This window comes from Chryseobacterium sp. 14P4.3.2 (assembly GCF_057799275.1).
The window spans coordinates 57,672-115,342 of record NZ_JBYOKO010000010.1 but is presented as its reverse complement, the minus strand read 5'-3'; the positions used below and the strand labels follow the sequence as shown (position 1 = coordinate 115,342).

Genomic DNA, 57,671 nt, shown 5'->3' with positions numbered 1-57,671 from the left:
ATGGAAACCATTGAAGAACTGGGAGAGTTTCTGAAACGCAAGGTATATATGATGAAATCTTACTATGAAAAAAGAAAATCTCTTGCTCAAAGTATCAATCTTCAGAATTTATCTGTAAAGTTTCCTTTGCTGAAAGAAGAAAATATTGTTCAGAATATTATTGATGAAACTCCTGTTGAGGACATCATAAAAGATGTTGACAAACTTAGAGGAACCGATAAAATGCTGTTCAGTAACGGGAACTATGAACTCTACTTTACCACGTATGAGGAAATACCTTCAATAATGAGGGAAATCGGGCGTCAGAGAGAGCTTACTTTCCGCGCGGTAGGTGAAGGAAGCAATCTTCCGTTTGACCTTGATGAATATGATAAACATTACCATCACCTTTTCCTTTGGGATAATGGAGTGAAGAAACTGGCAGGTGCCTACAGAATGGCATTGGGTAGAGAGGTGATGAAGAAATATGGCATTAAAGGCTTTTATACAAGTTCTTTATTCGAATTTGAGCAGGACATTCATCCTTTCTTTAAAAAGGTAATTGAGATGGGCCGTGCGTATATCTGCCAGGAATATCAGCAAAAGCCCCTTCCGCTCTTCCTTTTATGGAGAGGGATTGTACATGTGTGTCTGAGAAATCCTGACCATAAATTTCTGATGGGAGGTGTAAGTATCTCTAACAAGTTCTCTGAGTTCTCGAAATCCCTGATGATTGAGTTCATGCGTTCCAATTATTTTGACTCTGCAGTGGCTCAGTACATCACTCCAAGAAATGAGTACAAGGTAAAGCTTCGTGACAGGGATAAAAATATTTTCTTTGAAGAAATGGAATCTGACCTTAATAAACTGGATAAGATTATTGATGATCTTGAACCTGAATTAAGACTTCCCGTTTTGATTAAAAAATATATTAAACAAAACGCTAAAGTGATTGCTTTCAACGTTGATCCTAACTTCAATGATGCCATTGATGGATTGATGTATATCCGAATCAGTGATCTTCCGGAAAACACGATAAAACCGGTATTGGAAGAGATGAGCGAGCAGATCAGAAAAGAACAGGAAAATAATCCGGCTGATAATCAGTAAGTTTTTAAATTTATTAAAAAAAACTACGATGAATACTTGCTTTGTATACTAAAACTTACTACTTTTGCATCACTTTAAAACAACGAAGTAAGTCAAACAAAAATATAATGGTTTCTTAGCTCAGTTGGTAGAGCAATGGATTGAAAATCCATGTGTCCCTGGTTCGATTCCTGGAGAAACCACTTTAAAACCTCTAATTTATTTAGAGGTTTTTTTGTTTTTATATAGGGCTACACGTTCACGAATTTTTGAATCAGGTACAAAAGTTGGGGACTAAGCAAAAAGTTTGGTTAATCTGAATAGAAAAAACGATCTGTCCTTCCCCCCTCTGAGCTGCATCCTGAAGTTTTTGATTTTAGCATTGAAAGATTCAGCCGCTGCGTTAGTGCTTCTTTTATCAAAATAATTTAGAATATCTCTGTAATGTTTCATTATACCCCTTCTTAAGTTAGAAAAAGAAGTAAAATCTCTGTCATGAGACGCAAAAGGTCAGGCAACTAAGAATAGTAGGCATTTCTGAAGCCATAAGCCTCCATTTAAAGCTTATTTTTACTTATGGGCTCCCCTTCTATTGTTAATGGCAAAAAACCGTTAATCCGGAACTTCTTTTCAATTGTTCTTCCAAGATGTTTATTACTCCTGTTTTTGCATCGTATTATTTTTTGCAAATCCCTGTCTTCTACCTCTAAACTTATTATTACAACAATAAATAGTAAAGCGACTATTATAGCGTATAAACATCATTATTTCAGGACCGCATATATAGCTGTTGTTAACTTCATCATCACACTTCATAATACCGGAACATACCCTTAAAAGGCAGCATAAGTAAGAAATTCCTGGATGATAAAATTTCCAGGTAAAAAAAAACAAAAAAACATCACAATACAAACCACTGAAAAGCAAATAATTGAATTAAAAAACAAGTATTACAGATATATTTTATCAAAAAAATAACAGGAAAAGCTTGCGTGGTATTATAAAATATTATACTTTTGCATCACTTTAAAACAACGAAGTAACAAACAAAAACATAATGGTTTCTTAGCTCAGTTGGTAGAGCAATGGATTGAAAATCCATGTGTCCCTGGTTCGATTCCTGGAGAAACCACTTTAAAACCTCTAATTTATTTAGAGGTTTTTTTATTTTTATAGATGGCCACAAATGCACGAAATTTTGGATCAGGTGCAAAAGTTGGGGGTTAAGCAAAAAGTTTGGTTAATGTGAATAAGAAAAATGTTCTGTCCTCCCCCTCTGAGCTGCGGCAGAATTTTGAAAATTGCTTAGATTTTAGATTTCAAAAGTATATATATTTTAAAGGATCTGAAGTGACCGAATCTACATCCAGCTTTTCGCCTGCTCTATATAAGCATTCATCCTTTAGTGCTTAATTTTAATTTCCAGCTAAAAAAAGAACTAAACAGAGAATTTAAGCTCCCTGAAAAGTTCTCGGATAATTATCGAAAATAAGTCTTGTAAAGCTATTCTTAGTGAAAAAGCTTGTTCCTTTTATAAAATAAAAGCCCCCGTTTTTCTCATCATTTGTGTAGGGATCAAAAATAATTGGGGGCTTTTACTAATTTTTAAATAATACCAGACCTTAGACTGATCTTATAATTCTGCTTTATCTATAAAGAAAGTGTATATTTTAATTGTAAATGAGTGGTTTATAAATCAAATATTTTCACGTCTTTCTTCCATTTTGCCAATGTGTTCCTGCTTATTTTAAAATGACTGGCAGTTTCTGTATTATTGAGGCTATTTTTCACCTGATATTCCAAAATGTAACGGATCGTTTCCTGATCATAAGACTTGAATTTCTGATTACTTTCTGAAATTTCTGATCCTATTTCCGGACCAAATATAACCGTGTTTATTGTAATAATATCCCTTGTACTAAGTTTTTCCTTTTCAAAGAAGTAAAGGCACCTTTCTTTCTTTTCGGGATATTTTTTTTCAATAATATCATGATAAATTCTTGTATAATTTGGTGATTGATAATTTTCCATATTCTGTTTTGATATATTTCTCTTCTACTTTATTATTTTCGAAAAACAGGCTGATTATTCTTTTTTTACCATACCAGGTTTTACTAAGAATAAAACAGAACCACTCATCCTTATATTCGTACTTATAACTGCTTAATAGACTCATTACTTCCTGCTTTGCTTTTCCAAAGAATCTTATTTCCTCAAGCGCTGCACTATTTAAGCTCTTTCTTTTGTTTTTCAGGTGAAACATCATCTTCCAATCCATCGTTTGTTTTTTTAATGATTACTGCCCACTATGATTATATTTACTCAGCCATTTATATAATGTGGTCTTCGGAATTCTATATTCACTGATAATCTGGCTCCGTTTCATTGCTCCTGTATTCAACTGTTCTATCACGAATGCGATAAGTTCCTTTGTATAGATATTTTTTCTGAATGAAGGCAAAGCCGTAGGTTTTGATCTTGAGCTCGTCTCACCTCCTTCGGGAGGTGCATATAATACAAGATGCTGTGTATATAACCTGAAGAAGTCATAGCTCAACAGTTTGCTCCATTTGAGAAGAAGATCAGTCCGTATATGCTCTTCTTCATACATTTTTTTGATATCTTCTTCCTGGCATTTAAAGAAATTACAGATCCGTACAATATCAATCTCGCATTCTTTTACTCTCTCCTCAATTAAGTTTCCAATATTGATCGTCTTTAAATCTATATTCATTGCTTATCTCTTTATTAAATTTAGCAGCACTTCCTGTGTATATACTTACTGATAAAAAATCTGTAATTTTTAAAAAGATGATGAACCCCAGCAGGATTAATGCTAACATTCCTATTACACACCTGAAATAAAATCGCTTACCGGCTTATTCCCTTTACTTTAAAAATTCTCTGGAGGCAGATAGACTGAGGAACCCTCCAAGAGAAAAAAAATAAACTCTATGAAATCATCACTGTGTTTGTGATTGTATTACTGGTGCAAATGTATAGGGGAATTTGTTACCTCACAAGAAAAAGGCTGTTACAATTCGCGAATAATGACAGCATAAATAACAATATAAAATATTGAAAATCAAACAAATAAATAAAAATAAAATTCAACAAAATTATAACCTGAAAATTGGAGTTAAATTTCATTTTTCAATTAAAAACATCATTAAAAAAGCTTCAGCTTTCAATATCTCAGTGCTTCTTTTTGAAGAATTTCCACCTTAAAAAGAAAGGCTGCTATGATCCGTCATTCATAGCAGCCAGAACACAAATGAAAAAAAACGAAATTAGAATATGCTCAACCAATACTCGTAAATTATTATTATGGACCTTCTTAAAATTTTTGTCCTGTCTTTCACCCTTAAAGTTTTTACTTCTAAGATTGAAGCTCTATACTCAATAATCTTTGGAGAGCGAAATCATTCGGAACCTCTCCAAAGAAGAAAAAAACTTATGAAATAAAAAAAATTATTTCAGTACTAAATCTATCATTAAGACCGGATATATAAAAGACAATGTCTGTCATTATTCGCGAATAATGACAGCAAAATAATCTTTTAGCACAATTAATTTTCTCATAATATCCCTGATACTATTAAAAAGCCGATGACCAGATTGGGTATACAGAAAAAAAAGGATTTTTCATTTCGGATTTTTAAGCTCCTCCTTACCGCTATATCTACATAGAAAAAAAACCTGTCCAAAACAATTGAACAGGCACAAACAAGTACTATGAAAACAATAATGATTATGGTCAGACAGAAGCTCAATGGGTTTAATATTTCATATCCTTCAAAAAAACAGCAAACTCAGATGCTTCATAAAATAAGGAGATCACCATTACGATCCGCTTCATCACTCCTAAAAATTAAAAGTCTGCCCGTCTCATCACTGATAACTTAATTGAGACAATATTACAAGGATACTTTCTGATAAACAACCCAACCTCTGTCACTATTCGCGAATATTAACAGAAAATAAAATACAAAAATCTCATTATCAGAATATTTTAAAAAAACATCCCCTGCAATTATATTCAAAATCAGTACAATATCTATTAACCTACCTGTTTTATTATTTTTAAAGTTCTAAAATCCCCGTTTTATCAATCATCGGGAAATAAATTTCAAAACAGAAGATTCTTATCAGAAGTTCAGATTAAAGAATAATGAAAACTGTAATGAATCAACTTAAAAGGAAAAAAGATCTGACTATTAACTGAAGAGAAAGGGATATAGGAATAATAAGCTTTTAAAAAATCTATGATCTTTTTCCCTCAGGTTACCCTATAAATAAGTTAAAGTGTTTAAAATAGCAATCTTCATGAAATTTATGGTCTTTAAAGTATAGAAAACCTGTAAAAGTTTAAACAGGCTCATCTTTAAACAATCACTTTTTTAATGATTATTTAACAAATAAAAAACTTCTTTAGGAGCATTATATTCCTAAAGAAGTTACCAAATAAAATAACAAGATGAAAAATCTATATTTTCAATATACTAAACACATAGTGCATAAACTGTAGAACAATAGAAGACCTGCTATAATTCGCGAATAATGACAGCAAAATAACCTGTTAAGTACTCAATAAAATGAATAAGTAAAAAAGGTAAAGAATGCAGGCCTGTTCCGCAAGTTGGGTTGCCGGATTTAATAGTGCTGTCTTATCCATTATATTCAGTACATACAACATCAGAATTCCAACACGAACAAAAGCCGCTAACATAATTCCGGGGATCACAGCAGCAACTTCAAAATGAAAAAGGAATTTGCCGGCTCACAAAAATGCATTTGTCAGAATTCATTCTGGATTACCCGAAAAGCTTCTTCCAGAAGCCTTTTTTCTCTTTAAGTTCATCCTGTTTTGTCATGATATTTCCTTCATCATAAATATTAATATTCTTTTGATTTAAGCTTTTAAGCTCTTCAGCCCGCCGGGTCCTTTTCATGGCTGCCTCTACATAGAGAAATACACCCTCCTGATCACAGTTATACATATTGGAATAATAAAGGGAAGTATTGAATTCCATAGGATTAGGCTCTACAACATCCGCAGCCTCCAACAATCCCATTTTATTTTGTTTTGAAAATTCCAACGCTTTGATAAAGACCAGAATCCGCTCATCTGAATAGAATTCATTCAATTCTTCCCTGATATTGTCGTCTGTCTGATAATCATCAAGTAATTGATATACCTGATCCGCAGGAATAAAAACACCAGAGCTATAATTTTCTGTAATCTTATTTTTCACCGGGTTTTCAATTTCCTCACCCACTATTTCTTTCCAGCTTTTGGTGTATCTTTTAAAAAAGGAATTCTGATCAATCAAAAATGAAAAAGCAGAATCTCTTGTATAATAATAGGTTCTGAAGAATCCATGGATCAAAGAAATGTACCGTCCATGGCAGCTGTCAAAAAACTCATTCGATTTCACTTCTTTAGCCGTTAAAATAATATCTTCATATTTTTCCTTACAATAATCATCGATATTATACTCTACCGCTAATTTTTCAATAAGTGAAATATCATTCAACACATCGAAATACCATTTTTGTATTTCCTGCTCTTTAATCGGGTGGTAAGTTATATCAAATCCCATATTTTTAAGTTTTCGTATGGTTATTAAATAATAATGAGCGTGGGAAATTCCTTGCTATTAGAACAGTTCACCAAACCTCTAAAACATCAGTTGTTGATCAGAACAAAACTAGATCTAAATCAACAGAGTCACAAGAAAAAGGCTGTCTGTATTCGCGAATAATAACAGAAACACTGGTTTCAGACCCCTTTGAAGGTATTATTGATCGTATTTTCATGACCGCTGCCTGTTAAAATGATCACATCCTGGTGATTATTTCAAACTTTACCTGTCTATACAGTGAAAAAACTGAAATTTTCCACATCAAAAATCAAAAAAAAGAATATCTATCATTATGAATTGTCAGGAATCTTTAAAAATCAAATCATTAAGATTCTTTGCTCCATATAAATTCGGCATACAGCTTTTAATCTGGTTCATCTCCGGCTATTTGCTGAACCACCAGTTTTTCACTAACATCACCTTTATCCCTACTGAAAAAGAACCGAAATTAGTCATATGGCTAAGATCAGTTATCGCATATGCTTTCCCAAACCCTCTGGAGTACAGGGCAAAAATTTCCATCCGGTCTGAAATCACATATCCTCCTCCTGCATTCAAAACGTAGTCAAGATGTGTTGACTTATACTGTCTTGCCCCGTCCTTACCTGCATAATCCAATGTCCAGACTATATATTCAAGTTTTACTCCTGCAAGCAGAAAAAATCTGCTTTTCTCAAAATTATGGTTTAAGTACTTTTTCAGATTAACTCCACCAGCGTACGTTATGAATTTCAAATCTTTATTATATGGATTTCTAACAGGTAATGAAGTTTCGAAAAAAGGCTGTAGATAGAGTTCCCCCGAGTCAAAGTAAAATATTTCTGAAAGGGCCACATCCACAGACAGACTTGCTGTATATTTATTGATCCATCTGCTGGTACCTTCTTCTTTATTGGAAAGTGAGCCTCCCGTATAGTTAAGGCCGAGATTCCATTTGACAAACTGCGACCGGCTGTCACTATTATCCTGCGCGGATATGTTTTCTGAAAATATCAGCATGGAGCTGAAAAATACAATTTTTTTCATCTTTTTGAATTTATGTTATCTATCTTTTTGAATTATTTTTCAGCAGGAAATGACCCTGCCGTTACAGCAGGTATTCTATAGGCTGACAGGACCTTTTTGATGATCAGTATTTTCAGTAGAAGAAAGCCAAAATCTATACTGTCAGGATCTTCTGCTTTTCAGAATTTGAATGGTATCATATTATCCCGACGGGATTCAAGAAAAGCTCTTTGAGACATGAATTATACTGACTGAGAAAATCCCAAAGAGCTAAACCAAATAATACTTAATACTTAAAGAATCCCAAAAATCAGTGGTACAAAAGTAGCTTCATACCTTGATTTTCACAAGAATAAGGTTGTTACTATTCGCGAATAGTAACAGCCCTGACAGAAATGAGAACAGGAAAATCCATTAAAGGATACTGGTATAAAGCACTTTATAAAACAGGTCTTATACTTAATTAAGAATAACCTTGTAACAGCCATGAATGATATTTATTAGCAACCGTAACAAATCCATGGGTATTTGCTGTGGGAGATGCACTTTGAAATCCGGAACATAAAAAAAAGTCTGTCCCTATAAGGACAGACTCACAACACAAAAACACAAATATGAAATAGTATTAATCTCTATTCAGCATTAGATTCTCAATAAGCTGATGATAGATAAAGACAAGCTAAGCGGCCTAAAAGTACTTCATAATGTTTATTGAATCATGTATATAATTGATTTGGATTTGTGGGTGTAAAATTATTTCGTATCCAATACAATTCCAAAATATAGGCTGTTACTTTTCGCGAATATTAATAGTTAAAGCCTCTACATCGCAAGCCTGTCAAATCCACTAAAACGAGAATATTATAGCATTAATCAGCAGTCTCTGCCAATCATTTTGGAAAATCCTCAGGTTTTTCAGTCTGCTATTTATTTCCACTATGATTTCTCTTTTTAATTATAAAGCGGTTTAAACTATCTTATGTCCACCACAAGTTGTGAATGCAACAGCGTTAAAAACAGCAAATATCAGACACTTAATTGTTTTAAAATTATAATGTTAGATTTCTGCTGAATGACAAAGTGTGGGGATAATGGATTATATCTGTTCTTACTCTTTTACAGGGTTTTATTTAATCACAAAAGATTTTTAACACTTTAGTTATTTTTAAGTTTCATGTTTTGTGATAACAGGAACACCTCATTTTTTTTAAATCTTTGATTTTCTTCTCAATTTTACTTACTAAGCGGGAAGATAGTCCCCTTCTTAAGTCAGCTAAAGTGTTTAAAGATTGTATGAATTTCATTGTGTCTGAAGAATTCGAAACCTGTAAGAATTTAAACTGGCCTAATATTAAAAATATCTTTAGAATATAAAAACTTTCCGGAAAGTATAATACTTCCGGAAAAGTTACCCAACATAATATTAATATGAAAAAAGTTTAAAACTGATCATTGAAAAAAGATGACAATTTATAATGGAAGTTCTGAGCATATTATAAATCCAGAATTCCTACTAAAGTGTCGATGTACCTTTCTTACTTCTTAATCATTTTTTAGTTAAAATTCTCTGGGGAAAATAATTCCCCAAAGAATTTAACGAAGTAAAAAATATTTGAAAAAATCAAAAGTTTCTCATCATTTGTGTAGAGCAAAATTATACTTAAGTTTTTCAAAAAGCAACCAATAGTCTGTAAGTATTCGCGAATAATGACAGACAAAGTACGTCATCAACACGCCTGTAACACACTAAAAACAAACACAGTAACATACTTATTTAAAATTTTATTCTTATTACTTTTTCTATTACAATCATTGTTGATATAATCAAAAAAAGCTGTTAATATTCACGAAAAATAACAGATTAAAAAAACGAAAGGCAAAAAACTAATAGGGCTGCATAAGTTTAAAAAAGCGCCTGTTGTTCAGCAGCTTCATATTTTTCATGTCACTTTTGAATCTTTTACCAGCCTGTGCCACTTTATAAAAATTAAATAGATGTACTGAAAAACTTTATGGATATAAATTAATATTACCCTCAGTCTTAACTTTTAGACAGAGTCAAAAAAAGTTTTCAGTTGATATGCTCGTACTTCAAATAAAAAGCCTTCAACGGAGGGAACACAGGCAGACAGCTACAACAAAATAATGTATGTGTCTAAAATGTTTTGATATTAAAGAAAGAAGTCCTGGATCTGAATATAAAGACTCTATGTGCTACAAAAAAAACTGTTAGCCTTCACTATTGTTTTAAATAAATATTATTTATTAATTAACAGCAATAGCAAAATAGAATTTTCGTCCCAACACCCTCCACAACAATATATTTTAACTTCAGGAATTGCTTTATTTGTTTCAGAAAAATCAGACTTACTAGTTTCATCTAATGAGGAGGACTATTTTACTATGATCATTTCTATATTATTTAAAATTCCGGAAATGACCATTTCTCAGTTCATATTTATCTGTCAGTATTCCAGAATAGTGACAGGCTTTTGATTGGAATTTAAAAGGGTTCCTCCTATTTTTGCACCCCCCTATCTATAAAAAGACTTAAGGAAGTTTTTAACATCATAAACTTTTATTCCAGCATGGACATTATTGTTTTCATTTCTTTAAAGAAATTGAAGATCGAAAAAATAAGATAAATCAACCCGTCCATAATAAAAAGTTTTCAAATTCCCAGGACACGAAACAAAGTTTAATATATATATAAAACACAAACATTATGAAAAAAAAATTCATTCCAATGATCTATGCCATGACCCTGATCTCTGTGATCACAAAAGCACAAACCTGCTTACCTGCATTTGTTCCAGATCTTCCTCTGGTGCAAAGCCCACCTGCCGTTCAGTCCGAAATAGATCAGATTTATAACCGTGCTAAGGATACTATGCTGTCAGGCAGTGCCCCATCAGCCAATGCAGTCAATAGTGCCATTGCCAGCTATAATAACTTAAACATCAATATTTCAGGAACCGCCATAACCGGAAACCCGGTCACAAGTTTCAATCAGGTAACTTTTATCAACACTTTTTCCGACTATCTGAAATTTAATCCCAATGACACCGCTATCAGAGAAAAGGTAAAAAACACCATCTGGTGGGTTTATCAAAATGTATGTAACAATACTCTTCCTCCTGACCTAGGGGGATACACTTTCAGGCATTTTGGGAGGAAGGCCGCCTTTTGTCTGGAATACCTTGATGATGCAGACAAGCAAAGATTTTTATATATTTTAGAAAAAAATACGGGAAACTGGAACGTATTGTGGAAACCTCAGCTGGCAGACGGTACTTTTGACAGTGATGTAATCTACACCTATCTGGATTTACTGATTCCTACTTTAAAAAGTTTTCCCACTCAGGATGAACAATACCGGTATTTACTGACTTTAAAAAGATACATTGCCCGCTACGTTTCTGAATATACAGACGGAACCAAGGACGGTGTAAAACCGGATGGCTGCGGATATCACCACTGGAATAATTATGAAGCCTATATGTATTCTTACAATACAGTAGTCGCTGCTATGAAAATTCTCGGTACCACAAGTTTTCAGATTGATGCTCCAGCTTATCTCGGTTTCAGAGATGCGGTATGGCATAAATTACTGATTGCAAGCGACAGTGATATGGTTCCTCTAGCGATGACAGGCAGGAGCGGCAATTGGGATGAAATCAATATTTCTAAAAACTCGGTAAAAGATTTAGCTATACTGGGAGGTCAGATTTTAGGACTGACAACAGCTGATCCTGTTTTGGCAGGAATATACAACAGGAAATATGGTACAGAGCCTTCTTTCAACTACTCAGCAGCAGCTCCTTTTGAAACTGGATTTTATCAAATGAATCACGCGAATGCTTCCGTTTTCAGAACCAAGAATACGGTGGTGATCAATAAGGGATTTAATAATCAGCTTTGGGGTTCTGAAATTTACCCTACTGTAAACCGATATGGAAGATATCAAAGCTACGGGGCTATGCCTATTGTATATCCGGGTGACAGAAATGCTAATGGCTTTAATAATACCAAATGGGATTGGAATTATAATCCGGGAGCCACCACAAAAGTACTGCCCTGGACAAAGCTTATCGCCGGATGGAAAAGAATTGATGAGGTGACAAGCAAGCGTTTTGCAGGTTCTTTGGAATTCAATTTAAAAAATAATGGAATTCTGAACAAGGTATACGGAACCTACGGTATTTTTGCAATGGATTTTCAGGAAAGGAAAAATTTGGGATGGAGCGGAGTTACAGCACCTGATACTCATGACCCTAGTTTTACTTTCAAAAAATCATCTTTCTTTTTTGATGATGTTATTATCTGCCTGGCTTCCGATATCAATAATACAGACAGTGAACATTCCACAGTGACTACATTGTATCAAAACTCTACGACCCCTGGCCAGGTTATTGTGGACAGCAGCCCTTATACTTTAACAGGGACAACCTCCGGCTATTCTGCAGCCCAGGACCATTGGGTACTGGATAATTTTGGGACAGGATATTATATACATGCAGGAAGCGGAGATCTGAAAGTTCAGCGAAAAGATCAGCAGACCCCTTCTCATAATCAGACGGATCCCACGATCCTGAATCCTGCAGTTCAGGCAGCCATTGGATATATTGACCATGGAAAGGCTCCGTCGGGCTCCGGATATGAATATGCTGTGGTTCCCAATACTACAGCAGAAGATATGCAGTCATTGGCCACATCTTTTCAAGCCAGCGGTACAAAACCTTATCAGATTTTGAATAAGACCGGAAATTCTCATATTATTAAACACAAAGCTACAGGAATCTACGGATTGGTTTTATTTCAGCCGGATTCTGCTGTTCCGGGAAATACCACTATCAAAGCTAATGATTTCCCCTGTTTAATCATGTATCAGCCCAATGCTGCGAATACACAAATGAAACTGAGTTTATCAAATCCTGATCTCGGCTTACCCAGTGACCGGAGTTTTGAACCATTTCAGGTAAAAACAATACGTATAACACTAAAAGGCAACTGGAAGCTGACAGCACCCAATTCATCGGTCACCTTTATTTCATCAGATGAAAATAACAGTATTTATGATTTTAAAACCTATCAGGGACTCCCCATTGAAGTTTCTTTTAAAATGAATACACTTTCTTCTTTATCAGGTAAAAAATATGATATAAAAACAAAATATACCCAAATATATCCGAATCCTGCAGAGGAAATATTGAATGTGAAAAACAATACCTCAAAGGAATGGAAAATAACAGATGCTCTTGGTAATGTCTTAAGATCAGAAAAAAATTCTAATCCTGCATTCAGTATTAATATATCCGGTCTGAAAAGCGGCCTCTATTTTTTCTCCAACAATGAAGGATTGAGTATTACATTTATTAAAAAATAGAGAATGTATAAGACTGATTGTATCCTACGATCTTTATTTTACAATTTTGCAGTTATTGACTAATGTAAACGGAGGTCTTGATCAGACCTCCGTTTATTTTTTTTAATTTTATTATATTTCTGTTGCGTATACATAGCTATCCTCCGAAAGTTATTATACAAAATAGTTGTTATAAAGCTTAATCTTTATTACCTCTTTTTTTTAGCTGTGCAATAAAGTCAGATGGTGAGATATTCATTTGTTTTTTAAATATATTGGCAAATCTACTATGGGAAGAATAGCCGCATAATTCTGCCAGATGGCTTATCTTATAATTCCGGTAAGCAGGTTCTGTGTAAAGCTGCTTTATGATATAACTGATCCTGTTCTGATTGATATAATCACTGAAATCAACGCCTCTGTATTTTCTTATAATATAGGACAGGTATTTTGTATTGGTATTGAGATGAGAGGCCATCGTAGGCCTTGAAATATTCTGATCCAGATATAATTGCTGCTGCTCAAAATTCTTCATCCGCTGTACGAGTTCTTCTTCTTTTTCTGTGCTTATATTCAGAGAAGAATCATCTTCTTCCATATTCATGGCAATAAAGTTTTGCTCGGATGAAATGATCACAGGATCCGCATGTTCTTCTTCCTGGTTATTTAATTTGGTAATAATCTTTTCGAACTGAAGTCTGATTTTTTTTCTCTGCTGTTTATAATAAAAAAACAAGCCTATCACAAAAAGAGCCAGCAATACGGATACAAAAATCAGGATATTCATGTATCCTTCGAACTTATTTTTCTTTGCAAATTCTTCTTTAAAATCCTGATCGGCAAGCGTCACAAGTTCATCTCTTTTGATAAGATCAATAGAATCTTTGATCTGATTTATTTCAAGTAATCCTTCATAGTCATGTACTATCCTATAATATTTTCTAAGATCATTGATAGTCAGATCTGTTATTTCTTTGTTACTATTGGCTAGTGCTATTTCTTTTGCTTTTAGCAAATAGATTTTTGCTTCATCATAACGTTTCTGTTTTAATGCCAGATTTCCCAATCCCCTGTACAGTGTAGCACTTTCATTGTAATAAGATTTAATAGTCGATTTTTTTAAGTTTTCTTCAGCTTTATGGAAGGTATAATGGGCAGAGTCCAGGTTGTTTTTCTGAACATATACTTCACCCAGCTTAAGCTGGGATCTTCCCAAAAGATAATTTCTTATATCATTCTCAGGGATGGTTGTCAGATACTTCTGATTATTCTTAATACTTTTTATAAAACCTATTGTATCCTTATCTGCAATTTTCTGTAATGCTTCTGTTTCAAGCATCATTGCATAGATATATTTACTCTCCGGTGAGCCTGATAAGGATTTACTGGCAGCTATAGCCCTGTCTATAAACTGTCTGCTCGCATCTTTAAGGTTCAGTTTTAAATATTCTGCAGCAAGACGCTCGTTGGCAAGTGTTTCCCAATCCGGAAGGTCTGCCTTTTTTCCCATGGAATCTACTTTTTTCCAATACAGAATAGACTTACTGGCACTCAGCTTTCGCGAGTAGGCAGAGGCAATGACAACAAGTGATTTAATCTTTTGAGTCTCGGTCTCTGATTTTTTATACAGGGAGTCACCAGTTTTAAGCATACGATCCACCTGTTCTTCTCTGAAAGACTTAAAATAGGCCGCGTTAAATTTTTGATCTTCCTTAGTCTGAGATTTTACTGGTAGACTGAACAGTAAAATAAAAATAAATAAGTATAGAGATTTAATAACCATAATTTTTTTTCAACAAGTTTTAGTTTAAAAGTAAATATATAAGGCAACCAATTACATCAAAAATATTACCAAAAAAGCATTTCAATCTGTACCTTATTAAAGAGTGTTCTTTGTAACAAATTTAAGTTTTTTTAGCACTTCTCTGATCTTTTTATTTGATACTGGAAAAAAGACTTTTTATTTTATCATGAATGCACGAAAAACCCTGGTCTGTGAACTTTTTACTAAAAAACTTTTCTAATCCTCTCTTCCGTAATTAAAGTGTATAATAGTCCTGAAGGTTTCCCTGATCATTATACCCATATACTTCCTGAGTGGTTGGCACCACTGAAAAACACGAATAGATAAGAATTCCTTTTTCATTGTACTCATTCTCTCCTCCGATATGACTACCATCTTTATATTCTATTTCTGCCTGAACAATTCCATTCGGGCACTTGTGAAAAAATCACATATCCTGTATAGAGCACTCCTTTATACAAGACGAGGCTGCTTCCATCATAGTCATAATGCCCAAACTGTACATCTTCAATCTTTTGCCTGGAGGATTCTTTTAATTCCATTTCAGTATTATTTGATCAGCAGTGGGAATTAGCGGTCATATATTTCCTAACTGAATTTATAGGCTTCAGCTGTTCAGCCAGTTTAAGCATTCAGAAATTTGTATTTTACTGATAAATATTTCAGTATTCACCTCAGGTTCAGGCGAAAGTCTGAGCTCTACTTTCTGACTGGAATGTTTGATAATTTCAGTGACGGCTTCTTTATTGATGATAAACTTTCGGTTTATTTTAAAAAAGACCTCTGGATTTAATTTCTGAATAATATCTTTAATGGTATCATCATAAATATAGGTCTGATGATCTTTTGTCGTAAGGAAAAGATACTTTCCTGATGCAAAAAAATAGGCGGTATTATTTTCGTCTATTGATTTCAGCTTATTTCCTTCCCTTACCATGAACCGCTTCATGATGTCAGAATTTCCCTGCTGCAGCGTAGAGATGGATTGGAGAGTAGGTTCAGGATCAAAATTATTTCTGATGGAGATAAATTTCTGTAATGCCTTGTGCAGATCCTCTTCTTCAAAGGGCTTCAAAAGATAGTCTATGGTGAAATGTCTAAAAACCCTCATCGCATATTCATCAAATGCCGTTATAAAAATAATAGGGGTAAAAAGTTCCACCTGTTCAAAAATCTCAAGACTCATCCCGTCACCAAGGTGAATATCCATAAAGACAAGATCAGCAGACTGCGTTTCGAAAAATTCTATTGCCTGTTTTTTGGAACGAAGAATCACAATCTCAGTGACAGGAACGATGGTCTGTTTATCTAAAAGATCCTTCAGATAATTAACAGCCAGCAGTTCATCTTCTATAATGGCAATTTTCATAGCGGTACAAAAGTACAAAAAAACCGCCAGAACGATTAAGCTCTGGCGGTTTCGGGGTTTGTTAATATGAATGTCTTATAAATTAGGATTATTTCTCTTCGCACTCATTGGATATTCTATTGTATATCTCACGTCATTCTGCTGAAGAATATAGTCCTGACCATTAACCTTGTGGGTTATTTTTCTCTGATCTGCTCTTCTTAAATCGAACCAGCGCTGTCCTTCCGAAGCAAATTCTCTGACTCTTTCATCTAAGATAAAGTTCATAAAGTCTGCATTGTTCATTGGAGCTACCTGATTCTGAACTGATGTATATCCATCCGGAGTGTATCTGTTTTTCAATACGGTAAGAAGTGCCTGTTTAGCTTCATCAAGCTTATTCAGTTTCAACAAAGCCTCAGCTTTTATAAAGTATAGTTCTGAGGTTCTGAAAGACACCCTGAAGTCTGAACTTCCTCCCTTGATAATTTTATATTTACTTCCGCTCTTTTCAAAAGAAAGTCCGAATCTTTTGTCTGTTGTACTGTTGTACTTTGAAAGCAGTTCTGCTGAAGCAAAAGATAAATTCTGCACAGAGCTGTTGAATGCATTATCCAAAGCTAGAATAGATTCTACTGAAGCATAGTGATTAGGTGCTGTAGCAGCCGTATTCAGATTGCTAAGGTCTCCTTTAATAGCTAAAGCCTGATCCGAATAACTTACTGCTTTATTCCAGTCACCTTCATAAAGAGCTGTTCTTGCTTCTAGCGCCAGTAATCCCACCTTTGAAAATCTGTAATTGAGCCCTGCTTCCTGCTTTTGCTCTACCATAAGCCCTTCAGCTTTTGTCATGTCTGCATGAACCTGGTTATAAACTTCCTGCACAGTAGAAGGCTTTAATACCTGCTCAAGATCGATATCAAGAGTGATCGGAACCCCTCTGTCTGTGGAAGCTGTAGCACTGTTATAGGGTTTTCCGTACAAATTAACCATATCAAAATAGGTATAAGCACGCAATGCATAAGCTTCTGCTAAAATCTGCTGTTTTTCAGGAGATTCTGCCATTGTTTTGGTTCCTTCATTGATGATCTGATTCAGATAGAATACTACTGAATAAAAACTCACCCAAGGAAACTCAGTAGTTGCCTGGTCTGTATTGGAATCTTTCCACATGGCAATTTCACGGTAAGAGATGAAATCACTTGTGTTCTCATCAATGTTTACCTCATCGGTACGAAGCACCGTAAGAGATTTGTGAGATGGATATTTGGAATAGGCTGATGTAAGCACTTTTCTGTAATCATCAACAGTAGTTGGGATTACCTTCCCTTCCGGCTGTATATCTAAAAATCTATCACACCCAATGCTGGTAAAACTGATCACTGCAAGTGCTATAAATGTTGTTATTTTTCTCATTTTTTTCAAGTTTTAAAAAGAAACATTAAATCCTACTGTAATAGACTTTGTAATAGGCTGTGCATAAATGTTACCATAGGTTTCAGGATCAAAATATCCCTTGTAACCGTTGCTGAATACAAATAGGTTACGTCCTTCAACACTTAGTCTCAATGCGCTGATTCCCATTGGTGCTGTAAATTCTTTAGGAAGTGTATATCCTAAACGGATACTGCTGATTCTTACATAACTGATTTCTTTTGCCCAGACATCCAATAAACTGTAAGCATTGGAACGGTTACCGGTAAACCATTTATTGGCCATCCATCCGTCCGGATTAGCATCCATATCAGGACTTGTGATTCCCGGAAGTGAAGTCCCGGCCTCATAGATATCTCTTGTGTAATTTCTTCCTCTGTCAAACTCTGATCCACGGTAAGAAGGAGTTCTCATTACGGTCTGCTTCAGGTTGAAAGTTGCAGAGATTGTAAAATCAAAATTACGTACCTTAAAGGTATTGATGATCCCTCCTGTGAACTTCGGATCTCTATCACCAATATACGTGAACATACTTCTTAGTTCTGCATTGGAAAGTTTTGTATCTACAAGCTGCCCCGGAAGGAAATCTGCGTATACATCATATAGCTTAAAGAAGTCTGCCGCTGATATTTTTTCATCTCCTTTCCAGAACAGTGGATTTCCATGTTCATCCATACCTGCTGTTTTCAAAGCAAAAACAGCGTTTACCGGAAGGCCTTCTCTTGAAGGAAGCAAAGCATTGTCACGAGGCTGCTCACTCAGTACTCTACTTTTATTGTGGGCAAAGTTAATTGTGGTACTCCATTTGAAATTTTCTTTATCGATATTTCTTGTGGATAATGCCAGTTCAAAACCTTTGTTGGTTAAGCTTCCCCAGTTCATCATCGTATATTCGAACCCGGTTTCAAGCGGTGTTTCTTTCATACTGATCATATCCGTTCCTTTTCTGCTGTAAACATCTGCAGTAAGGTTGATACGATTTTTGAACAAGCCTAAATCAAGACCAAGGTTAACATTGGTTGTTTTCTCCCAACGAAGTTTATCATTCGGAGGACTGATCACGTTGATGATATTCTCTTTGTTTCCGGGAAGAATGGTTGCATCACTGTATTCTCCGATAAAGAATGGTGACGTGTTACGGTCAATATTCCCCTGCAGACCATATGAAGCTCTCAATCTAAAGTTAGAAACAGCATTCACATTCTTCATAAAGTTTTCCTTCGATACCAGCCATGATCCTGAAACAGCCCATATTGGCAGATACTTGTATTTTTTGTTAACGCCGAATAAGTTTGTCCCGTCATATCTTACACTTCCGAAGAATGTATATTTCTGATCATAAGTATAAGAAGCCGTTGCAAACATGGAAGCATAAGCATTCTCTACAGGCGGCATCTCACGGTAGGTCTCATACTTTCTATCTGCGGCAAAGCTGGAAGTTGGAAATACAATTCCCGTTGCTCTTCTCGTGGTAGGATCATAACCGAATGCTCTTGTAATGGTCGTATTATCTTCTGTTTTACGAAGCTCTGTTCCAGCCATTAAATCAATTTCGTGTACGGAATTAATTTTTGTACTGTATGATCCCTGTAATTTCCAGTTATATTGGAAAAAGTCGTTATTCCAGTTTTGCTTTACAGCTCCATCAGGTAAGAAATAACGGTATGCCCCATCTTTATAATAACGGGTTCCTTCTCTCATTTTTCTGGTAAAGTAAGTATTCTGAGCCGCGTATTTTTCGGTTTCGTTGGTATCATACTGAATTCCCAACTGCGAAGTAAATCTCAGGCTTTTGGATGCTTTATATTCTAAATCCAGGATTGCTTTTAAGGAATGGTTCTTCAGATTATAACTTGTATTTTCTCTTTCTTCAAGGAAATTGAAGGGAATATATCGGTCATCAAAACCATCAATATCTCGGTCATACCTATAACTTCCGTCCGGATTGTAAGGCGTAAGATATGGGTTTGCGTTTCTTGAATAGTTTACAGGGCTGATATTGGCATCAGCATCTGTAATGAATGATTCACGCTCACTTTGTGTACCGAAAACAGAGATTCCTGCATTTAGCTTATCGCTTAATTTATAATTGTTTTTTAAGGTAAGATTATAACGTTTAAAACCTGTACCTATGGTTGTTCCTTCTTCATCATAATATCCTAATGAGAAATAATAGTCTGAACGGTCACTACCTCCGGAAATGCTTACTCCATACTGTTTGTTGATTGCATTTCTGTACAACAGTTTACCCCAGTCGGTATTATTGTTTCTTAAGCCATTAATCTGCTGGCGTGTGAAAGGATTCAATGCGTCCAATCCTCCGGTTCTAAAGGCATCAAGCTGATTATTTTTAGTCAAAATTCTCATCACCTCTCCTTTATCATCACGATAGGTAAGATCGGCACGTTTTGCAAGCATTAATTCCAGATCTACTTTTTCAGAAGCATTCAAAAGATTCAGTTTATTGAAATCCGGACGGGATGTAATAAAGGTATCCGCTGAAAAGTTCACTTTCATGGTTCCTTTTTTCCCTTTTTTAGTGGTAATGGAAATTACCCCATTGGCAGCTCTGGCTCCATAAATTGCGGTAGCAGCAGCATCTTTTAAAATGGTGATATCTTCAATATCATTGGGGTTCAGTCCTGCAATAGAGAAGTTCTGAAGCTGGTCAATATTATCTTTATCGGTAAAGTTAGGCACATCATTTCCTTCCAACGGAAGACCGTCAATTACCCATAGCGGATCCTGCGGACCGGAAAGAGAAGCTGTTCCCCTGATTCTGATCTTCGCAGGACTTCCCGGAGCTCCTGTTTCCGGAGTAACGGCTACCCCGGCAATCTGTCCGGATAACATCTGGTCTATACTTGCTACCCCTGCCTGGTTGATATTATCCATCTTCACTGTAGAAACAGCTGAGGTTTGCTTGCGTTTTTCAATTTTCTGATATCCGGTAATGATTACTTCCTGTATTTTATTCTTGTCAGAAACTTCAGGAATCAGTCTTATTGTATAATTGGTCTGCCCATCATTGATCTGAATGGTTCTTGATTCATATCCCGGATAGCTTACTGATACAGACTTAATATCTGCAGGAAGCTCCAGAGTAAATTTTCCGTCCTTATCGGTCACTGTACCTACTGATACGCTTTCAATAACTCCTTCCAAATCGGTTTTTGTAGAAACAGACTGTGTTTCTATTTTTATAGATGCACCAGAAATAGTATGAGAAGTATTTCCATCTTCTATTTTTCCGGTGATTGTTTTCTTTTGCTGGGCTAGCGCTATATTGGCAGCCAAAAGAGGTAAAAGTATTAGAGTTTTTTTCATAGCCGATTATTTATTTAAAGCCTCTTCAATGCGAATAATTAAGTCTGTGTAATGAGCTCTGGAAGCATCATCTCCTTTATATCTGGTCCTGTTCAGAAGATCCAGTACCTTCTGTAGCTCTGCTCTTTTGTAAGTAGTCACTTCAGATACCCTTTTCATGGATGAATAGTTAATATTCCTAAGTTCTTTATCATCTCCGTGGAAATTACAGATGAGCGGCATATTCAGGGTATTATCTACCTTTAATCCTTTCACTGCTGTTTTTTCAAACAATTTGTTCACAGAAACGATAAGAGCATCCACATAGTTCTTTTGCGTCATTCTTTCAAGAATAGTAAGGGTTCCTTTCTTATTGAAAATAGCCCCTCTTAGCTGATCAAAAAGGTTCTCTACCGTATAGATTTCTTCCTTTGAACCTGAAACCTCATTTTTCAATTCATTTTCAAGCAACCTAAGCAGTCTGTCATCCATAAGCAGGGAGTAGATGTTCCCATACTGCATTCCTCTTGCTAAAGTATACGGAGTCTGTTCAAAAGGTCCCATCGGTGAATTTTTCACAGGATAGGTCTTTTCTGAAATCGGGTTAAAGAACAACCATTCCGGAAGGTTGATAGAATTTTTAATCAGGTAATCAACTGCTCTCTTCTGAGTTTCAGCAGGAACTGCTTCATACGCTTTTTTCTTATTTCCGAAATTAGTATTGTTCAGATAAATCCCTCCTACATTAGCCATCACATGACCTGTATATAAGTCCCATTGACCGATCACTCCTAAATAGAGCTTCCCTGCATCTGTATAATCTTTACCATCTTCATAGGTCCATTGTAAAAGATTATTGATGACAATTTTCAGATTTTTCAGTCCGTATTCGCTGGCTTTCATTGCATCATCACCCAGATCTTCAGATTGTGAACGCGGATCAATAGTTTCTAAATAACTTTGCTGCTCACCATAGAAATATAAAGGATCATCCTGATGTTTTTCTATTAAATTTCTAAGTGCTTTTTTCTCAGAGAATTCATCCGGATACCATCTGTACCCCCATTCTATAGCATATTTATCATAAATTCCGATCTTCGGAGTGATGGCGGTAACTCCATCTTCCGGCTGAGCTACGTAATTGTAACGTGCATAGTCCATAATAGAAGGAGCTGTTCCCCCCATTTTATCGGTAAATTCTTTTGAACGAAGTGATTCTACAGGAAATGCAAAAGAAGATCCCATATTATGCTTCAACCCGAAAGTGTGCCCTACCTCATGAGATGATACGAACCGGATAGCCTCCCCCATATATTCATCGCTGAATTTATTTCCTCTGGCTCTAGGATCAATAGGTCCTATCTGAATTCTCATCCATTCCTGAAGAGAAGTCATTACATTGTGCCACCAGATAATATCAGCTTCAATAATCTCACCGCTTCTGGGATCTACTACAGAGGGGCCCATTGCATTTGATTTAGGAGAAGCAGCATAGGTGATCACAGAATATCTTACGTCATCAATATCAAAATCCTCATCTTTCTCATCCGGCATTTTTGCGATAACCGCATTTTTAAAACCTGCCTGTTCGAAAGCAGCCTGCCAGTCATATACTCCTGCGATGATCTTTTCACGCCATTGTTTTGGAGTAGCAGGATCTATATAATAAACGATCTGTTTCTTCGGCTCTACCAGCTCACCTCTCAGATATTTTTCTTTGTCTTCGTCTTTCGGCTCCAGATTCCATCTGGTAATGAAGAATTTCTCATCCATCTTCTGCTGACGGTCATTGAACGCCCAGTGCTTTTCACTGAAAAACCCTACTCTCTGATCAGAGATTCTTGGCTTCATAGGTACTTTGGAAAGCAGTACAAGATTGGTAGTTACTCCAAGAGTTACAGGAAGATCTACTCCTCCTTCATTCACAGAAGTAGTCAGTTGAGATTTGACAACGATATTTTTAGGAAAGGTCTTCACTCCTTCAACATAGGAAAGACTTGACTTCACAGATCCACCCAAACCTACATTTGCAAGAACATCATTAAAGCTTTTCTGATTTCCATCAAATACTTTGTTTACTTTAATTGCGACTGCTGTAGAGTCACTGTTCTGCGCTTCAATATCAAAAACCTCAATTACAGATTCTGAAAAGTTATCTTTTACAGATTTTGTAATGGCATCATTTTTAGGAGATGATACTTTTACATCCGAAGTTTTCACCCAAACTTTTTTGGCTACGTTATCACGGTGAAAAGAAATGATCTTATTCTCATAGTTCATCCCTTTGTTCAAACCAGCCTCATTTACCTGCATCGGTACCTGAGAAAGTTTATTAACCACCAAAAACTGGCGTCCCATCAAGCTGTCCGGAATTTCAAAATAAACATCTGTTTTCACCTGAATCGTATTAAAAAGTCCTTTTTTATAAGTTCCTTTTTTGATCAGGTCTTCAATTTTTTTTGTTTTCTTTGATGATGATGATGATGCTTCAGTCTTATCAGCTTTGTCTTTATTAACTTTTACTGTATCTTTTTTCTGAGCCATTACTGCAGGTGAAGCTATAGCCAGTCCTAAATACAGTGCAAGTCTGTAATTCTTCATTAAAATAGTCCGATTCATTCCAAATAGTAAATATCTTAGTTTCAGCCAGCAAAGCTATAGGTATAGTGAATTATTATATAATATTAGGGAGTGAGAGGTTGATTTTCGGGAGTGAATGGATTTTTATTTTCACTTTAATAATGGTAAAAAACATATAAAATATTCACCATCTACAGATATATTAAGAGAATTAATCCTAAAATATTCATAAATTTGATTCAAATAATCAATCCCAAACTTTTCTCCTTCTACCCGCTCGGTCTTTGGCTGCCATGTATTCTTTACTACAATCCCGTCTTCATTCACTATAATAACAATCTCCAAAGGTTGATCTATGGTTGCTATATTGTGTTTTATCGCATTTTCTGTCACAATCTGAAGCGACAAATAAGGAATTCTTTTTTCTAAACTTTTCTCATCATTAATAATTAATTCAAAATTCAATTCTTCGTCAAATCTGCTTTTCAGCAGCTCCATATATTTCTGAATAAAACTGATTTCCTGTGAAACCTGAACAATATTCTCTTTTGGAGGTACAATAAGATACCTATAAATCTTAGAGAGATTCATGGTAAATTTCTGTGCATTCTCTTTATTGATACCGATAAGCATATAAAGAGAATTAAGAGAATTGAAAAGAAAATGCGGATTGATATTATTCTTAAGCTGCTGAAGCTGATTGATCACTTCCGCTTTATGCATTTTCTCGTTCTCTATCAATAGTAAGTTCTTTTCAGACTGTATTTTTTCTTTTTCCCGATAGGCAATATTGGCAGCTCTTTGAAACAGGATAAAAACAGCTACTATAAGAAGCAAGGCCGCCAGAAATATAAAAGTGGTATAGGCTTTTACTTTATATACATTTTCATCAATAATGAAATTAACATGATTGACGACGGTATATCCTTCAAAGTTGTCTGTCCGCAATGGTTTTATAAAGCGGGTAACCTCTACCCCCAGATATTCCGAAATGGCAATATTTTGGGTATATCCGGATTTAACTTTACTGCACAGGGTATCTTTAGGCTTAATGTCTGTAAACTGAAAGATATTTTTTCCCAGATATTTCTTCTCAGGATGGGTAATACAAATACCTTCTTTGGTAAAAACATAAGCATAGGTATTGGAAGTCTTATCTACATTGATAAAATACTGATGGAGGTCATCAAGACTTACCGTAGAACCATAATACAGAAGATTCTTATCTGGCATGGACAGGGAGTCATAGCTCATCCAGTACATACTGTCTTTACGAGTGATCAAAAGATCTTTGAAGTGTCCGGATCCATTATTTTTCAATGGAATAGATTTTTCTGTGCTATCCGTTTTTTTGAAAATATCGGACAAAGGACTGTTACTCACAGATCTCCCCGTAGCACTGTTATCATAATAATACCAACTGTAAGGTAAAAGGTTTCTTTTTTTATTAAGGTCATTTAAAACGGAAGAATAATCCTTATAATTTTTCAGCCCGTCTTTCTGAATCAGAGCACGTAGAAGATATTGATAATCCTCAATATTTCTGAACTCATTTTCTATGGATTCATATTTACGGTAGAAGGTTCTTTTTGCAAAATCTTCTGTATTTTTCCTGCTGTCCCGGGTTATTAAAAAACTTAATACAGCAAATGCTACCACAGCAATTAAGCAGGCAGACAAGGCGGCAATATAAATGGATTTTTGAGATAAGGTGTGTTTAAAATTAATACTCAATTCTTTCTAAAATAATATTTTCTTACAGGTAATCTGTTCGTTTGCAAAATTATAACAAAGGTTTCAGGACCATAAAGTGAATTATTTTATAATTAGTATCATTGATATAAATCATCTTTGGAAAATCAGAAATATTCCAGTAAAATTTGCTAAAACATTGATTAATAGATGAAAATGATTAGTGTTTGAAATCTGAAGTACAGAATACAAAAAGAATAATTTTCTATATATATTTCGTAGAAAATATAAGGAGCAAAACAAATGCTAAATCTTAAAATTAGTTAATATAATTATTCAATCGGCAGATTCAGCTCTTTATATTTTGAAAATTAATTATCTTCGCTTCAAATCTTATTTGAAAATGAAGAAGATCATCTCCGGGATATCTATTTTTTGTGCCATCATCATCTCTGCTCAAGAGAATATTCAGTTTCAGGAACTGCCATTCAAGGATATTATCGCAAAAGCCAAAAAGGAAAAGAAATTGGTCTTTATCGACGCCTATACTTCATGGTGTGGCCCTTGTAAAATGATGGAGAAAAATGTTTTCAATCAGAAAGCTGTCAGCAATTATTATAATACCAACTTCATCAATGCAAGATTTGATATGGAAAAAGGGGAAGGCCGTGAGATCGCTGCTAAATTTGGCGTACGTTCTTATCCTACTTACCTTTTCCTGAATGGCGAAGGAGAACTTGTTTCCAGAAATACAGGTTACATGGAAGAAAGTATGTTTGTAGCAATGGCTCAGGATATCAATTCACCAGGAAATCAAAAAGGCTCTCTGAAAGAACGTTTTGCCAATGGAGAAAAAAATCCGGAGTTTCTGATTAACATCATAAAGCTCAACGCCAATTCAGACTATGACTTTGCCAAAAAAGCTTCTGAAAGATATTTTCAAAACAAAAAGAAAACTGAAGAGCTTTCAAAAGATGACATCGGATTTCTACTTTACTTTATAAAATCATCTGAAGATAACAATTACAGCGTCTTCACCTCCAGAAAAGCAGAAATTGTAAAATATCTGCCTGAAGAAACTTATAATGAATTTGATGCTCAATTAAAATTAGCTAAAGTGGTGGAACAATCTATTGATGATAAAAACAAAAGAATCAATGATGATTACTTCCTAAAAATAGCTGAACCATTGGTAGGTAAACAAGCTGCAATTACAAAACTTAATCAGACTAAACTCAGCTATTATGAACAGAATGCCAATTTCCCTGAGTACGAAAAAGCGGCAGTAGATTATTACAAAAATGCTGAAGGATTCGATCCGAATGAACTCTTAAGAGCTGCCTGGGTATTTGCAGATCATGTGAAAACTGTATCTTCACTGAAAAAGGCAACAGAATGGGCAGAAAAGTCTGTCATGACAGGGGAAACTTCAGAAAACACCTACATACTTGCCAAGCTTTATTATCTAACAGGTAATAATGAACCGGCAAAAAGCTATGCTGAGATGTCTAAGAATATGGCTGCTCAGGCCAATAAAGATTCTAAATTAGCAGAAGATTTATTAAGTCAGATAAAATAAACATAACATACCGAATGAAATATAAATTAATAGCGGGCATTTTAGCATTCCTGTCAGCAGGAACACTGAGCGCCCAGGAACAGGAACAAGCGCAGGATAAAAGTTTATATATAAAAGGAAATGCTTTATTTATTCCTCTGGGAGTTTTAAATGCTGGTTTAGAAAAACAACTAAGCTCGAAATATACTCTTCAGGGAGACATTCTCATCTCACCATGGAAATCTTTTGCAGGGCATGAAATGCAAATTTATTCTATTTCTGTGGAGGGAAGATATTATTTTAAAGAAGCGTTTAAACATTGGTATATAGGAGCCAATATAGGAGCTTCAGCTTATAAGCTTCAAAAATGGAGTTATTGGAATGATAGAGCCGGCGAAAATTGGAATGGAGAAATTCTTATAAACTCCAATCTATATCAAAAAGGATATTCTGTAACACTGGGAATCACCGGAGGATATCAATTTCAGTTGTCTGACCGTCTAAATCTTGATATCTATGCTACAGTAGGAACCTCTCAAGATTTTTATAAAGGGTATGACAGAACAACTGGAAGACGTTATGATTCTGCTGATAAATTTAATAAAAGCGGCGAAATAATCCCATACAGAGGAGGTGTAATGATATCCTATAAACTTAAATAGCATAATGAAACCATTCGGAAAAAACCATATTATTATTTCAGTGATCACATTTGTGATTCTTTTTTTAATGAACTACATCGGGAATGATCTTCCGGATAAACTGCAAAGAGCTTTATTAACTGCTTTTGCAGGGGTTATAGGACTTACTGTAGGTTTGTTTATTATCAACAAAGGAAAAAATGATAAAAGTCCACCGCAGAACTTTGATTAATCAATCGTTGCTGGAGGATTAGATTTTAAGGGTTGAAAACTGGAAAACACAAGCCGGACACTCCTGTCAACTATTACAAAATAGAATTGCCTAAAAAAGAATAAAAAAATAAAGTACAGTTCAACACTGTACTTTATTTTTATTTTATCCATTTTACCGGCTTCATTAAAACCATAATTTTTATTTCAGAACTCAGATGAATTAATCTTCATAAACAATATATTGAGTTCTGATCTTTTCGAAACTTTCAAGATCTTTTTTCCATGAAGCTTTAATTTCCGGAATTGATTTTCCGGCAATGATCTGTTTTCTCAACTCATCAGTTCCGGATAAGGTATCGAACCAAAGGTTTTTCAGGAAGAAATCCAATTGAGGGTTTTTATAATTCTTATAGGCTTTGATTACCCATTCAAGGTTTAGCTCTCTTAAATTTTTAGGATAATTGGCAAGATTTTCCCCATAACACAATTTCCCGTTCAGGAAAGGATCTTTTGCCCCATAGCTTGGCTTAGGTGTAAACTGATAAGGCAGACTTTCCGTCCATGGGGATCCATAAATCTGGAAGGGTAAATCTGTTCCTCTCCCTACAGAAACCTGCGTTCCCTCAAAAAAGCACAGACTTGGATATAAATTGATTGCTTTATCATTGGGTAAATTAGGAGAAGGTTTGTCCAATATCGGATACCGCTGTTTCTTGTGATAATTCTTCATAGGAATAAGAGTGTACTTAGCCTGAACACCATTTTTAAGCCATCTTTCACCATTCACCATTTTTCCATACTCGCCTATGGTAAGCCCATATACCACAGGTACTTCATGCATCCCGACAAAGCTTGTCCATTTTTTTCGTAATACCGGCCCATCAGTATACCCATCGTGCGGATTTGGGCGGTCCAGTACCATTACCTCAACGTTATTTTCGGCACCTGCTTCCATTAGATAAGTCAGTGTAGAGATATACGTATAAAATCTTACACCTACATCCTGAATATCAAAAACTACAAGGTCAATTCCTTCCAATTGTTCTGGCTTTGGTTTTTTATTACTGGCATATAAAGAAATAATGGGAATTCCCGTTTTCACATCTACTCCATTCTTAACTTTTGCTCCTGCATCAGCATCTCCTCTGAAACCATGTTCCGGTGCAAAAATAGCTTTTATCTTCACTCCCTTTTTCACCAGAAAATCCACCAGATGTGTTCTGTCATTCATTAAACCGGTCTGATTGGTTACTACCCCAATTGTTTTACCTTTTAATAATGGTAAATATACATCAGGTTGATCAGCTCCGGTTTTAAAATCCGGTTGAACTTGAGTTTGAGAATAATATTGGTTGAATACTCCTAAAAAAATTAGGCAAATCAGAAGTAAATTTTTAATTTTGAAATCTAAATTCATAAGCTTGAAATTTCCTTTATATTTCTCTAGAAAAATAGCATTTTCCAAAGATAACAAAAATAACCTTTCAAGGGTTATCATCTTCATTGGCAGGCTTTCTGTAGCTTTGGGGATCATTGTCTCCTTAATTACCGTAGCCACAGGTTTTGGTTCCAAAAAAGCTATTAAAGAGAGACTTGCAGATTTCAGCGGACATATCACTATAAGATCCACACGGTCGAATTCATCTTACAATACTTCTGTTCTGGATAATCAGGGACTGAATATTGCAAAGATAAAAGAACTTCCTGATGTGGAAAGTATCCAAAAGTATGCAACAGTTACGGGAATTATGCGTAATGAGCATAATTTTGCAGGAATTATCTTTAAAGGAATCGGAAAGGATTTTGATAGTTTACGGTTCAAGAAATTTCTTATTGCCGGAACGACTCCAAAAGTAACGGAAAAGGGATTCAATAATGATGTTACCATTTCTCAAAAAGTTGCCAACGATCTTCACCTAAAAGTAAACGACAGCATTGTTACTGTATTTTCAAAAGCTGACCAAAAGCCTATCTATCGTAAATTCAGAGTTCTTGGAATCTACAGAACGGACATAAAAATGATTGATGATCAATTTGTTATCGGCGGAATCAATCATGTGAGAAAAATTCAGGATATGAAGTCTGATGAGATTGGTGGAATAGATATTTTCTTCAAAAACGTAAATGATATCGACAAAGATTTTCCTGAAATAGAAAAGCTGATCGGTTACAAGAACTATGCTGAAAAAGCGACAGAAAAATTCCCTCAGATCACCGACTGGATTAGTATTTTTGATACCAATATTGCTCTGATTATTATCATAATGCTGATTGTAGTCGTCATTAATATTATTATGGTTCTTCTGATCCTTATTATTGAAAGAACAAATTCTATCGGTTTGCTAAAAACATTAGGAGCCAGCAATTCACAGATCAGAGCAACCTTCATCAATTATACCCTGATTATTATGATACCAGGATTGTTGTACGGAAATGCTATAGGACTAGGCCTTATTTTGATTCAAAAATTCTTTGGAATTATAAAACTTAACCCGGAAAATTATTATGTAAGTACTGTTCCGGTAGACCTTAATCCTATTGCTATTATCTCTATCTCTGTAGGAATTCTGATTATTTCAGGATTAGCATTGATTATTCCTAGTTATCTGATCAGTAAGATTTCTCCGGTGAAGGCTATAAAATACAACTAACCGGATAATTGATAATTGATAATTGATAATTGATAATTGATAATTGATAATTGATAATTGAAAGTTATGGATCTCTTTTGAATTGTTTCAGTCTTGGTTATCTATTATCATGATCTTCCCACAGCGCAAATAATTTAAAAGCATTATCTTTGCACTGCTTATAAAACATTTATGAAATACGCAAAAAATATTCTTGAAACTATAGGTAATACACCACTGGTAAAACTTAACAAGGTACTTGGAGAAGATTTCCCGGCATTAGTTTTGGCAAAAGTAGAAACATTCAATCCCGGAAATTCCGTGAAGGACAGAATGGCTCTTAAAATGATAGAAGATGCTGAAAAAGACGGCAGATTAAAACCTGGAGGCACCATCATTGAGGGAACTTCCGGAAATACAGGAATGGGATTGGCACTTGCTGCGATCATCAAAGGCTACAAATGTATTTTTGTAACCAATTCCAAGCAGTCAAAAGAGAAATGTGATATTCTTCGTGCTGTAGGAGCTGAAGTAATTGTATGCCCTACAGATGTGAAACCTACAGATCCGCGTTCTTATTATTCAGTTTCCAAAAGACTGGCAAAAGAAACAGAAAACGGATGGTATGTAAACCAATATGACAACTTATCCAACAGAACAGCCCATTACGAATCAACAGCTCCTGAAATATGGGAACAGACAGAAGGAAAGCTGACTCACTTTGTAGCGGGAGCAGGAACAGGAGGTACAGTTACAGGATGTGGAACTTTCTTTAAAGAAAAGAATCCAAACATCAAAGTAATCGGAGTTGATACCTATGGTTCTATCCTGAAGGAATTCCATGAAACTGGAGAACTTCATTATGATCATGCCTATACTTATATTACAGAAGGAATTGGGGAAGATATTATTCCTGAGAACTATGATATGGCTGTCATCGACCATTTTGAAAAAGTTACAGATAAAGATGGTGCTGTGTATGCCAGAAAACTGGCTAAAGAAGAAGGTATTTTCTGTGGATATTCTGCAGGGAGTGCAATTGCGTCATTGATCCAGATGAAAGATCAGTTCACGAAAGATGATGTTATAGTTGTTTTACTTCACGACCATGGCTCCAGATATGTAGGAAAAATCTACAATGACGAGTGGATGAAGGAAATGGGCTGGCTGGAAGAAAACAAAGAAGGCTAAATAGTACTGAAAAGCGGATAAAACAAATCAAATGATTTATAAACCCGCTGATAGATAAAAAAACCGGAGCAAAGTTATTTTGCTCCGGTTTTTTATAGTTTGATATTTTCTTTACACGTTTTCTTGAGAAAACTATATTCTTTTTCACTCATAGACTTTTTAGGAAACATATAGCTGTACTTTCCTTCGAGAGAAATGAAATCATTATTGCTGTCAACATATTCAAAATCTTTCCACTCACTGGTCTCTTTTTCTCCGTCAATGTTCACTGTAAAAAAATTCTGATCAAATCTGATCTCATATGTCTTACATTTTTCAAGTACTTTTAAATAATTGCTTACCTGTTTTTTCCATCTTGAGACTTTATTAATACTTACAGATAAGAAAATGGCACAAAGCAAAAATATAAAGCTAAGGAAATATAAAACTCCTACACTATCCTTGCTCAGACTATCTTTAAAAAGAAATACGATCAGTAAAATAATCACTGATACAATAGTCATGATCGTTTTACTTTTAGTGGTTGGAGAAAAAAGCAGACTTCCCTGGTTACCACTAAAATAAATATCTTCAAAAATTTTTCTCTCCGGTTTTAAGGTAATCACCTTCTCCTCACTCATATTATAGAATTTGCTTTAAAAAGCTACAAAACTAAACTAAATATCTTCATATTGATCACTTATTGCAGAAAGTTTATTCATTAATTCTCTATTTCTTCTGTTTAAAGCATCCAGCTTTTTCAGCATATTATGAACTACTTCCAAGCCGGGCAGATTGATCTCAAGATCATAATGCCAGTTGGCGAATTTTTCAAGATCCGGCAAATCTTCATACGTCAGATACTGAATATCATTTTCTATCTGAATATGAAGCAGACCATAATCTACCAGTTCATCAAAAAAAGTAATTTCTATGTTATAAATTTTTACGAGCTCTTCCCGTGATATTCTTTCACTCATAGCTTAGGAATTTTTTAGTTGTTCAAAAAGTTCTTTCTGCTTTTCTGTAAGATTGGTAGGCAGTTTCACTTCGTAGGTCACAAAAAGGTCTCCATATTCTCCTTCTTTTCTGTAGACAGGGAATCCTTTTCCTTTCAATCTTACGGTAATTCCGGTTTGAGTTTCCGGTTTTACTTTAAGATTTACGCTTCCGTCTAAAGTATTCACTTTTATATCACCTCCTAAAACAGCGGTATAAAGATCTATCGTCACTTTAGTTTTCAGATCATTACCAACTCTTTCAAAATCCGGATCCACGGGAATATTAAAAGTAATATATAAATCCCCGTTAGGACCTCCGTTTACGCCCGGATTTCCATGTCCTTTTAATTTGATCTGCTGTCCGTCATAGACTCCTGCAGGAATAGTAATTCTTACTTTCTTTCCATTGATTTCAAAGGTTTGGGGATGTGTTTTGGCAGCATCTCTTAAATTTAGGTTCAACTCAGCCTGTATATCCTGGCCTTTGAACTTTCCTGAAGCCCTTCCTTTTGAACTTTTCCCAAATCCTCCTCCCGCTCCACCGAACATACTCTGGAAGAAATCTGAAAAATCTTCCCCTTCACCAAAATCGGTTCCGGAGAAATCTCCTCCATAGTTCTGTTGCTGCTGATATTGTCTTTGTTGCTGCTGAGCTTTCTCATATTCTTCGCCATGCTTCCAGTTTTCACCGTACTTATCGTATTTGGAACGATTTTCGGGATTGCTGAGAACTTCATTGGCTTCATTCAGCTCTTTGAATTTTCTTTCTGACTCCTTATCATCAGGATTAAGGTCCGGATGCAGTTTTCTGGCCAGTTTTCGATACGCCTTTTTAATGTCATCCTGGGTTGCGCTTTTATCTACGCCTAAAATTTTATAGTAATCTATATAAGCCATAGAAACGTTGTTTACTCAAATTTATGAAATTTAGGCCTGAAAATTGTATAACGAAGTGTTAAAAATAAACTTATCTTTGATAAAAAGTGCCCCCATGAAAGAGGTATTGAAAAACTATTCCGGAATTATATTTTTACTTTTAGGAATTACTGTTGGAAGCATCATAGGAATTGTAGCTCCGAATTTTGTAGAATATATTAAACCATTGGGAGATATTTTCCTTAATCTTCTTTTTGTAAGTGTGGTACCTCTTGTATTTTTTGCGGTATCCAACTCCATTGCCTCTCTGGAACAGCAGTCCAAGTTTGGGAAAATCATTCTTACCATGTCCCTTACTTTCTTATTTTTTATTCTGACAGCAGCTATTTTCACCATTTGTGCTGTTTATCTTTTTCCTGTTTCCGGAATTTCGGGAAGTTCTGAAATAATGAATGAAGCCGCTGATCAGGAAAGCTGGGGCAACAGAATTGTAAGCTTCTTTACTGTAGGAGAATTTACAGAGCTTTTCTCACGAAGAAATATGCTCGCGCTTTTGGTATTCGCTTTCCTTACAGGCTTTGCTGCGAGAAAAACCGGAGAGAAAGGTCAGCCGTTCAGAGTTTTTATCGCTTCAGGATATGAAGTAATGAAAGAGCTGCTTTTACTGGTAATGAAGCTTGCTCCGATTGGTCTAGGGGCTTATTTTGCTTATCAGGTGGCTACTTTGGGGCCGCAGCTTTTCGGGTTTTATGCTAAGCCTTTAGGTCTTTACTATATTGCAGGAATAGTTTATTTCCTTGTTTTCTTTTCAATATATGCCTTTATGGCGAGTGGTCAGAAAGGAGTTAAAAGTTTCTGGAAAAATGCAATCTACCCCACTCTTACAGCAATAAGTACCTGCAGCAGTTTTGCTACGATGCCTGCAAATTTACAGGCAGCATCCAAGATCGGGATCCCCAATTCAATTGCTAATCTGGTAATTCCTATTGGGACAACTTTGCATAAAAATGGATCGTCCATGTCATCCATTATCAAAATCTATGTCGCTTTTTTAATTATTGGAAAAGATTTCTTTGATCCGGCTAATTTACTTCTGGCATTAGGAATCACAGTATTTGTAAGTATAGTAGCGGGTGGCATTCCCAATGGCGGGTATATTGGTGAGATGCTGATGATCTCTGTTTATAAGCTGCCACAGGAAGCGATACCGGCTGTCATGATTATCGGAACATTAGTAGATCCTCTAGCAACTGTACTGAATGCGGTGGGAGATATTGTCGCGGCCATGTTTGTCAACCGGTTTGTCAAGGTCTGAATTTATTTATAAAACTCTTTCTGCACAATGAATTCATTGTTAAAAAATATCGGTTTATATGACCAGTCTTACATTGAGGTCAATACAGCCAGAACTGAGCTGGTTCAGAACTTATGGAAAATAACGTATAAAACCAATACAACCTTCATATCGCTGATAAGAGACCCTGCTATCCCCACAAGGTTTGAATACCGGGGGAAAATTGAAGAAAACAGCTTTACAATTAAGACAAGAAGGCGTTTCTTTGATATCAATATGAATTATCCGGTGATAAAAGGAAGCCTGCATGATCAGAATAATATAACAATCGTTTCTATAGAATATATCCCTACCTTATTTCAAATTTTCACCTTCATACTTTTATTGTGCTTTTTTTTATTCGCGGTAGCCGTTAATATAAAAAATAGCGGTGAAGATTCTGTTTTTATTGGAATCTCATCTATAATGGCAGTAAGTCACTATTTCGTTTTGAAAAGAGAGATTACAAGAGGTAAATATGATTTTGAAAAAGTGATTGGTAATATTACTCAAAAGGATTTTTCTGTAACACACTAAAAGCAATACATTTCTATCTATTGAAGTTTTATTCGCTTCGTTGTACAGGTTCTAAATTTTCATATTCTTCAGGTGTAAAAAGTCTATAATGAACTTTAAAGGTTTTGCCTAAAGGGGTTTCAAGAGAAAAGCCTCCGGGACCGACCCCATCTGTAACATCCAGTGTGAAGTGTGAATATTTCCAGTACTCAAAAAGATCGCGGTCTATCCAGAATTCATATCCATTGATCGTTCCAATCATTGCATCATTCATTCTGGGAAAAAATCCTCCTTTTTCGAAACACTGCGGCTGTGTCCCTTCGCAGCATCCTCCTGCCTGATAAAACATCAATGCTCCATATTTATCTTCCAGCTCGCGTATGACTTCAAGAGCTTCTTCTGTTGCGGACAGTCTTTGTATCTTTGCTTCCATTTTTACTATTTTAACCTTATAAAGAAAGATATTCTTTCTTGTTTAAAAAAAGATCCCGGTAAAATAAATGATTACCGGGATCAGAAACACAACATTATCTAATTTGAGCCGGCAATATCTAAAACGATTCTGCCATCAATCTGTCCTTTTTTCATTTTGTCAAAAACATCATTAATATCTTCTAATTTCGCAGCAGTCACAGTAGCTTTCACAAGCCCTTCATTAGCAAAATCTAAAGCTTCCTGCATATCTTTTCTGGTTCCTACAATAGATCCTCTTACTGTAATTCTTTTTAAAACAGTCTCAAAAATAGGAAGTTCAAATGATCCGGGAGGAAGCCCGTTAAGGGCAATGGTTCCTTTTCTTCTCAGCACATCTATTCCCTGCTTGAAAGCTATTGGAGAGACCGCAGTGATCAATGCACCGTGCATTCCGCCTACTTCTTTATGTAAATATTCTCCTGGATCAGTATTTTTAGCATTGACTACAAGATCTGCTCCTAATTTTTTGGCGAGATCAAGCTTATCGTCTGATACGTCAATAGCTGCCACGTGCATTCCCATTGCTTTCGCATACTGAACTGCTACGTGTCCTAATCCTCCGATTCCTGAGATGGCTACCCATTCTCCCGGTTTTGTCTCTGTTTCTTTTAATCCTTTATAAACCGTAACACCGGCACATAAGATAGGTGCTATTTCCAAAAAGTTAACATCAGATTTTAAATGTCCTACGTATCTGGAATCTGCAATCACATATTCTGCAAAACCTCCGTCTACACTATAACCTCCATTTTTCTGAGCCTCGCAAAGGGTTTCCCATCCCGTGATACAGTAATCACAGCATCCACAGGCACTGTACAGCCATGGAACTCCTACCGCATCTCCTTCTTTTACGAAAGCTTCAGGTCCACAGGCCACTACAATTCCTACTCCTTCATGTCCCGGGATAAGAGGCATTTTAGGTTTTGCAGGCCAGTCACCATCTACCGCATGTAAGTCGGTATGGCAAACTCCACAGGCAATTACTTTTACCAATACTTCATATCTTCCAGGTGCTCTTACAGGAACTTCTTCTATTTTCAGGGGTTGGCCGTAGCCTTGAACTACCGCGGCTTTCATTGTTTTTGGAATCATATTTTATTTTTTGAGTTAGGTTTTTACAGGCAAATCTGTAATGATGTCTGTAAAAGTTGGTAATCAGATTTACTATTTTCAATTAATAATCAATCCATAAGACTGATATTATTCTGCGTGAGGGATAGGAAGGGCGGCGAGGAACGAGCCGGTGCGCAATGTAATGGAGCACCGAAACGAAGTGCAGCCCTGGATAGCCCGACCGACTTCCCCGGAAAAGCCAGGGCAGTCGGGCACGTCCTAAAATTAATATTAAAAGAATCCTAATTTGTTTTTGTTGTAGGATATCAACATATTTTTAGTCTGACGGTAATGGTCAAGCATCATCTTATGATTTTCCCTTCCTATCCCCGACTGCTTATACCCTCCAAAAGGCGCTCCTGCCGGATAAGAGTGATATTGGTTTACCCATACTCTTCCCGCCTCAATCTGGCGCGGAATATTGTACAACTGGTGTGCATCCCTAGTCCATACTCCGGCTCCAAGGCCATAAATGGTGTCATTCGCAATTTTTACGGCTTCCTCTTCATCTTTAAATGTCGTAAAAGCGAGTACCGGACCAAAAATTTCCTCCTGGAAGATTCTCATCTTATTATGTCCTTTGAAAATGGTAGGCTGAATATAGAAACCTTCATCAAGGTCTTCTCCCAGATGATTAACTTCTCCCCCAACCAATACTTCTGCTCCTTCATCTTTCCCTAACTGAATGTAAGAAAGTATTTTATCTTTCTGAATCTTTGAAGCCTGCGCTCCCATCATCACGGTTTTATCCAATGGATTTCCGACTTTGATTGCTTTTACTCTTTCAATTACTTTTTCAATAAAAGCATCAGCGATATCTTCCTGAACCAGCAATCTGGAAGGGCAGGTACAGATTTCTCCCTGATTAAGCGCAAAAAGAACGGCTCCTTCAATAGCTTTGTCTAGAAATTCATCATCGGCATCCATCACTGAGGTAAAGAAAACATTCGGTGATTTCCCTCCCAATTCCAGTGTTACCGGAATAATATTTTCTGTTGCATACTGCATTACGAGGCGTCCTGTAGCTGTGGAACCGGTAAAAGCTGCTTTTGCCACTTTAGGATTGGTCACCAAATGACGTCCCAGTTCTGCTCCAAATCCGTTAACGATATTCACTACTCCTGCCGGTAAAAGATCTCCTATTAATTCCATCATCACCATAATGGAAACAGGTGTACTTTCTGCGGGTTTTAAAACGACACAGTTACCTGCTGCCAATGCCGGTGCCAGCTTCCATACTGCCATCAGGATCGGAAAATTCCAAGGGATGATCTGCGCAATTACTCCAAGAGGTTCGTGTACAATAAGAGAAACGGTATCTTTATCCAGTTCGTTATGAGAGCCTTCATCTGCACGAATCACGGAAGCAAAGTATCTGAAGTGATCGATAGCCAACGGCATATCTGCTGCAAGGGTTTCTCTCACTGCTTTACCATTGTCTATCGTTTCTACTGTAGCAAGATATTCCAGATTTTGTTCTATTCTGTCTGCAATTTTGTTCAGAATAATACTTCTTTCTGTGGATGAGGTATTTTTCCAGCTTTGAAATGCTTTTTCAGCAGCATCTACAGCGAGTTCCAAATCTTCTTTGGATGAATGGGCTACCTGAGTAAAAGTTTTTCCGTCAACGGGAGATATTACATCAAAATACTGCCCTTTAACGGGTGGTGTGAATTTTCCGTCAATATAATTATCATATCTGCTTTTGAACTCGGGGCGTTGCAAAAGGGTTGCTGGTCTTGGTTCTGTAAGAGTGCTCATATTAGTATTGTTTTAATTTTTCAATAATGCCAAATTACAGGTACACAAAAAAAAACAATAGCACAATCGTACAAAAAAAGTGCAGAATAATGCAGACAACCAATTTTATAATTTTCTTAACAACAATATACCGTCAAATTTTCTATATTTGAGTTACCTGCTTCTTAAAAATATTTAGAAATGAATAACAATAGTCCTATTTTATTGAATACTCCTGAATTAAGGAAAGAAAACCAACTATTGAGTCTTGTTGAGAACCAGACCAAATTCAATCTAAATAATTGTGAGTTCAGTATTTATGAGACACATAAAGCTGCTTTTGGGGTAAAGCTTCATTTTGAAAATATAGCATTTACTGCTATGCTCCAGGGTAAAAAACACATGAAACTGGATAAAAAGACAACCTATTTTGATTATTTTCCGGGCGAAAGTATTTTGGTTGCTCCCGGGGAAACGATGGTGATCGATTTTCCTGAAGCTGATGAAACCCCTACACAATGTATTTCTTTAAGTTTAAATCCTGATTTTATAGAGGATTCACTCAATTATTTAAACTACCATCTTCCTAAAGCAGATGAAGATTCACAATGGAATATCCAACTGGAAGAATACTTTCTTTTTAATAATAAAGCCTTGGCTTCTGCCACCAACAATATTATGAGAATTGCTATGGATGACAATTCTCAGAAGGATATCATGGCCGATTTTGCCTTAAAGGAACTCCTGATCAGACTGATGCAAACACAGGCAAGGAGTATGGTAGAGAAAAATATTGTAAAAAACAGATCCAAAATAGGTTTTGTAGTGGATTATATCAAAAGAAATCTACATCAGAAACTTTCTATTGAGAGTATTGCAAAGCTTGCTTATGTGAGCAAGTCTAATTTCTTTAAAATGTTTAAAGATGAGTTCGGAACTTCTCCGAATGATTTTATTCTACAGGAAAGAATTAACAGGGCTAAAGAATTACTAGCGGGTCAAAACAGTATCAAGGAGACGGCTTACCAAACCGGATTTTCGGATACCAATTATTTTACACGTGTATTCAAACAGCTGGTAGGGGTTACTCCCAAAAGCTATCAGAATGGTATCGTATATTCTGAATAAGTGATCAGCCATTCTATTGATAAAAAAAATCCCCTGAAGTAAAACTTCAGGGGTATTTTAATTAAAATAACAAGGATTAGTATCCGTCGTTTTGTTTAACATTCGGGTTTGCCGAAACTTCTTTAATAGGAATAGGTAAAGTATATCTATAGTCCCCGTTTGGAAGATTTTCAACTGCAACGACGTCATCTGTAGCGTTTCTGTCCATAGCCACATTTGCAGCTACTGCAAGTCTCTTCAAGTCAACATAACGGTGTCCTTCAAGTGCTAATTCAACTCTACGCTCTTTCAAAATATCTGCGTAGGCTACCTGAGTACTAGAATAAGCAGGCGTTACTGCAGCATTCTGGAAGTTTCTAGCTTCTCTTACTTTCTGAATCAGGTCATGAGCCGTTGAAAGGTTTCCTGCTGCCACTTCAGCTTCAGCTAAAATGAAATACATTTCTGATAATCTGAAAACTTTCACATCATTTCTGGTAGCGATACCTGTTTTACCAGGATATTTATCAATTACCAACCCATCATTTCTTGTATTTCCGTCTACCGCAGTAGCATAGTTATTATTTGCCTTTGAGCTAGGATCTACATAAGCATATCTTCTGATATCCCCAGGCGTATTGTTGAATATATTATATAAATTTCTTCCCCAGAACCACATTGGTGAACCACTTAGCTGAGACTGGTTGGTATTCCATTTTGAGCCGATACTTCCTCCTGCTCCTAACGGGAGTCTGTTCAGAGAGAATATAATCTCGCCTTTTGCAGAATCATTCCAAAGGTTTCTATATGGGTTGAAAGAAGTAGCAACATTGTAAAACTCTTTAGCCCAGGTAGTTGTAGCAGAACTTGCATCAATAACAGGAGCAGTTGCAGTTACCGCAGGATTAGCGATAGTCAGACTTAATTTTGATCCTGTAATTACTTCGTTTGCATATTGTTTTGCTAAAGGCATATTTCCTCTATACAGATTAAAACGAGCTGTTACAGAGTTTACAAATCCTTTATCAGCAAAATATCTTGCTCCTTGGTCACCAGCAGCAGAATACGTTAATATTCCTCTTGCATAATCTAAGTCAGCATTAATAAAATCATAGATATCCTGATTTTTAGCTCTTGGCAATTGTGCATCTGTAGAAGGAACATCTTTCAGAAGAATTACTCCTAAAGCATTAGGATTTTTCATATCACTTGAAAAATAAGCCTCTAACTGTACATAGCAATATGCTCTTATAGCTCTGGCCTGCGCCAGGATCTTATTATATTGATCCTTCTCTTTATCAGTAGCAGGGGTAATTTTCTGTGCACCTTCCAATAGTCTGTTGATTCTGTTAATAACTTTGTAATTATTTAACCAGATCCCGTCACTGGAAGCTGTTCCTACAGTACCTCCTGTTACAACAGGACTAGCAGGATCAAGGAAAAATCTGTGTAGAGAATATTCCTGTCCACCACTTGCAGAACCAGGTTTTACTTCGTCTGTAAATACGGCTGTAAAATAAATCTCATCCATTGGATCAAGCTGAGCATACACAGATCCATTCAGAACTTCTCCTAAATTGGCAACACTTGTATACAAATCCTTCTCCTGTAACTCTCCCGCCTGTTTAATATCAAGTGCATCCTGACAGCTGTTCAAAGTAAATGCTGCAGATGATAAAGTTACTACAATTAAAACTGTATTTATTATTCTTTTCATAATTCTTCTCTATTAAAAATCAACATTTAAACCTACCGATACGGTTTTTGGGTTAGGATAGACATTTAGTGAATACGAAGTAATTGGTTCCGGATCAAATCCTTTCCATTTTGTCCATGTATAAAGGTTTTCTGCCTGAACAAATACTTTAATTCCTTTTACAGGCAGCTTACCCAGCTGTTCTTTGCTAAAGTTATATCCTACGGAAACATTCTTAAGTCTGATAAAGTCTGATCTGCGTAAGAATCTGTCTGAAGAACCTAAGCTTAAGTTTCTTGCTCCTAATGCAGGTACATCAGTATTTGTATTCTGAGGCGTCCATGCATTCAACAGATCTGCAGAAAGGTTTCTGGTAGCTGCTGCATTCGGATCCATTAACCAAGAGTTTAGGTTATCATAAATCCATCCTCCCTGCTGATAAGAGAATAGCGTGTCAAGGAACCAACCTTTATGCTGGAAGTTAAATCCAAAACCTCCTGTAAATTTGGCATAACGTGATTTTCCAGTCAATCTTCTGTCAGAAGATGTAGGAGCTTCAGTTACGTTTCCGTTTTTATCAAGGAACTGTAGGTTTCCATTGTTAGGATTTACTCCTAAATATGGGTATAACTGATACTGACCAGCCGGCCCTCCAATTGCATTTACGACATCACCAGCCAGGTTTTCACTACCCATTGATACGATTTTGTTGGAGTTATAAGCTGCGTTAGCGAAGATTGATAATTTTGTATTTGCAGTTTTGATCGCATTATATCTGATCAACCCTTCAATACCTTTGTTATCAAGAATCCCGTCATTTCCTCTGATTGAATAGTAACCTGTAACAGATGACTTCTGAAGATCGTTGAACATTCTTGTTGTTCTCTTCTGATAGTAATCAACACTACCTTCAATCAAGCCTTTGTAGTTAAAATCTAACCCGATGTTGCTCTGCTTTACCTGTTCCCACTTTAGGTAAGGGTTTGATAAGTTAGTAAAGTTGTATCCTAACATATTCTGATATCCTGATATACCAGAATAAAGATCAAGGAAATTATTTGGAAGTAGAGCTAATGGATTAGAATTATCAGTAGCAATTCCTAAGTTCTGGTTACCTGTAGTACCAATTGAAGCTCTTAGCTTAAGTAATCTGAATCCTGAATTAGCCATGAAATCTTCTTTGTCAATATTCCATCTTGCTGCCACAGACCAGAAAGTTTCCCATCTGTTAGTAGGAAGGAAACGATAAGAACCGTCTCTTCTTACCACCCCACTTACTCCATATTTATCTTTGTAGTCATAGTCTAGTGTCCCAAAATAAGCAAGAGTTCCGGCTGTTACTTTAGAAGCACTTACTGAAGGTCTGTAATAGTTGGGAGTATCCGGGTTAAAAGGAATATAACCTGTTCCTGCTCCAAATTCCCATTGTAATGGGTTCAGACCATTTTGTCTTTGAAACGTTGAACTTACATGGGCTTTGATATAATCCATGTACGCAGATGCACTAATTGTATGATCTCCAAAAGACTTATTGAACGTAATGTTCGTAATCGTGTTGAATGTCAAATCATCTGTTGTGGTGAAGTCTTCACTTCCTCCATAAGTGGATCCGTCACTATTGGCAACGCTAATAGAAAGGTAGCCTAGCGGGGATCTTGCAAAGGTTCTGTTATACTGCTTGTATTCAATACCTGTTCTGTTTCCAACACTTAAGTAATCAGTAATTTTATAATTTACATTGGCATTGGCAGAAATACTTAATTCTGTAAATCTGTTTCTGATTCCACCATTGATGTTATCCTGAAGAATCCATTGTCTATTATTGGTTGCATCTGTTCCGATAGCATTGAAAAGCTCTCTTCCGTTTGCATAAGGCGATGGGCCTATGTACGGTCTTGACAGTATTCCTCCGAATAATGGATTCTGAAGAGTATTATTGGAAATTCCTGTGTTCGTTTCATCATCTAATTGATTTCTTTTGGAATATCCCAGACCGATGATAGCACCGAAAGTTAATTTTCCGTCTTTAGACTTACCATTAAGGTTATTTCTTAGTGTAAATCTTTTGAAATCTGTAGATTTTACAGTACCCTCACTGTCTAAATATCCTAAAGATAGGAAGTTGTTGACATTTTCTCCACCTCCGGTGATTGATAAGTTATGCTGCTGAGAGATACCGATACGTGTAAACTGTTTATTCCAGTCTGTATTGGTGCCCCAGTTATTAATCTGGTCTTGTGATAAACTACCGCCAAATCCTGTTTTCAAATTCTTTTGAATCTGTAATAATTGCTGGCCACTTGCTGCATTGTAATCATTTCCAGGAAGCTTACTGAAGGACGTTAATGCATCATAAGAAACCTTTAATCCTGAATTAAACTTCCCTCCTTTTGTTGTAATTACCACAACTCCATTCGCCGCTCTGTTACCATAGATTGCCGTAGCCTGAGCATCTTTCAAAATACTGAACGTATCAATATCATAGGAGTTCAGGTTTCTGAATTGAGATCCTGAAGTAATTACCCCATCTATTACATATAGAGGATCTGTAGATCCATTAAGAGAACTTGTTCCTCTAATTAGGATATTAAACTTTCCTGACCCCGGAGAACCTGAAGCGGAATTTACTACAATACCCGGCGCTGTACCCTGAATTGAGTTTAGTACCGAAATATTCGGTCTGTTTTCTAGGGTTTCAGAACCTACTGTTACCGAAGATGTTGTAGTCTTAGCTTTTGTAGCTGTTTTACTATACCCTAAAACAACTACTTCCTCAATTTTAGTCTCTTTGTCCTTACCGTTCTTAGATTCTTTTTCTTGAGCAAATACAGCCTGTCCTGTAAAAAACAAGACACCAGCTGTTAAAACACGCAGTTTCACATTCATATTAACAAATTTTAATATATTGAAGTGACAAATATGTTAATAAATATTAACAACATCAATTTGTTAAAAGGTGAAAAACCGCTGTCAGAAAAGGAATATCCTAAGTAATACCCCCAAAACGATAAAGATTTTTTTTAATTGTATTTGAAATTTTAGCGAAAAATAAACTATTTCAAATATTATGAGAATTTTAATAAATATTAAAATTAAAATTAAAATCAACCATTACACAATATATAGTAAAAAAAATAAACATAAAATATGATAATGGATGAAAAATATAAAACAAAGCAGCATCCGTTTTTCAGTAAAATGGTGTATAATAAAGGGAATTTGTATTGTAATTATATTAAAAATGATCTTATAAAAAACAGGAAGACTATCTTAAAAGATAACCTTCCTAAAGCTAAAAATTAAAAATTTGTTAATAATATATCAAAAGTTTAGTACAAATCAGTCCAAAGTAGAAAATTGCTTTTAACTGATTTTTAGCTAACCTTTAATATCCTGGATTTAATAATTGTCATCTTCTTATCTCGGAACATCTAAAGGATTATCCATAATTTTTTTCTACATTTTTATAACAGCCTATATAAATGAAAATTAAGGATTTTGCGTCACGTCTGGGTTTGCTAATATTTCAGACTGTGGAATTTGGAAAGTAAACCTTGGATCTCCAGCGGGTATATTTAGTTTACCAACTAATAGATTATGATTAGTTCCTGGATAGTCTCTTGTTAGAGCCACACCTAACCTCTTCATATCAAACCAAGCACAGCCTTCTCCCCATAATTCAATTCTTTTCTGAAGAATAATTTCGTTGATAAGAGCATTACCAGAGGCAGTTACAATATAACTTGGATCTCTCAAAACCGTAATTTCACTTAATAATGTTCTGGCCTGAGTTTCGTCTCCTAATTTCGCCAAAGCTTCTGCTTCAATATAATACATTTCAGATGCTCTCATATAAACATAATCGCCACCATTACCAACAGATTGATCTCTAAATTTCAGATTAGCATATTTTGGCAACTTGTAAGGTACCGCATTATTGGCTGGCTGATATACAGTCTTTCTATAATCTGTAACAGAAATAGCATCATATAATCTTTTATCAATAGACTTATAAATACCTAAACCTCCTGCATAGCCTGCTGGGTTAGTATTATCAAAGTGAGAAAAGAAACTTGCGACAAAAGATGAAGTTTCAGATGTGATAATTCCTCCCCACATTATATCAGGATTGGAATTTAAATCATAAAATCCATCCTTCCATTGAGCCTCTGTAGGCTGAGTATATAGCTCTCTAGCAAGGTTTGCCATTGAAGCAGCCTGAGTATAATTACCCATTTCTAAAGAAACTTCGGCTAAAAATGCTTGAGCAATGCTTTTATCAATTTTTTCTTTATTTATTCTAGAAAACCCTTCTAAGTTTACGATAGCCTTAGATAAATCTGCCGTAATTTGTGCATATACCTCACCAACAGTTGCTCTAGGCTTCCCTTCAAGAGATGCTTTTATATAGAGAGGTACACATGCTGCAGAGGTATTTCCAACATAAGTAGGACCAAAGATTCTAGCTAGCATAAAATAACAATATCCTCTTACCGCCAGAGCCTGGCCATACATTGATTTATTCTCTTCAGTAAGTCCATTTTCTTCTATGGCGTTAATCACATTATTGGCAGCTTTAATTTGTTGATAATATACTTTCCATGCAAATAAAGTTCTTGTTGAGGTTTGCACTCTTCCAGTATAACTATAAAAAGCAACAAAAAAATGACTGGCAGTCTGCAGCATATCGTTAGACATCATATCCATTCCTGAAAGAATTCCTTTATGACCAAAATCCTCATGGTTTCCTGGTGAAGCCAAACCATAAGTGTGAAGACTTGTATAGATACCATCTACCAAACCCTGTAAAGCCGCAGGCGAAGTAGCTAACTGTTCATTATTAATTGTTGATTCTAAATCTGTATCTAAATAATTTTGCCCACATCCTGTAAGGACTAATACTGAACATAATAATATACCAAATACTTTTTTCATTTTTCTAAAATTTAACTGTTAAACCAAAAGATATTGTTCTCTGTGCTCCATATCTGTTCTGAGTCTGCCCATTTGTACTTAGTGAATTCCCTAATGTGATTAAACGAGGGTCCATTCCTTTTCTTTTTGACCACAGAGCTAAATTAGAGCCAAATACCCCAAATGTTACACCTGAAAGTCCATCTGGCAACCAATCATTTTTTAGATCGTAAGTAATTGATGCATCTTCAAGACTTATGTAGTCGGATTTAATCAGGAATAAATCCGAAGCAGCCATATTATTATCTCTTAATCTATCAATTGCGGGAAGAGAAGCTGATGTATTAGTAGATGTCCAAGTATTATAAATATCTTTATGATAATTTTTAACATCTCCTGTTCCAGACTGCATTAAACCTGCATAAATTCCATCATACATATATCCGCCAAATTGGTATCCAAAATTCGCTGAAACATTGATCCCTTTATATCCGATCTTTGTTCCAAAGCCACCATAGAATTTAGGATTTGCATTTTTATCTAACCTGTATAAGGTAGCATCAGAATAAACCTCTGTTGTAGTCTGTGATATGATATTTCCGTTAATATCTTTCACGTCTTTATACCAAACTGCATTACCATTTGTACCATTTACTCCCGCAAATTTTCTAATATTGAAAGTATATGCAGAAATTCCTTCTTCAAATCTAAATGTTCCAGAAGTAAATGGATTAGGTAAAGATGTAACTGTATTTTTATAGTAGGTAGTATTTCCATACAACGTCCAATTAAAGTCTTGCCCTTTAAATATATCACCAGATATATTAATTTCAAAACCTTCATTCTTCATATCAGCAATATTTCTTGTGATAAAAGAAGTTCCTGTAGAAGGAGGAAGTGGAAAGTTAAATAATAAATCACTTACCTTTCTTTGGAAATATTCTACATCGATAGTAATTCTGTTGAGTAATTCTAATTCAAAACCTGTATTTAAGTTTTTAGAAGTTTCCCATTTTAAGTCCTTATTTCCTTCATAAACCTGGACGATAGAAACATTTCCAGAAGCATCAGGGATATTCTCGTATTGAGACTCATATGCCCTGAAGTTTCTTCTAAAACCAAAATAACTTCTATGATTTATATTGGTAGTAGAAGGATAGAACAGTGCATCATTTCCTTGCTCACCATAACTTCCCTTAAGTTTCAAACTTGTAATGACTTTATTTCCTTTCAAGAAATTTTCATTTGATAGCATCCATGCGGCTCCTAAACCAAAGAAGTTACCCCATCTATTTTCAGGACTGAAAACAGAAGATCCATCCCTTCTAAAACTCGCATTTATGAAATACTTATTTGCATAACCATAGTTTAGTCTAGACAATAACCCTTCTACATTATAATTATCATTATAACCATTAAGATCACTATAACGTGATCCGTTACTCACATTAGTTAAACCCGGAATTACTAGATTTGACCTTGTACCAGATAACATTTTAGCTGTATAATCATTACTTTCATGGCCAACCATCACATCAATCGTATGTCTTCCAAATGCTTTCTTCCAAGATAGTAATTGCTGATTGTTAAAAGTTTGTTCATTTGAGGTAGCTGTCCTTACCGAACCATTTTGAGAAAGATAGTCTCCCCCTAAGTTATTTCCGTAGAAGCTATAATTTCCACTGACTATATCAGCACCGAAATTATAAGTAAAATTAAACCCATCATAAAAATCCCATGATAAACTTGCTCTACCATTGATATTATCTTCAATATTTCTAACTTGATCTAATAGAGCCTTAGCATATGCATTTAACCCACCTCCATAATTTCTAGCTAACCCCATTCCATTTGGGTTCGTTAAACTACCAAAGTCAAACATCCTATCTCCTGTAGAAGTATACTTAAAACTACCGTCAGTATTTCTTGCCCAAATAGGAAAAATAGGAGCAATATTTCTTGACCACCTTACTAAATTAGAATATTGGCTACTTCCAGATAAAGAGTTAGGAGCGCCCTGATCCGTTCTGGAATAATTTAAACTTGTATTTAATTTTAATTTATTTGTTATTTGGTAATCAACTTTTGAACGCCCGGAAAACCTTTTAAATCCAGAATTTAATAAATATCCTTCATCATTTAAATACCCTAATGAGAAATAAGTATTTAATTTTTCAGATCCAGACTGGATACCTATATTATACTCTTGTCTAACATTTGGCTTAAACAACTCTTTTTGCCAATCATCATAGTATAAAAGTTTTGAGGTAGGATTTATCTTACCTGTTGAAGGATCAATAAGATTAATATTAGGTACATTGTAGTTATTATAAGAAAGTCCATCACCTCCGGTAATCAGATCATTAATTGCGTTATTAGTCGCTGTAGCATAGTTTTGACCAGCAAAAATATTACTTTGTCTTAATCTTTCGAAATAAACCTCATAGTATTCACCTGGGCTCTTAATTATATCATACTCCTTTACTGCTCTGGTATTAACTCCGAATTTTGTATCAAAAGTAATATTCATTTTACCTTTTGTTCCTTTCTTAGTTGTAATAATAACAACTCCATTTGCGCCCCTACTTCCATATAGTGCATTAGCAGATGCATCTTTAAGGAATGTAATACTCTCGATATCGTTATTATTCAAAGAGTTAATATTACCACCAAAAGGCATTCCATCCACAACATATAAAGGATTATTAGAAGAGGATAGCGATCCTAACCCTCTAAATCTAACCTGTGGAGGATCTCCCGGTTGACCTGAATTTGTAGTGATCTGAACCCCTCCAACTTTGCCTGATAATGAAGACATAACATTACTCGACTGGGCATTAGCAAGTTCTTTTGCATCAATTTTACCAATAGATCCAGCTATGGACTGTTTTTTTTGCGATCCAAAAGCAACGACAACTACCTCATCAATTTCTTTTACAGAAGACGTATCTTTTTTTGCCTTTTGTGCCATGAGGCTCTGTCCGAGAAAAAACAGTACTCCGGCACTTAATACACCTAGTTTTACATTCATATTAACAAATTTTAAGATATTTTAAAGGCAAATATGTTAATTAGAAAACACAGATTCAAGTAATAAATCACTAATAAAAAGGGAGTAAAGAGAAAAAAATATCGAATTAATCACTATTAAAACAAAACAAATAGTCAGAAAGTTTCAAAACAAAAAAATATTAAAACACAACTGATCATTAACAAAATTTTAATAAGTCATAAATATTTTACCACCCTATGCTAATTGTAAGAAATTCATTAAAAAATTACATCAATAATTGGCTTTGAGTAAATAATATAAAAAACAAAAAATATAAATCCGATAAAAAACACGATAAAAAAATATAAAATACCCAATAAAATCACAAAAAAAACAAAGCACCCCAACAATTGAGATGCTTTTTACTATTTTTAGAATAAATAATATCACTATTGATGCCTGTAATACCTGGCTCCAATCCTAACAGGGTTATCAGCTTCTACAGAATGAAGACCAAAACCCCTGTACTTTTCATTAACGGATCGCTCAAGCTGTTTTCTATGAAGTTTTTCATAAGTTTCAAAGTCAACAGGGATTCTATTATTTAAACTTTCAAATAAATTCCATTTTTCAACCACTTTTTTCCAGTTTTCAGAGACCTTTCCTGCAAAAACTTTTGATTTTGAACCACTTCCATATCCCACGAACCCTATTTCTTTCCCATGAAGTTCCTCATTTTCGTTAAAAGAGGTCTGTAAAGCAGAAAGAAGGGCCATAAAAATAGATGCTGTATACATATTCCCTATTTCAGAAGAGGCTCTCTGTGTCTTTTCTATTTTATCATTAATTAATTTCAGATAATTTTCAGACTTTGCAACTGCTTTCTGCTCATCCGCAGTTTCATAAGAAAGGCCATTCTCAAGGCTGTAGATCTCAGTAAAAACTCTTTTTCCATGAAAGGCATATGGAAGATGAAAGATAATGTATTTCCAGCTTTCATAAGGTTTCTCCTTTCCTGAGATTTCCTTATAATGATGATAGGCTTCCCGGATTCTGTCCTGATAACATTGGTTGGAATATTGTCCGTCAAAAACAGGCTCGTCTGTAAAGATTTCTATTTTTTCAGGATAAGTCTCAGGAGCTCCTTTCAATTCGTCTTTTTTGTGCGTTCTTCTGGGTTTGAAAAAATCAAAAACACTTTCCGAAGCCACTCCCCAGTTATTTTCTATTTCAAGAAGATCAGGTTTTGAAGAGATCAGAATAGCAACAGCTCCTCCTCCCTGTGTATATTCACCTGAAGAAGCTAATTCATATTTTGCATAATCACTGGCAATCACTACTGCCTTTTTATCCGGATTCACCCTTACAAAATCCAGCGCATTATGCAATGCATCTACCCCTCCTACACAGGCAAAAGTCATATCCAGAATATCACAGTTTTTAAAACTTCTTTCTCCAAATTCTCCTTCCAGCACTTTTTCTACCATCTGTACGGCATAAGAAGCTGTAGGTTTTGCTGCGTCCACAGCACTTTCTGTTCCCAGATATACTCTTGCTATTTCTTTTGGACTGACAGTATAGTCTTTTATAAGTTTCAGCAATGCTTCTGCTGCGAATGTAGCTGCATCTTCATGAACGTCCGAAAGTCCCATTTTATGTAGTCCCAATCCTTTCTCCAGCTTCGCCGGCTCTATTCCTCTTTTTTCAGCTAAATCCTTAATCTCCAAATACAAAGAAGGCACATAATAGCTTGCCGCCTCAATTCCAAAACTCATAATTTTCTAAATTTTAAACGAATTTATGAAAGATAATGTAAAAAGCAGTGTTAAAAAATGCTGATTTTTGTAATATTATTAAAAATAAGTGTACCTCAGAGATATAAATAAAGCCGGCAAAATCTGCCGGCTTTAATTTTCACTTATCTTCAATCATTTCTGATTGCCAAAAATTTCGATTCTATTTATAGTTTTCAATGGCTTTATTCAATACATCAATCTGCTTGTTGATACTTGCTGCATTCTGAGGATTCTGTCTCAGCAGTTCCATTTTTTTACTTAAACCGTCTTTTAGTATTTGAGCCATCATCATTTTAGCCTGTGGATTGTCTGCCATCTGATTTTTTGCATAACCCGCTATTTTCGTAATACTTTCTGTCGCCTTCAAATTGTCTGAGCTCATAATCCAGTTGAAACCTTCTTCTGCTGCTTTTCCCAATTCCGGATTCTGAAATTTGATAAACGGATAAAAAGCTGCTAGTGGAGTAATATTCGTCATCTGGGAGGTTACTTTATTCTTCACAATAATCGGAAGCATTTGTCCGCGCAGTTCATCTGAAGCTCCATCTAAATCTATCTTATCAGCCAGTGTACTTGCTTTTGACGGGTCAATCGTAAGAAGAGCACTCAAAGAATTGGCTTTAACAGCGTTAGAAACGGCATTCACTCCTTTTTCAAAAATCGGAAAATATTTCTTGTCTTTTGTTTTTGCCAAAGAAGCAATTGCCGCAGCCTGAGTTAAGGTTTTCGGGTCATTAACCGCTATTCTCTCAACCTCTGCCCCCAAAGCCTTCATCTGTTCAGGATTGGTAAGGTCTATTAATTCTAAAGCTTTTATTCTTACTCTGAAAAACGGATCTTTCAATGCAGCAGCTAACAGTTTTACTACAGCAGGGCTTTTCCCGGTCTGATCTTTTATTCCTGTTAAGGCCTGATATCTGCTTTTGAATTCCTTAGAATTGGTAAACTGCATCAGATTCTGCTCAGGAGTTTTAGTATCGGTAATTTCGGCTAATAAAACTCCGTCTGCATTAATATTCAATAAATCCGGAGTTTTTGAAACATCAAAATTGAATGTATTCTTTGCTTCAGCATTTACCCAAACATGGTATCTCTTTGGTTTTCCGTTATCATAAACATCAATGGCCAGAGGAAATTCAAATGGCTGGTCCTGCGTTTGGGTAACGGTTACTGCAACCTGTTTTTTCACCGGTTCAAACGTAGATGTATAGTTTATTTTCGGGTTTCCGCTTCCAAAATACCATTGATTAAAGAACCAGTTCAGGTCTTTTCCTGAAACTTTTTCAAAGGATAATCTCAGCTGATGTGCTTCTGCATTCTGATATTCACTTGTTCTCAGATAATCATTCATTCCGGCAAAGAATGCATCATCACCAAGATAATTTCTGAGCATATTCAAAATTCCGCCTCCTTTCTGATAAGTAACCAGATCAAAAACATCTTCACGGGATGCATAGTTGAATCTTACTAAGTTTTTCTTAAAATCACCCGGATTATGAAGATACATATTCACATCACTCATCAGATGATAATCTGCCTGATCTTTTCCATATTTATATTCATTCCAAAGATATTCGGAATAGTTGGCAAAAGATTCATTTACCGTAAGATTGCTCCAGCTTTCTGCGGTCACAAGGTCTCCAAACCAATGGTGGAAGAGTTCATGAGCAATGGTATCTTCCCATTTATTTTCATCAATAAGCTGTCCAGGTTTTTGAAGAATATCACTTCCATGAAGTGTTGCCGTGGTGTTTTCCATTGCTCCACTCACATAATTCCTGCCGGAAATCTGTGCATATTTTGCCCACGGATAATCATAATTCATTTTTTTAGAGAAAAAATCGATCATTTCCGGAGTATTCCCATAGATCTGTTTTGCATAAGGCTCATATTCTTTCTCTATATAATAATCAACAGGAATATTTTTCCATTTGTCTTTTACAATAGCATATTCACCCACTCCCATAAAGAAAAGATAAGTAGAATGCCTTTTATCCATCACCCAATGATCAGTTCTAAGATTATTGGATTCTTTCTGTGAGTCTTTTAAAACACCGTTTGAAAGGGTAACATACTTATCGGGAACGGTCATATAAATTTCCTGAGTTGACTTTTGATTGGGTTTATCAATAGTAGGAAACCATGCTGAGGAAGATTCCGTTTCCCCCTGTGTCCAGATCTGAGTCGGAAGATCCGGGTCTGTTCCCTGTGCATTAATAAAATAAAGTCCTTTTGCATCATTGATGGCCATACTTCCTTCCTGCTTCACTTCATTAGGACGGGAAGTATACTTGATGTAAACAGTGTAATCCTGATTTTTCTGGTAAGTTTTATCAAGAGTAATTTTCAGAACATCGTCTTTGTATTCATACTTTAAAGGAGATTTTTTCCCATTGTTATCAAGCGCTACCTCATGGATCAGCATTCCCTTTGCATCTAGTGTAAGCTCATTCACAGGATAGAAATAAGGTGAAGCGGTCAGCCATTCTTCCCCATTCATCTGCTCTTTCTGATAATCGAAATTTACTTTCAGCTTGGTATGTTTAAGTTCCGTTACTTTGGTATGAGTAGCTCTGTACACTTTTTCTCTGCCTGAAGTCTCGGTTTGAGCTGATACGTTTGCGGAAAAAAGGATTCCCAGTATAGCAATTGATAAAATGGCCTTTTTCATCTGTTTACTTTATTATTTTTTAGAATTATTTCTTAATTATTATCTCAAAAATGTCATTGACTAAAGTCTCATAGTCACCCGTTTTAAGCTGCTCCTTAGTTTTGGCAAAAGCTTTCTTGAGTTCGCTTTCCGGATTTTCATCATCAATAATTTCTGCAGAAGCAACTCCTTTTAGCTGAAGGATGGCATTTTTTAAGACTTCGATATCTGCACGGTCTTCAATATTTATTTTTAAATATTTCATAATATATTCTTTGATAAGTATTTGATTTTTTCATCCCCTATTATCACACTTCCTTTTCAGGAAACAAAAATCAAGGCTGTTCTCCTTTCAAATTTAAAACTTATTTCAGAAACAATTGCTAAAGGAAAGCCTGTTTGGGACTTTTATGTCAGAATAATTTGAATAACCGGTTATTTGATACGGATCATTCTGCCGTTTTTATAAAGAAATTTAAACTCACAGTCTGCTTTGCGAACCATATTATAAACATGAATTCTCTGAGGGTTAATACCATTCATTTTACAAAGCATAGGCCCTTCCCAGTCGTCATAGAAAAGAGGTTCTCTGAGGGTAAGTTTAGGATTATTCTTAAGCTCGTTAAATACATCATATTCAAGGCAGATCTCTCCGTTCTCAATATGATTATCTTTGAGAGCTGTTTTCAATGTTCCAAATAGCTTGTTATTAAACCTGCTTGCGTAAATCCATGAGTTTTTTACACTGATATTAGTGATTATAAAAACAAAAGCAAGACCAGCAAGAAAAATGCTGATCGTTTTATTGTGCATTTTTAATTTAACAGACAAGAAAATAACTCCTGAAATAATAAACAGGGTATAGAAAAGCCTTATTGCTCCAAGGTTTCGGTTATTAAATCCAAAGAGTGTCGGGATATAAGATGAGAAAAGAAAAATGCTTAGTCCAAACAGTATGGAAACCAAAGAAAGAATACTCAGTTTTTTATAATCCTGTAATTTATTTTTAAAATCATAATCACTGAACAATTTAAAGACAATCCAAGGAATGATTGCTGACAATATTACATCTAAAACATTCATTTGTCTTATGTTCAGAAGCCCTCTGTAAATACCGGCAAAAAGGTCTTTAAAAAACAGCTTCAAAGAAAAAACAACCACCTGCATTACTCTTTTCAGTTCAAATATTCTACTTACTTCATCTCTTTGATAAGAATTGACAAATACATTAGGCTGAATAATTTTTCTGAAAATTACGATTATACCTAATGTAAGAGCTGCAAATAAAATCCTTTTTTTATTGCCTTTGATCAGAAAGAGATGAAGAAGAATTAAAGGTAAAAAAATCTCATAGCTCAGTACTGATGCTATAAAAAATAATGAACTTACTACAACATTTTTTCGTACATATATATAGTAGATGCTTAATACAAAAAGGATGGTTGCCAGATTTGAATTGAGCATAATACTTGAAAACTGGATACTGGTACCTATTAAAGAGCAGGAATACAGCAAAGTAATAAGAAGGGCAAGTTCTTTTGACAGCATTTTCTGAGCCACCCAGTATATCACCATTAATGAAAGTGGAAAAAATAGAAGCCCGATAAAATATACAGATTCATTATTATGTGACAAAAAGGATAATGTTCCCATTACCAATCCTGATACCGGCCTCGCAGCCATTGTGGTAGAATCCAGAAAAGAGAAGATATAACTGAAATAAGAACCCGAAATAAATTCTGATTGATAGATACTGGCTAAATCATCTGTGAGAATTGCCTTCTTTTGAAAAACAGAAAGAAAGATATACAGATTGTAAACAATGATTAAGATATTCAAAAATATCAGGTAATTATTGTTCCGTTTTTCTTTCATCTTGTTTTTTAAAATTGGTGTAGTGGGTTCAGAATAACAGAAGCTTAAATCGCTACAGGCGCTTTAATTCCCGGATGCGGATCGTAATTTTCCAGAGTAAAATCTTCAAAATCAAAATCAAAAATATCTTTAACCTCAGGATTCAGTTTCATAGCAGGAAGTGGCCTCGGATCTCTTGACAGCTGTCTGTTTACCTGCTCAAAGTGATTATTATAAATATGAACATCCCCAAAGCTGTGAACATAATCTCCTACTTCCAGATCACAAACCTGAGCCACCATCATTAGCAGCAATGCATAGCTTGCGATATTGAACGGTACACCAAGGAAAACGTCTGCACTTCTCTGATAAAGCTGAAGTGAAAGTTTCCCATCTGCTACATAAAACTGGAATAGTGCGTGGCAAGGCGCCAATGCCATATTTGGAATTTCTGCTACATTCCATGCAGATACAATCAGCCTTCTGGAATCCGGATTTTTTTTGATCTGATCGATGACTTCTGTGATCTGGTCCACCACTTTACCGTCAGCTCCATTCCAGCTTCTCCACTGTGCCCCGTAAACAGGTCCCAGATCGCCATTTTCATTAGCCCATTCGTCCCAGATACTTACCCCGTTATCATTAAGGTATTTTACATTCGTATCTCCTTTCAGAAACCAAAGCAGCTCATAGATAATTGATTTCAAATGCACCTTTTTAGTAGTTACTAAAGGAAAACCTTTTGACAGGTCATATCGCAGCTGATACCCGAATACACTTCTTGTTCCGGTACCTGTTCTATCGGTCTTATCAGTTCCGTTGTCTAGGATATGTTGTAAAAGGTCCAGGTAATTTTGCATTTTGAAATAAATTTAATGCCCCAAATTTAGCAAAAAAGTAATAAAAAAAACCTTCATTTCCATGAATGCTTTTGATTGTTTTATTAAACGTTTGTATATCTGCCATCTAGAGAGTATGACTCACAAAGAATACTATTTTGCTTAAAACAGGTTTCAGCTATATGTTTTTCTGACGGAAAAAGTAAGTCTAATCTGCTTTTTTTTATTGGTTTTGTATCTATTCTGTTTCTACTAAGAGAATCTTATGAAAGTTACTGTACAAAAACACTTATTTTCTCACTGTTTCCATTGATTGATTTCAACTGACCATATTTATTTTTATCAATAAATTTATCATTCCAATAATCAAGGCTTATCGGACCGAATTTAATAATTTTCTTGAATTTACTATCATCAATAATATCTTTGGTTCCATAATTAATGGAAATATCCCCTATAGATTTAAGTTTTCCGATTCTGCTGTTATCCATCATATCATTCGTCCAGTAATCAACCGCCAGGTTTCCGATCTTCTTTACTTTCCCAAATTTTTCTGTATTAAAAATGGAATCGTCCCAATAATCTATCTTACTATTTCCAATACTTTTAAGTTTGCCGTATTTGGCTCCCTCACGGTTAAAATCATCCCAATAATCTACTTTGATGCCGCCTATACTTTTAAGCTTTCCATATTTATACTCATCAAAATACTGATCGTCATAATATTCAACAGAACCGTTCAAATCCGGGGAATGGAAATCACTGATCAATCCCTGGGAATCAAGTGTAATTATAAAACCATCCACCTTAAGGCTTACCGATACCAAATCGTATGATCTCCCTGAAATGTTGGCTCGGGTTTGCGCATTCATGAATAAACTTCCTATTAAAAAGACAATGAGAAGTAAATTTTTCAATTTCATAATTAAGCTAAGTTTTATTTACCAGATGTTTTCAATATTCTGAACAATATTGTTTACGGTAAATGTCTCTGCTATTTTCTTGCCAAACATTGCTTTCACCAAGGGAGATTCTGCTGAAACAGTCATTATTTTCTGATTGTCAAGAATAAATTCTCCCATAGAAGCGGAAACATAAAACATTCCCTTATTGGTTTTAACCAATGCTCCATTTTGAACTTTTTCAGAAGGTTCAGCGGTAATTTTCTGCAAAACAGCCTGTTGGTTTAATGTTTCATTAAGCTGTCTCTGTAAGTTATTGATTTGCTGCTGCAACATTTCCCGTCCTGTTTCATATTTATCACCCATTGAGCTTTTTGTATCATTATTGGAAGCTCTGGTTTCAGCAATC

39 protein-coding genes, 2 tRNA genes and 1 pseudogene (2 of these 42 cut by a window edge) are annotated in these 57,671 nt (G+C 35.4%); 12 read left to right on the top strand and 30 right to left on the bottom strand.

Annotated features, from left to right (window positions below; translation table 11 throughout):
* Positions 1-1,089 carry the 3' portion of a bifunctional lysophospholipid acyltransferase family protein/GNAT family N-acetyltransferase gene (locus AC27VX_RS15440; RefSeq protein WP_236855547.1) on the top strand. 753 nt of this gene lie to the left of the window's left edge, so only the last 1,089 of its 1,842 coding nucleotides appear in the window; its start codon lies beyond the left edge, outside the window; the stop codon is at positions 1,087-1,089.
* Positions 1,090-1,198: 109 nt separating this feature from the next.
* Positions 1,199-1,271: transfer RNA gene (locus AC27VX_RS15435), tRNA-Phe, on the top strand.
* A gap of 91 nt (positions 1,272-1,362) precedes the next feature.
* Here AC27VX_RS15435 and AC27VX_RS15430 read toward each other — a convergent pair.
* Positions 1,363-1,545: pseudogene (locus tag AC27VX_RS15430) on the bottom strand (transposase); the annotation flags it as partial.
* A 582-nt stretch (positions 1,546-2,127) separates the two neighbouring features.
* Here AC27VX_RS15430 and AC27VX_RS15425 point away from each other — a divergent pair.
* Positions 2,128-2,200, top strand: a tRNA-Phe gene (locus AC27VX_RS15425).
* A gap of 557 nt (positions 2,201-2,757) precedes the next feature.
* On the opposite strand, the gene AC27VX_RS15420 is transcribed toward AC27VX_RS15425, so the two are convergent.
* The 5 genes from AC27VX_RS15420 to AC27VX_RS15400 all read right to left on the bottom strand — a co-directional run bounded on the left by AC27VX_RS15420 (position 2,758) and on the right by AC27VX_RS15400 (position 7,739).
* Positions 2,758-3,099 (bottom strand): helix-turn-helix domain-containing protein, encoded by a 342-nt coding sequence (locus AC27VX_RS15420; RefSeq protein ID WP_236855550.1) that lies wholly within the window; start codon positions 3,097-3,099, stop codon positions 2,758-2,760.
* A complete protein-coding gene (locus tag AC27VX_RS15415; RefSeq protein WP_488696507.1) occupies positions 3,056-3,346 on the bottom strand; it encodes a hypothetical protein in 291 nt (96 codons plus the stop codon). Before AC27VX_RS15415 ends, AC27VX_RS15420 begins: the two co-directional genes overlap by 44 nt.
* Before the next feature lie 18 nt (positions 3,347-3,364).
* A complete protein-coding gene (locus AC27VX_RS15410; protein ID WP_317207776.1) occupies positions 3,365-3,802 on the bottom strand; it encodes a transposase in 438 nt (145 codons plus the stop codon).
* 2,080 nt (positions 3,803-5,882) lie between these two features.
* Complete coding sequence (locus AC27VX_RS15405) at positions 5,883-6,671, bottom strand: hypothetical protein (RefSeq protein WP_236855552.1); 789 nt, start codon at positions 6,669-6,671, stop codon at positions 5,883-5,885.
* A 426-nt stretch (positions 6,672-7,097) separates the two neighbouring features.
* Positions 7,098-7,739 carry a hypothetical protein gene (locus AC27VX_RS15400; protein ID WP_488696505.1) on the bottom strand — a complete coding sequence of 214 codons (642 nt, stop codon included), beginning with the start codon at positions 7,737-7,739 and terminating at the stop codon, positions 7,098-7,100.
* 2,704 nt (positions 7,740-10,443) lie between these two features.
* Between AC27VX_RS15400 and AC27VX_RS15395 the strand changes: the two genes are divergently transcribed.
* Positions 10,444-13,104 (top strand): polysaccharide lyase family 8 super-sandwich domain-containing protein, encoded by a 2,661-nt coding sequence (locus AC27VX_RS15395; RefSeq protein ID WP_488696503.1) that lies wholly within the window; start codon positions 10,444-10,446, stop codon positions 13,102-13,104.
* 178 nt (positions 13,105-13,282) lie between these two features.
* Here the strand turns inward: AC27VX_RS15395 and AC27VX_RS15390 are convergent, their stop codons facing one another.
* From AC27VX_RS15390 to AC27VX_RS15365, 6 genes are all read right to left on the bottom strand, one after another.
* Positions 13,283-14,866, bottom strand: a complete 1,584-nt coding sequence (locus AC27VX_RS15390) for a helix-turn-helix domain-containing protein (RefSeq protein WP_488696501.1) — start codon at positions 14,864-14,866, stop codon at positions 13,283-13,285.
* Between the two features lie 628 nt (positions 14,867-15,494).
* Entirely contained in the window at positions 15,495-16,256 is a 762-nt protein-coding gene (locus AC27VX_RS15385) for a LytR/AlgR family response regulator transcription factor (RefSeq protein WP_488696499.1), read from the bottom strand.
* Between the two features lie 75 nt (positions 16,257-16,331).
* Positions 16,332-17,651: a RagB/SusD family nutrient uptake outer membrane protein gene (locus tag AC27VX_RS15380; RefSeq protein WP_488696497.1), complete on the bottom strand. Its 1,320-nt coding sequence runs from the start codon at positions 17,649-17,651 to the stop codon at positions 16,332-16,334.
* 12 nt (positions 17,652-17,663) lie between these two features.
* Positions 17,664-20,996 (bottom strand): SusC/RagA family TonB-linked outer membrane protein, encoded by a 3,333-nt coding sequence (locus tag AC27VX_RS15375; RefSeq protein ID WP_300689980.1) that lies wholly within the window; start codon positions 20,994-20,996, stop codon positions 17,664-17,666.
* A gap of 6 nt (positions 20,997-21,002) precedes the next feature.
* Positions 21,003-23,594 carry a zinc-dependent metalloprotease gene (locus tag AC27VX_RS15370; protein WP_488696495.1) on the bottom strand — a complete coding sequence of 864 codons (2,592 nt, stop codon included), beginning with the start codon at positions 23,592-23,594 and terminating at the stop codon, positions 21,003-21,005.
* A 111-nt stretch (positions 23,595-23,705) separates the two neighbouring features.
* On the bottom strand, positions 23,706-25,289 hold the full coding sequence (locus AC27VX_RS15365; protein WP_488696493.1) for a histidine kinase: 1,584 nt from the start codon (positions 25,287-25,289) through the stop codon (positions 23,706-23,708).
* A 361-nt stretch (positions 25,290-25,650) separates the two neighbouring features.
* Here AC27VX_RS15365 and AC27VX_RS15360 point away from each other — a divergent pair, with 361 nt between their 5' ends.
* From AC27VX_RS15360 to AC27VX_RS15350, 3 genes are read left to right on the top strand one after another with little or no spacing between them, the layout of a single operon-like run.
* Positions 25,651-26,826 (top strand): thioredoxin family protein, encoded by a 1,176-nt coding sequence (locus AC27VX_RS15360; RefSeq protein ID WP_300689974.1) that lies wholly within the window; start codon positions 25,651-25,653, stop codon positions 26,824-26,826.
* 14 nt (positions 26,827-26,840) lie between these two features.
* Positions 26,841-27,467 carry a DUF3575 domain-containing protein gene (locus AC27VX_RS15355; RefSeq protein ID WP_300689973.1) on the top strand — a complete coding sequence of 209 codons (627 nt, stop codon included), beginning with the start codon at positions 26,841-26,843 and terminating at the stop codon, positions 27,465-27,467.
* 4 nt (positions 27,468-27,471) lie between these two features.
* Entirely contained in the window at positions 27,472-27,678 is a 207-nt protein-coding gene (locus tag AC27VX_RS15350) for a hypothetical protein (protein ID WP_236855563.1), read from the top strand.
* A 201-nt stretch (positions 27,679-27,879) separates the two neighbouring features.
* On the opposite strand, the gene AC27VX_RS15345 is transcribed toward AC27VX_RS15350, so the two are convergent.
* Positions 27,880-29,076 (bottom strand): exo-beta-N-acetylmuramidase NamZ family protein, encoded by a 1,197-nt coding sequence (locus AC27VX_RS15345; RefSeq protein WP_236855564.1) that lies wholly within the window; start codon positions 29,074-29,076, stop codon positions 27,880-27,882.
* A 4-nt stretch (positions 29,077-29,080) separates the two neighbouring features.
* Between AC27VX_RS15345 and AC27VX_RS15340 the strand changes: the two genes are divergently transcribed.
* On the top strand, positions 29,081-30,310 hold the full coding sequence (locus AC27VX_RS15340; RefSeq protein WP_488696490.1) for an ABC transporter permease: 1,230 nt from the start codon (positions 29,081-29,083) through the stop codon (positions 30,308-30,310).
* 171 nt (positions 30,311-30,481) lie between these two features.
* Positions 30,482-31,480, top strand: coding sequence for a PLP-dependent cysteine synthase family protein (locus AC27VX_RS15335; protein ID WP_236855566.1), 999 nt, complete (start codon positions 30,482-30,484; stop codon positions 31,478-31,480).
* Between the two features lie 92 nt (positions 31,481-31,572).
* On the opposite strand, the gene AC27VX_RS15330 is transcribed toward AC27VX_RS15335, so the two are convergent.
* From AC27VX_RS15330 to AC27VX_RS15320, 3 genes are read right to left on the bottom strand one after another with little or no spacing between them, the layout of a single operon-like run.
* Positions 31,573-32,100: a YcxB family protein gene (locus AC27VX_RS15330; protein ID WP_300689590.1), complete on the bottom strand. Its 528-nt coding sequence runs from the start codon at positions 32,098-32,100 to the stop codon at positions 31,573-31,575.
* Positions 32,101-32,136: 36 nt separating this feature from the next.
* Entirely contained in the window at positions 32,137-32,439 is a 303-nt protein-coding gene (locus AC27VX_RS15325; protein ID WP_236855568.1) for a chaperone modulator CbpM, read from the bottom strand.
* Positions 32,440-32,442: 3 nt separating this feature from the next.
* The gene (locus AC27VX_RS15320; RefSeq protein ID WP_236855569.1) at positions 32,443-33,357 is read right to left on the bottom strand and encodes a DnaJ C-terminal domain-containing protein; all 915 of its coding nucleotides are present in this window, start codon (positions 33,355-33,357) and stop codon (positions 32,443-32,445) included.
* Between the two features lie 94 nt (positions 33,358-33,451).
* Here AC27VX_RS15320 and AC27VX_RS15315 point away from each other — a divergent pair, with 94 nt between their 5' ends.
* Together AC27VX_RS15315 and AC27VX_RS15310 are read left to right on the top strand one after the other, a co-directional pair.
* On the top strand, positions 33,452-34,651 hold the full coding sequence (locus tag AC27VX_RS15315; RefSeq protein WP_236855570.1) for a dicarboxylate/amino acid:cation symporter: 1,200 nt from the start codon (positions 33,452-33,454) through the stop codon (positions 34,649-34,651).
* A gap of 27 nt (positions 34,652-34,678) precedes the next feature.
* Positions 34,679-35,206 carry a hypothetical protein gene (locus tag AC27VX_RS15310; protein ID WP_300689597.1) on the top strand — a complete coding sequence of 176 codons (528 nt, stop codon included), beginning with the start codon at positions 34,679-34,681 and terminating at the stop codon, positions 35,204-35,206.
* 28 nt (positions 35,207-35,234) lie between these two features.
* Here the strand turns inward: AC27VX_RS15310 and AC27VX_RS15305 are convergent, their stop codons facing one another.
* The 3 genes from AC27VX_RS15305 to AC27VX_RS15295 form a co-directional block, all read right to left on the bottom strand.
* Positions 35,235-35,618 (bottom strand): DUF779 domain-containing protein, encoded by a 384-nt coding sequence (locus AC27VX_RS15305; RefSeq protein ID WP_300689600.1) that lies wholly within the window; start codon positions 35,616-35,618, stop codon positions 35,235-35,237.
* Between the two features lie 98 nt (positions 35,619-35,716).
* Entirely contained in the window at positions 35,717-36,751 is a 1,035-nt protein-coding gene (gene adhP / locus AC27VX_RS15300) for an alcohol dehydrogenase AdhP (RefSeq protein WP_236855573.1), read from the bottom strand.
* Positions 36,752-37,003: 252 nt separating this feature from the next.
* Entirely contained in the window at positions 37,004-38,533 is a 1,530-nt protein-coding gene (locus tag AC27VX_RS15295) for an aldehyde dehydrogenase family protein (protein ID WP_236855574.1), read from the bottom strand.
* Positions 38,534-38,713: 180 nt separating this feature from the next.
* On the opposite strand from AC27VX_RS15295, the gene AC27VX_RS15290 reads away from it, so the two are divergent.
* Complete coding sequence (locus tag AC27VX_RS15290) at positions 38,714-39,640, top strand: AraC family transcriptional regulator (protein ID WP_488696485.1); 927 nt, start codon at positions 38,714-38,716, stop codon at positions 39,638-39,640.
* Positions 39,641-39,716: 76 nt separating this feature from the next.
* On the opposite strand, the gene AC27VX_RS15285 is transcribed toward AC27VX_RS15290, so the two are convergent.
* The 11 genes from AC27VX_RS15285 to AC27VX_RS15235 form a co-directional block, all read right to left on the bottom strand.
* Positions 39,717-41,336 carry a RagB/SusD family nutrient uptake outer membrane protein gene (locus AC27VX_RS15285; RefSeq protein WP_488696483.1) on the bottom strand — a complete coding sequence of 540 codons (1,620 nt, stop codon included), beginning with the start codon at positions 41,334-41,336 and terminating at the stop codon, positions 39,717-39,719.
* 12 nt (positions 41,337-41,348) lie between these two features.
* Positions 41,349-44,201, bottom strand: a complete 2,853-nt coding sequence (locus tag AC27VX_RS15280; RefSeq protein WP_300689613.1) for a SusC/RagA family TonB-linked outer membrane protein — start codon at positions 44,199-44,201, stop codon at positions 41,349-41,351.
* 603 nt (positions 44,202-44,804) lie between these two features.
* Positions 44,805-46,250: a RagB/SusD family nutrient uptake outer membrane protein gene (locus AC27VX_RS15275; RefSeq protein ID WP_488696481.1), complete on the bottom strand. Its 1,446-nt coding sequence runs from the start codon at positions 46,248-46,250 to the stop codon at positions 44,805-44,807.
* A 4-nt stretch (positions 46,251-46,254) separates the two neighbouring features.
* Positions 46,255-49,260, bottom strand: coding sequence for a SusC/RagA family TonB-linked outer membrane protein (locus tag AC27VX_RS15270; RefSeq protein ID WP_488696479.1), 3,006 nt, complete (start codon positions 49,258-49,260; stop codon positions 46,255-46,257).
* A gap of 410 nt (positions 49,261-49,670) precedes the next feature.
* Positions 49,671-50,996: a hydroxymethylglutaryl-CoA synthase family protein gene (locus AC27VX_RS15265; protein ID WP_488696477.1), complete on the bottom strand. Its 1,326-nt coding sequence runs from the start codon at positions 50,994-50,996 to the stop codon at positions 49,671-49,673.
* A gap of 181 nt (positions 50,997-51,177) precedes the next feature.
* Entirely contained in the window at positions 51,178-53,688 is a 2,511-nt protein-coding gene (locus tag AC27VX_RS15260; RefSeq protein WP_488696475.1) for a M1 family metallopeptidase, read from the bottom strand.
* A 25-nt stretch (positions 53,689-53,713) separates the two neighbouring features.
* Complete coding sequence (locus tag AC27VX_RS15255; protein WP_236855582.1) at positions 53,714-53,932, bottom strand: hypothetical protein; 219 nt, start codon at positions 53,930-53,932, stop codon at positions 53,714-53,716.
* Between the two features lie 170 nt (positions 53,933-54,102).
* Positions 54,103-55,542, bottom strand: coding sequence for a hypothetical protein (locus tag AC27VX_RS15250; protein ID WP_488696473.1), 1,440 nt, complete (start codon positions 55,540-55,542; stop codon positions 54,103-54,105).
* A gap of 44 nt (positions 55,543-55,586) precedes the next feature.
* Positions 55,587-56,381 carry a thymidylate synthase gene (locus tag AC27VX_RS15245; protein WP_236855584.1) on the bottom strand — a complete coding sequence of 265 codons (795 nt, stop codon included), beginning with the start codon at positions 56,379-56,381 and terminating at the stop codon, positions 55,587-55,589.
* 251 nt (positions 56,382-56,632) lie between these two features.
* On the bottom strand, positions 56,633-57,283 hold the full coding sequence (locus tag AC27VX_RS15240; RefSeq protein WP_236855585.1) for a hypothetical protein: 651 nt from the start codon (positions 57,281-57,283) through the stop codon (positions 56,633-56,635).
* Positions 57,284-57,301: 18 nt separating this feature from the next.
* Positions 57,302-57,671 carry the 3' portion of a hypothetical protein gene (locus AC27VX_RS15235; RefSeq protein WP_488696471.1) on the bottom strand. The gene runs 71 nt beyond the window's last position, so only the last 370 of its 441 coding nucleotides appear in the window; its start codon lies beyond the right edge, outside the window — the gene reads right to left on this strand; the stop codon is at positions 57,302-57,304.

Coding starts and splice junctions, on each gene's coding strand:
- AC27VX_RS15420 (WP_236855550.1), bottom strand. CDS start 3,099: ATGGAAAATTATCAATCACCAAATTATACAAGAATTTATCATGATATT.
- AC27VX_RS15415 (WP_488696507.1), bottom strand. CDS start 3,346: ATGGATTGGAAGATGATGTTTCACCTGAAAAACAAAAGAAAGAGCTTA.
- AC27VX_RS15410 (WP_317207776.1), bottom strand. CDS start 3,802: ATGAATATAGATTTAAAGACGATCAATATTGGAAACTTAATTGAGGAG.
- AC27VX_RS15405 (WP_236855552.1), bottom strand. CDS start 6,671: ATGGGATTTGATATAACTTACCACCCGATTAAAGAGCAGGAAATACAA.
- AC27VX_RS15400 (WP_488696505.1), bottom strand. CDS start 7,739: ATGAAAAAAATTGTATTTTTCAGCTCCATGCTGATATTTTCAGAAAAC.
- AC27VX_RS15395 (WP_488696503.1), top strand. CDS start 10,444: ATGAAAAAAAAATTCATTCCAATGATCTATGCCATGACCCTGATCTCT.
- AC27VX_RS15390 (WP_488696501.1), bottom strand. CDS start 14,866: ATGGTTATTAAATCTCTATACTTATTTATTTTTATTTTACTGTTCAGT.
- AC27VX_RS15385 (WP_488696499.1), bottom strand. CDS start 16,256: ATGAAAATTGCCATTATAGAAGATGAACTGCTGGCTGTTAATTATCTG.
- AC27VX_RS15380 (WP_488696497.1), bottom strand. CDS start 17,651: ATGAGAAAAATAACAACATTTATAGCACTTGCAGTGATCAGTTTTACC.
- AC27VX_RS15375 (WP_300689980.1), bottom strand. CDS start 20,996: ATGAAAAAAACTCTAATACTTTTACCTCTTTTGGCTGCCAATATAGCG.
- AC27VX_RS15370 (WP_488696495.1), bottom strand. CDS start 23,594: ATGAATCGGACTATTTTAATGAAGAATTACAGACTTGCACTGTATTTA.
- AC27VX_RS15360 (WP_300689974.1), top strand. CDS start 25,651: ATGAAGAAGATCATCTCCGGGATATCTATTTTTTGTGCCATCATCATC.
- AC27VX_RS15355 (WP_300689973.1), top strand. CDS start 26,841: ATGAAATATAAATTAATAGCGGGCATTTTAGCATTCCTGTCAGCAGGA.
- AC27VX_RS15350 (WP_236855563.1), top strand. CDS start 27,472: ATGAAACCATTCGGAAAAAACCATATTATTATTTCAGTGATCACATTT.
- AC27VX_RS15345 (WP_236855564.1), bottom strand. CDS start 29,076: ATGAATTTAGATTTCAAAATTAAAAATTTACTTCTGATTTGCCTAATT.
- AC27VX_RS15335 (WP_236855566.1), top strand. CDS start 30,482: ATGAAATACGCAAAAAATATTCTTGAAACTATAGGTAATACACCACTG.
- AC27VX_RS15330 (WP_300689590.1), bottom strand. CDS start 32,100: ATGAGTGAGGAGAAGGTGATTACCTTAAAACCGGAGAGAAAAATTTTT.
- AC27VX_RS15325 (WP_236855568.1), bottom strand. CDS start 32,439: ATGAGTGAAAGAATATCACGGGAAGAGCTCGTAAAAATTTATAACATA.
- AC27VX_RS15320 (WP_236855569.1), bottom strand. CDS start 33,357: ATGGCTTATATAGATTACTATAAAATTTTAGGCGTAGATAAAAGCGCA.
- AC27VX_RS15315 (WP_236855570.1), top strand. CDS start 33,452: ATGAAAGAGGTATTGAAAAACTATTCCGGAATTATATTTTTACTTTTA.
- AC27VX_RS15310 (WP_300689597.1), top strand. CDS start 34,679: ATGAATTCATTGTTAAAAAATATCGGTTTATATGACCAGTCTTACATT.
- AC27VX_RS15305 (WP_300689600.1), bottom strand. CDS start 35,618: ATGGAAGCAAAGATACAAAGACTGTCCGCAACAGAAGAAGCTCTTGAA.
- adhP (WP_236855573.1), bottom strand. CDS start 36,751: ATGATTCCAAAAACAATGAAAGCCGCGGTAGTTCAAGGCTACGGCCAA.
- AC27VX_RS15295 (WP_236855574.1), bottom strand. CDS start 38,533: ATGAGCACTCTTACAGAACCAAGACCAGCAACCCTTTTGCAACGCCCC.
- AC27VX_RS15290 (WP_488696485.1), top strand. CDS start 38,714: ATGAATAACAATAGTCCTATTTTATTGAATACTCCTGAATTAAGGAAA.
- AC27VX_RS15285 (WP_488696483.1), bottom strand. CDS start 41,336: ATGAAAAGAATAATAAATACAGTTTTAATTGTAGTAACTTTATCATCT.
- AC27VX_RS15280 (WP_300689613.1), bottom strand. CDS start 44,201: ATGAATGTGAAACTGCGTGTTTTAACAGCTGGTGTCTTGTTTTTTACA.
- AC27VX_RS15275 (WP_488696481.1), bottom strand. CDS start 46,250: ATGAAAAAAGTATTTGGTATATTATTATGTTCAGTATTAGTCCTTACA.
- AC27VX_RS15270 (WP_488696479.1), bottom strand. CDS start 49,260: ATGAATGTAAAACTAGGTGTATTAAGTGCCGGAGTACTGTTTTTTCTC.
- AC27VX_RS15265 (WP_488696477.1), bottom strand. CDS start 50,996: ATGAGTTTTGGAATTGAGGCGGCAAGCTATTATGTGCCTTCTTTGTAT.
- AC27VX_RS15260 (WP_488696475.1), bottom strand. CDS start 53,688: ATGAAAAAGGCCATTTTATCAATTGCTATACTGGGAATCCTTTTTTCC.
- AC27VX_RS15255 (WP_236855582.1), bottom strand. CDS start 53,932: ATGAAATATTTAAAAATAAATATTGAAGACCGTGCAGATATCGAAGTC.
- AC27VX_RS15250 (WP_488696473.1), bottom strand. CDS start 55,542: ATGAAAGAAAAACGGAACAATAATTACCTGATATTTTTGAATATCTTA.
- AC27VX_RS15245 (WP_236855584.1), bottom strand. CDS start 56,381: ATGCAAAATTACCTGGACCTTTTACAACATATCCTAGACAACGGAACT.
- AC27VX_RS15240 (WP_236855585.1), bottom strand. CDS start 57,283: ATGAAATTGAAAAATTTACTTCTCATTGTCTTTTTAATAGGAAGTTTA.